Raw genomic sequence first — 57,671 nt, 5'->3', positions numbered from 1 at the left:
ATCGCCGCACACAGGGCGACCGCGGCGAGGCCCAGCGTGATCCGGCGCTTACGGACGGCCGCCGACTTGTTCCGGGCCGAGCCGGGCCGCGGCCTGCCAGGGGCGCGCGGGGCGCGGGCCGTGCCGAGGGGGCCACCGGAGAGCTCGTCGGGGGCGGGGACGCGCATGCTCGTGTGGGTGTCCCGGTTGGAGTCCGGTGAGGACCCGGGCACGAGCGGTACCGCGCCGCGGCGGCGGGGCTCCTCGGGGGCGGGGGTGTACTGCTGCTCGTCGTACCCCTGCGGTTCGGCCTCGTTGTCCGGCTCGTCGACGTCGAGCGGGGGTATCCCGGACAGGAGCGGGAGCATCTCCCGCAGCCGCGTCGCGAGCTCGGAGGCGCGCAGCCGGGAGGCCGGGGCCTTGGCCAGGCACTGGACCAGGAGCTGCCAGAGCTCCTCGGGGATGCCGGGGAGCGGGACGACCCTCTCGGTCACATGGCGGCGCAGGACGGCCCCGGGGTGGCCGCCGCCGAAGGGGGTGAAGCCCGCGAGGAGCTCGTAGAGCACGGTCGCGAGGGCGTAGATGTCCACGGCGGCGCGCGGCGGCAGCCCCTCGACGATCTCGGGCGCCAGATAGTCCGGCGTCCCGATGATCTTGGTGGCCTTGGTGCGGCGGGGAGTGTCGATCAGCTTGGCGACGCCGAAGTCGGTGAGCAGCGCCGGGTGCGACCCACCGGGTCCGAGCGGGCCCTCCATGTCGAGCAGGATGTTCTCCGGCTTGACGTCGCGGTGGACCACCCCCGCGCGGTGCGCCGCGGCCAGGCCGTCGGCGACGTCCGCGATGACCGCCGCGGCCGCCTCGGGGGCCAGGCGGCGTTCCCGGTCCAGACGGGTGCGCAGGTCGGTGCCGCGCACGAGGTCCATCACCAGTGCCAGATCGGTACCGTCCACCACGAGGTCGCGGACGGCGACGATGTGCGGATGGCCGAGCCCGAGCAGCGCGGTGCGTTCCTGCACGAAGCGGCCCACGAGCTCCTGGTCGGACGCGAGGTCCTCGCGGAGCAGCTTGATGGCGACCGGGCCCTCGGGCCCCTCGCCGAGCCACACCGTGCCGGCGCTGCCGCGCCCCAGGATCTGGTGGGCGGTGTACCGGCTGCCGATATTCCGTGCCAAGACTGCTCCCTCAGCGGCTGGCGTTGACCCCCCGGTCGACAAAGTTACGCGGCGAACGGGGTACTGCGTGCCCTGGACGGTGCCAACCTTCACTTCTGCGGGCGAATTGAGCCCGCAGAAGTCGACAAAGAAACAGAGTGTTGACTGTTACTGGCCGGTTGTGCCGCCGGAGCTGCTCCCGCCGAGCTCGTTGAACCAGTCCGTGACGTTGCTGATGCCGTCCCCTATGGCGTCCCAGAAGCTCTGGCCCTGGGCGATCCAGTCCTGGAGCGGGGTCAGCTCCCAGATCAGCCAGGCGGCGACGATCAGCAGCACGACCGAGAAGAGGCACCCCTTGAGGCAGCCGAGGCCCGGGATGCGCATCGGGTTGGCGCTGCGCTGCCTGGGCTGGCGCGGCGCCGGCGGCTGCGGCGCGGGCTGCTGCGGGGGCGCGTACTGCTGCCGCTGCGGCGGCCGCTGCTGCTGCTGCTGCGGCTGGTAGCGCTGGGGCTGCTGCTGCGGATGCTGCTGCTGGCGCTGAGGCGGCCGGCCCTGCTGCGGGTACTGCTGGGCGTCGCGCCGGGGCGGCTGGTCCTGCTGCGGCTGCTGACGCTGAGGGCGGCGGCGCAGCGGGTCCTGGTTCGGGTCGAGGTACTGGACCTGGGTCTGCTCGTTGCGGTCCCGGGCGGCCCTGAGCTGTGACTGCCAGGGGTGCGGCTCGTCGGGGCGCGGAGGGCCGTCGGGACGCGGCGGTACGGGCGGCATCATCGCGGTCGGGTCCGCCTGGCCGCCCCCGCCCGGGGTCTGCTGCATCACGCTGGTCGGGGCCGCCGGGTCGTACGAGCCGGCGTTGCTCGGCAGCACCTGGGTCGGGTCGGCCGCACCCGGGGTCTCCGGGACGGCGGCGGGCGCCGGGTCGGGGGCGAGCAGGGCGCCGACCCCCTCGGCGGCGGCGATCTGCGCGGAGTTCGCGTGCACGCCGATGCCCGCGCCGACGGTACGCAGCGCACGGGCGAGGTTCACGGCGCTGGGACGCTGGTCCGGGTCCTTGCGCAGGCAGCGCTCTATGACCGTCCACAGCGGCTCGGGGACGGTGCTGGGGCGCCGGGGCTCCTCGCTCAGGTGCCGGTGCAGGACCTCCAGCGCGGTGCCCCCGGCGAACGGCGGACGGCCGGTGACCAGCTCGTACAGCAGGATGCCCGCGCCGTAGATGTCCACGGCGGAGGTCTGCGGACGGCCCTCGGCGGACTCGGGCGCCACGTAGGCGGGCGTACCGACGAACTCATGGGTCCGGGTCAGCCCCGGGGAGTCCGCGAGGCGCGCGATGCCGAAGTCGGTGAGCATCGGCGTCATGCCGCCGTCGCGCTCGTCGAGCAGCACGTTGGCGGGCTTCAGGTCGCGGTGCACGACACCGTCGGCATGGCTGGCTGCCAGCGCGTCCGCGATCTGGGCGGTGAGCAGCGCGGCGGCGACGGGGGTGAGCGGACCGTTCTCACGGAGATAACGGTGCAGGTCCGGGCCGTCGATCAGGTCCATCACCAGGGCGAGGAGATCGCCCTCGACGACGAGGTCCCGGGTGCGCACGATGTTCGCGTGGGTGAGCCGCAGCAGCACAGAGCGCTCGCGCAGGAACCGCATCACGACATCCGCGTCGTTGGCGAGCTCCTCCTTGAGCACCTTGATCGCAACGGTCTCGCCGGGCTGCCCGGCGACGGCCGCCTCGGCGCCCGCGGTCTCCCGCTGGCGGGCTCGCCAGACGGTGCCCGTGGCGCCGCGTCCGAGCGGCTCCTCGAGCAGGTACTTGCTGCCTACCGGCCGCACGTCATGCGCTCCCTGCTGATCGTTGTGCTTGCGGTCCCCCCGGCCCGCCCGGATGTTCCGGCCCACTCTAATGCCGCCGTACGGGCGACCGGCGGGTCGTCCGCCGGCCGTGTTGCCGCTGTGGACACGGGAGGACCGGGAAGACGCAGACACGGAAGAGTTGGTTGCCGAACGAGTGTGCAGCACCTCCCCGGCAGGACCAAGCAGGCACTTTTACGCCCACACTCGGCCATTCAAGATCACTAAGCGGCCACCCCCGGGCGTGTTGTCGGTGTCAGGTGCGAGGATGCCTCCAGCACAGAACTGTGAGGTCGGGAGCCTCACACTCCGTGACGACCTGTACCGGACGACGCGTCCGTGCCGGGTGGGGGGAATCACAGGGCATTTCCCCTGCCGGGCACCCCGCGCAGAAGGGACCGCTGACGGCGATGCAGATCCGGCTGACCGTCCTCGCGCCGCGCAGCGGCCAGACCCCGGCGCGCACCTGCGACGTGCTCGTGACCGCGCCCGCCGGGACGGCCCTCGCGGCCGTCGCCTCCGGCCTGGCCGCCGCGGTCGCCGGCCCGGAGGGCTCCCTGGGCGGCGGCGCCACCGTGCTGTACGCCGGGCGCGAGCGCCTCGACCCGCAGCGCTGCGCCCTGGGCGAGCCACCCCTCGTGGACGGCACGGTGCTCTCGCTCCAGGTGCCCGGCGACGACGAGGCGGCCGACGACGCCGTTCCCGCGCGGCTGCACGTGATCGCGGGGCCGGATGCCGGCGGCGTCCACCTGCTGCACGGCGGACAGATCCGGATCGGCCGCTCCGCGGAGGCCGACGTCCCGCTCGACGACCCCGACGTCTCGCGCCTGCACTGCGCCGTGACGGTCTCCGACGACGGCCGGGTGTCCGTCGCCGATCTGGGCTCCACCAACGGCACCTCCCTGGACGGCACGGAAATCGGCGACCGCCCTGTCCGGCTGGCCCCGGGTGCCCTGCTCCGGCTCGGCGAATCCGCGCTCCGGCTCACGCCCGGCACCCGTACGCCCACGCTGACGACGACGCCGGACGGCGAGGGTCATCTGCGGGTGGCACGCGCGGAGGCGGCGGGCGGCGTACCCGGAGAGCCCGATCCTGCCCCGGCCGACACCGGGGAACACGGCCACGCCTACGGCCCCTCCCCCGCCGGGGGCGGCACCCTCGATGCCTACGACGACGGCCCGTCCGGCCACGACGCGCACGGAGGCGAACCCTTTCCGCAGGTCACCCACGGCCGCGGCTCCGCGCTCGCCCACGGCGAGCCCCCCAGGCGCGGCGGCATAGGCGCCTGGGCGCGACGGCTCAAAGGCGGCAAGGGGGAGCAGGCTCACGCGACACCGGCCGGCGGGCCGCCGGCGGATCCGGATCCCTCGTCCGCACCGCACGCCCCCTCCGTGCCCCTACGCTCCCCCTCCGCCCCGGCCGGCACCTGGCCGGACCCGGCAACCGTGCTCCTCACCGCGCTCGGTCCCGGCCCCCGTCTGTGGGAGCGGGACACCGCGCACCCCGAGGCCCTGGTCGTACGGCTCGGGACGACCGAGCGGGCCGACCTGCCCGCCGTGCCGGTGACCGTGGGGCTGCGGGAGGCCGGCTCGCTCGGGCTCGCGGGCCCCCGGGCCCGGCTGTCCGGACTCGCCCGCTCGACGGTGGCGCAGCTCGCCGCGCTGCACTCCCCCTTCGACCTGGAGATCGTGCTGATCAGCACGGACCGGGCCCGGAGCCCGGAGGAGCGGCGGCGCGAGTGGTCCTGGCTCGGCTGGCTGCCCCATCTGCGCCCCATGCACGGCCAGGACTGCCGCCTCCTCCTCGCGTACGACCGGGAACAGGCGGGCGCCCGCGCGGCGGAGCTGGTCCGCCGCATGGAGGACGGGCCGCTCGGCCCCGGCTGGGCGAGCGCCGACCGGGCCTCCGTCGCCGAGGCGGCCCACCGCCACACCGGGCCGTACACCGTGGTGATCGTCGACGGCGATCCCGGCTCCGCGGCCCTGCGCGAGATCACGGCCGGGCTGGCGGGCGCCGGAGCCGCGACCGGGATCCACCTGATCTGCCTGGCCGAGACCCCGGCCGCCTCCCCGACCTCCCCGGTCGCCGCGACCTACGACACCGCGTGCCGGGCCTCGATCGCCTTCCGCGAGTGCGGTGCGGTCGCCATGCTGAGCGGCGACGTGGCGACCGCGCTGCGGCTGCTGCGCACGGCGGGCGGCCAGGCGGCGGGCCACGGCACCGTCGCCACCGTGGACGCCGTGTCGGCGGCCTGGGCCGAGAGGTTCGGACGCGCCCTGGCCCCACTGCGCGACGAGGGCGCGGCCCCCCTGCCCGGCAGGCCCATGGCCGCGGCCCTTCCTCCCTCCGCCCGGCTGCTGGACGAACTGGGCCTCGCCAGGGCCACACCGGCCTCGCTGATGGCGCGCTGGGCCTCCACGGCGGAGACCCAGCCGGGCGCGACGGTGCGCACGGCCGCGTCCGGCGCCGGGGACCTGGACCCGAAGGGATCCGGCCGCACCCTGAGCACCGGGCCCCGGGTGGGCACACAGCGTGAGTCCCCCGAGTCGGGGCGCACCCCCTTCCGGGGCAGCGGACCCACCAGTTCGGGCTCGGGCACCTCCGCCTACCCCCCTGCGGCCGGGACGGGCTCCGCACGGATCGGCGCGCAGCGGAGCCGGAGCGGAAGCATGGACCCCGGAGCCACGGGCCCGTCCTCCGGGCTCGCGGGACGACCCGTGGTCGTGCTCGGTGCCGGCCCCCGGGGCGCGCTCTCCGTCGATCTCGCCGACGAAGGGCCGCATCTGCTGATCGAGGGGCCCACGGGCAGCGGCCGCACGGAGCTGCTGCGCGCCGTCGCCGCCTCCCTGGCGTCCGCCGCCCGTCCCGACCGGCTCGGCATCCTCCTCATCGACGGGGCGGGCGGTGAGCGCGGTGAGGGGCTGCGTCCCTGTACGGAGCTGCCGCACGCCTTCACGCACCTGGTGGCCTCCGACCCCGTACGGATGCGGGAGTTCGCACAGGCGCTGGGCGGCGAGCTGAAGCGCCGGGCGGAGCTGCTCGGCTCGCTGGACTTCGCCGAGTGGCACGCGCGGTACGAGGAGTCACGGGCACCCACCGGCCGTCGCCCCGGCAGCGCCGCCGAGCAGCGCGGTGACCTCGAATCGCCTGCCACCGGCACTCTGCGGCTGCGGCCCGCCGCAGCCCGCCCGGCGGATCCCGGACCCTCCCCCCTCCCCCGGCTGGTCGTCCTGGCCGATGACTTCGACGCCCTGGTCGCGCCGGCGCTCGGCAGCCCCGGCCGCCCGTCCGCCGGTTCCGTCGTCCGGGTGCTGGAGGCCGTGGCCAGGGACGGCGGGCGCCTCGGCGTCCATCTGGTCGCCACGTCCGCCCGCCCGGACCGCACCGAGGACACGGAGCTGGCCCGGGGCGCGCGGCTGCGCATCGTGCTCGACCCGCCCGTCGTCCCGCCGTCCCCGGACGAGGCCGCGCCGGGCCGGGGACGCCTGGGGCATCCGGACGGCCGGGTGACGCCGTTCCAGGGCGGCCGGGTCACCGGCCGTATCCCGCGCACGGCGACCCTGCGCCCCGTCGTCGTACCGCTGGAGTGGGAGCGGATGGGCGACCCGCCTGCCCGCCGTCCGGTCCGCGAGCTGGGCAACGGCCCCACCGACCTCGCCCTGCTGGCCAGCGCCCTGGAGAGGGCCGCCCGTTCGGTGAACGCCGAGCCGCTCCCGCCGCTGATTCCGTAGGCCCGGCACCCGGGCGCCGCTCTCCGGGCCGGCCGGAACGGCCCCCGGCTCGTCCCGGACCGACGTCACGAGCCCATCACGATCACGGAGTTGACGTGGGAAGCGGTATTGCGGCTCCGGGGCACCGGGCATAGGACTGTGCGCACGGACGATGTGAACCGCACGATGTGAGACGTGAACGGCACCGCGAGGTCCCACCGTTGGTGCGGTCACTCTCATGCGCGCGCAGGAGAGACGGGGCAGGGATGCGCACAACCCTTCGAATGCGTAGGGCCGCACTGGTGTTCACCGCGATCGGGGCGCTGGCCCTCACCGGCTGCGGTGACGACGGCGCCGGGAAGGACAAGGCGGGCGAGGGCCCGGGCAAGGGCGAGGACAGCCCGTCGAGCGTCACTCTGCCGAAGCTCGACGGCGAGAAGATATCGGTGGCAGCGGTCTGGACCGGGCCCGAGCAGGCCAACTTCACCAAGGTCCTCGGCGAGTTCGAGAAGCGGACGGGTGCCACGGTCACCTTCGTCCCGGCGCAGGACCCGATCGTCAACTTCCTCGGTACGAAGATAGCGGGCGGCCAGCCCCCGGACGTCGCGATGATCCCGCAGGTGGGCGCGATCCAGCAGGCCGTGGCCAAGAAGTGGGCCAAGCCGGTGGGGCCGGAGGCGAAGGCCCAGCTGAGCAAGAACTACGCGAAGGTCTGGCAGGACCTCGGCGCGGTCGACGGCACCCAGTACGGCGTCTACTTCAAGGCCGCCAACAAGTCCCTGGTCTGGTACAACGCCAAGGCGTTCGAGAACGCGGGCGCGAGCGAGCCGAAGACCTGGAAGGACTTCATGGCCACGGCCGAGACGGTCTCCGCCTCCGGAGTCACCCCGGTCTCGGTCGGCGGCGCGGACGGCTGGACGCTCACCGACTGGTTCGAGAACGTCTATCTCTCCCAGGCCGGCCCGGAGAAGTACGACCAGCTGGCCAAGCACGAGATCAAGTGGACGGACCCGTCCGTCAAGGACGCCCTGACCACGCTCGCCGAGCTCTTCGGCAAGCCGAGCCTGATCTCCGGCGGGGCCGACGGCGCGCTGCAGACCGAGTTCCCGGTATCGGTCACCCAGACGTTCACCGGCGGTGACCAGCCCAAGGGCGCGATGGTGTTCGAGGGCGACTTCGTCTCCATCAACATCGCGCAGACCGAGGCGAAGATCGGCACGGACGCCAAGGTGTTCCCGTTCCCGGCGGTCGGCGCGGAGTCCCCCGTGGTGACCGGCGGCGACGCGGCGGTGGCGCTCAAGGACAGCAAGGGTGCCCAGGCGCTGCTGACCTGGCTCGCCTCGACCGACGCGGCGAAGATCTGGGCCGAGGCGGGCGGGTTCATCTCGCCCAACAAGGCCCTGGACGCGGCCGCGTACCCGAACGACGTGCAGCGCAAGATCGCCGAGGCGCTGATCGCCGCCGGTGACGACGTCCGGTTCGACATGTCCGACCAGGCCCCGCAGTCGTTCGGCGGGACGCCCGGGAAGGGTGAGTGGAAGACCCTCCAGGACTTCCTGAAGAACCCGAAGGACATCGCGGGGGCTCAAGCGAAACTGGAGTCCGACGCGGCCAAGGCGTACACGAGCTGACGGCGTGACCACAGCGACAGCGGGAGGCGCCGGAAGTGCGCCTCCTGCCGACAAGCGTCCTGACACGGGCTCGGGCAAGCGCCCGCGCGGAAGCGTGACCGGCACCCGGAAGGCGGTCGCGGCGGCGTTCCTGCTGCCGGCCCTGGTGCTGCTCGGCTCCCTCGTCGTCTATCCGATCGTGTACTCCGTCTACCGCTCGTTCCTCGACCAGTCCGGCACCGGTTTCGCGGGGCTCGACAACTACAAGGCGCTGTTCACGGACGACACGATCCGGACGGCGGTGAAGAACAACGCGATCTGGGTCGTGTTCGCGCCGACGGTCGCCACCGTACTGGGGCTGATCTTCGCGGTGCTCACCGAGCGGATCCGGTGGGGTACGGCGTTCAAGCTGATCGTCTTCATGCCGATGGCGATCTCCATGCTGGCCGCGGGCATCATCTTCCGGCTGGTGTACGAACAGGCGCCGGAGCGCGGGGTCGCCAACGCCGTGGCGGTCGGCGTGCACGACACGTTCGCCCAGTCCTCGGGCTTCCCCAAGGCACATCCGCTGCCGGTGCATCCGCTGAAGGCAGGCGGAGGCGGTTCCTTCGTGACGAAGGAGGCGGTGCGGGCCGGTGAACCGGTGAGCCTGCCGCTGGTCGGTGTGGTGCCGGCGAAGATGCCGGACGACGCGGAGCCCGCGAAGGCGGCCACCGGGTCCGGTGACGGCATCACCGGGACGGCCTGGCTCGACTTCACCAAGGGCGGCGGCGGCAAACCGAACGTCGTCGATCCGAAGGAGCTCGGCCTCAAGGGCATCACCGTCGAAGCGGTGAAGGACGGCAAGGTCGTCGCCAGGGCGACCGCCGGAGCGGACGGGGTGTTCACCCTGCCCGCCGCGGCCGACGGCTCCCAGCTCCGGCTTCCGGCGGACAACTTCCGGGAGCCGTACAACGGCGTCGACTGGCTGGGGCCGTCGCTCGTGACGCCGGGGATCATCGGCAGCTACGTCTGGATGTGGGCCGGGTTCGCGATGGTGCTGATCGCCGCCGGCCTGGCGGGCCTGCCACGTGAACTCCTCGAAGCGGCACGGGTGGACGGCGCGAACGAGTGGCAGGTGTTCCGCCGGATCACGGTGCCGATGCTGGCACCCGTGCTGGCGGTGGTCCTGGTCACTCTGATGATCAACGTCCTGAAGATCTTCGACCTGGTCTTCATCATCGCGCCGGGCTCCTCCCAGGACGACGCCAACGTCCTGGCCCTCCAGCTGTACCGTTCCTCGTTCGGCACGGACGCGGACCTCGGGGTCGGCAGCGCCATCGCCGTACTCCTGCTGCTGCTGGTGATCCCGGTGATGCTGTTCAACATCCGCCGGATGCGGAAGGAGGGACGCCGGTGACCACGACCAAGGCCGCGACACGGGCCGAGCCGGCCGGAGAGGCCAAGCAGTCCCTGGGTGCACGGATCGCCGCCCGGGCGGGCGGTGGCGTCATGCGGGTCTTCCTCGTCCTGGTGGCCCTGTTCTGGCTGATGCCGACCATCGGGCTGCTGCTCTCCTCGCTGCGGGGGGCCGAGGACATCGCGGCGACCGGGTGGTGGAAGATCTTCACCGCCCCCTCGGAACTCACCTTCGACAACTACCAGCGCCTGCTGGAGAACTCGACCATCACCGATTCCCTGTTCAGCACGGTCATGATCACCGTCCCGTCCACCTTCCTGGTGGTCGTCATCGGCTCCTTCGCCGGCTACGCCTTCGCCTGGATGGACTTCCCCGGCCGCGACTGGTGGTTCCTGGTGGTGGTGGGGCTGCTGGTGGTCCCCGTGCAGGTCGCCCTGATCCCGGTGTCCGAGCTCTTCGGCAGCATCGGCATCTTCGAGACGACCTTCGGTGTGATCATGTTCCACACGGCGTTCGGCCTGCCGTTCGCCATCTTCCTGCTGAGGAACTTCTTCGCCGAGATCCCGCGTGAACTGCTGGAGGCCGCCCGGCTGGACGGTGCGGGCGAGATCAGGCTGTTCACCAGGGTCGTGATGCCGCTCGGCGGCCCCGCGATCGCCTCGCTCGGGATCTTCCAGTTCCTCTGGGTGTGGAACGACATGCTGGTCGCCCTGATCTTCGCGGACTCGGAGTCCCCGCCGATCACCGTGGCCCTCCAGCAGCAGGTCCGCCAGTTCGGCAACAACATCGACGTGCTGGCGCCCGGCGCCTTCGTGTCCATGGTGATTCCGCTGGCGGTGTTCTTCGCCTTCCAGCGGCAGTTCGTCTCCGGGGTGATGGCCGGCGCCGTCAAGTAGCGCCCGGCGGCCGAACAGCACGCCAGGACATACGTTCGTCAACCTCAGGGCGGCCCGTTCACTCGCGATCGGGCCGCCCTACCTCGTCGTTCCCCCGAATGCCACATCGCGCGTAACCAAGTCACTCCATCGGCCGTTTGCGGGCCACCTGCCCGCCCGCGAGCGACCCCTGGATGTGTTGTGCCCCGGTTCAGTGTCATCGTGCCCGCGTACCGGGTCCAGGCGTATCTGCACGCGTGTCTCGACTCCGTGCTGAACCAGTCGTTCAAGGACTACGAGATCATCGTGGTCGACGACTGTTCACCGGACGCCTGCGGCCCGATCGCCGACGAGTACGCCGTACGCGACCCCCGGGTCAGCGCCGTCCACCTGCCCCACAACTCCGGCCTCGGACCCGCCCGCAACGCCGGGGTGGCCCGGGCGGCCGGGGACTACCTGCTCTTCCTCGACGGCGACGACACCTTCGCTCCCGAGGCACTCCAGGCCATCGCCGACCGCCTGGAGGCCACCGGCGGCCCCGACGTGCTGGTCTACGACTACGCCCGTACGTACTGGTCGGGCGAGAGCGTGCGCAACACCTTCTCCCAGCACCTCGCCGAGACCGGCCCCGCGTCCTTCCGGCTCGCGGAGCGGCCCGAGCTCCTCAAGGTCCTGATGGTCGTCTGGAACAAGGCCTACCGCCGCGAGTTCATCGAGGCCGAGGGCTTCACCTTCCCGCCCGGCTACTACGAGGACACCCCCTGGACGTACCCGGTGCTGATGGCCGCCGGGTCGATCGCCGTCCTGGACACCGTCTGCGTGGGATACCGCCAACGTCGCCGGGGCAACATCCTCTCCACCACCACCCGCCGGCACTTCGACGTCTTCGACCAGTACGACCGCGTCTTCGCCTTCATCGACGCCCGCCCCGAACTCGCGGTCTGGCGACCGGTGATGTTCCGCCGGATGCTCGACCACTTCTCGACCCTCTTCACGTCGCGGGGCCGGCTGCCGCGCGGAACCCGGGCCCAGTTCTTCCGCCGCGCCCGCGCCCACTGCCGCCGCTACCGCACCCCCGGCGCCCCCGTACCCCGCCGCACCCGGCTCAGGCACGCGCTGTTCCGGCTGGGCGCCCATCGCACGTACCGCGCCCTGTGGGCCGCGCAGCGGCTCCGCGGCCGACTGGGGCGAGCCGCCGCGACGGCGCACCGGGCGGCACGCGGGGCGGCGCTCCAGCTGCACTACCGCGTCCAGCTGCGCCTGCCCCTCCGCGGCGGGGACGCCGTGTTCGCCGCCTACTGGCACCGCGGCTACACCTGCAGCCCGGCGGCGCTGGAGGCCACGGCCAGGGCGCTCGTCCCCGGGCTCCGCACCTCCTGGATCTGCCGCCCCGAGGACGCTCACACCGTGCCGGAGGCGACCCGCGTGCTGCACCCGGGCACGGCCGCCTACTGGAAGGCTCTGGCACGCTCCAAGTACCTCGTGAACAACGTCAACTTCGACCGCAGGCTCGTGAAGAGGCGTGGGCAGGTACTGCTGCAGACCCATCACGGGACGCCCCTCAAGACCATGGGCACCGACCTCGTGCACCGGCCGGCGGCGGCAGGCTCCATGGACTTCGGGCAGCTGCTGCGCAACATCGACAAGTGGGACTTCTCGCTCTCCGCCAACCAGCACTCCACCCTCGTCTGGGAACGCACCTACCCGTCCGGCTACACCACACTGGAGTACGGCTCCCCGCGCAACGACGTCTTCCACCGTACGAACCCGGACAGGACCGCGCGGCTGCGCGAGCACCTGGGCGTCCCGGAGGGCAGCACCGCCCTGCTGTACGCGCCGACCCACCGCGACTACCGGCGCGCCCAGAAGCACTCCCTGGACCTGGAGCAACTCGTCCGCGTCCTGGGTCCGCACTTCGTGGTCCTGGCCCGCTCCCACTACCTGGACGCGACGGCCCGGGCCACCGCGGGCCACACCCGGCACCCGCGGATCATCGACGTCAGCGCACACCCGTCCGTCGAGGAGCTCTGTCTCGCCTCCGACGGGCTGATCACGGACTACTCGTCGCTGATGTTCGACTACGTCAACCTGGACCGGCCGGTCGTCCTGCACCTGGAGGACGCCCAGGCGTACGAGGCGGCGCGAGGCACGTACTTCGATCCGGCGGCCTTCCCTCCCGGGGCGGTCGCCCGTGACCAGGAGGAACTGCACGAGATCTTCGCCACGGACCACTGGCGCGGGCCCCGCTCCACGCAGCGCCGGGCGGCTTTCCGGGCCCGCTTCTGTCCGTACGACGACGGGCACGCGGCGGAGCGGGTGGTACGCCGCGTCTTCCTGGACGACACCTCGGGCATGCCGCTGCCCGCCCCGCTGACGGGCCGTGGGCGTACAGGGGTACCGCGGCAGGTACCGGTGCGGGAGTACACCGGCGGGTGAGGCCCTGGCCCCGGCAGGCGCCGGGGCCAGGAGCTTGCCCGGCAGGGACACGCGCCGGGGCCGGGAGCGGGCCCGGCAGGGGCACGGGCCGTTCAGCGCTCCAGGAAGGCGAAGAGCTCTTCCCAGCGGCCCATGATCTCCGCCTCGGAGAAGCGCTGGACATTGGTCCGCGCCCGGTCCCCCATCGCGTCCCTGAGCCGGGGGTTGCCGGTGAGCCGGAGCAGCCGGTCGGCCAGCGCGCCGATGTCGCCGGCGGGCGCGAGCAGGCCGTCCTCGCCGTGGCGCACGATCTCCCGTACGCCCGGCGCGCAGTCGAACGCCGCGCACGGCACCCCGCTCGCCATGGCCTCCAGCAGCGCGAGCGGGAAGCCTTCCCCGCGTGAGGACTGGACGAAGACGGAGGAGGCGGCGAGCGCGGCGGGAACGTCGTCCGTGCGCCCCCGCCACCCGACCGAGCCGTCGAGGCCCAGGCCGGTGCACTGCGCCCTGAGGTCGGCCTCGTCCTCGCCCGCCCCGTAGACGTCCAGCCGCCAGTCGGGGCGCTGCGGAGCCACCAGCGCCCAGGTGTCCAGAAGCATGTCGATGCCCTTCTGGTCGGTGAGCCGGCCGATGCTCGCGACCGTCTTCCCGCGGCGGGGGGAGGGCACTTCGGGGAGTGCGGCCAGGGCGTTGGGCATGAAGCCGACGTTGTTCATCCCGTCGCCCGCCCACTTGTCGGCGTCCTCCTCCGTGAGGACGAGCCAGCGGTCGAGCGGCGGGTAGTGGTTCTTGATCCAGCGGTAGCGGTGGCTCGCCCGGGAGTAGTCGTACGACTCGTGGCTCATCCCGATGACCCGCAGACCGCCGGTGTCGGCCTCGCCGACCCACTCCATCGCCCAGACCTGGCTGACGATCACCACCCCGCCGGGCCGCGCGGCCCGGAAGATCTCCGAGAGCCGTTCGACCGCCTGTCGTTTCCGGGCCACGCGGTCCGCCTCGGCGCGCCGCGCGGCGATCCGGAAGCGGTCCCGGAGGCCCTTGGGCGCCCAGGGCGTCGGTGGGTGCGCGGGGTACAGGGCGGTCACGGGGTGGGCGGGCCGCCCGGGCAGGGCCATCTTCCGTTCCGCGGCGTGGATGCCGATGGTGTGCACCCGGTGGCCGGCCTCCTGGAACAACCCGGCGGTCCGGTGCATCCAGGCGGTCACACCTCCGAGTTCGTCGGTGCTGTTGGAGACGATGAAGACGTCACGGCTGCGGCTCATCGGCCGTCCTCCCCGGTACGGATGGCGCGCGACGGGGCGGTGTGCCGGGCGAACACGGTGTCGACGACCACCCTGGCCGCGTCCCCACGGTCGTAGCCACCGAACTCCGCCGCGAAGGCCGCGCGCTGTTCCTGGAAGCCGGTGTCCGCGGTCTTCAGCCGGGCCAGCACCTCGAACAGCTCCTCCTCGGTCGCGGTCACCGGCCCCGGCGCCTTCTCCCGCAGGTCGAAGTAGCTGCCCCGCTCGGCGGCGTAGGCGTCGAGGTCGGGGGCGAAGAGGACGATCGGGCGGTCCAGGAGCGCGTAGTCGAACATGATCGACGAGTAGTCCGTGACCAGGACGTCGGCCAGCGTGAGCAGTTCGCTGACGTCGTGGTGGCCCGACACGTCGACGACCGTCCCGGGCGGGCAGACGGGCAGGCTCGCCGCCTCCAGGTAGTGCGCCCGCACCAGCAGCGTGTAGGTGTCACCGAAGCGTTCCGCGAAGCGCGCCGCGTCCAGCAGGAGCCGCTGCCGTCTGCGCTTGCCGGGCCCGCCCCGGAAGGTCGGCGCGTACAGCACGACCTTGCGGTGGTCGGGCAGGCCGAGCTCGGCCGCGAGCGCCGGCCGGGGAAGACGCCCCTCGGCCTCGTCCCGGGCACGCGCGGCGAGCAGGACGTCGTTGCGGGGGTATCCGGTGCGCAGCAGCGTCCGCTCGGGCAGCCGGTAGGCGCGGGCCAGCGTGCGTTCGTCGTGCTCGGACCGTACGAGGAAGTGGTCGAAGCGGTTCACGGCCTGCTGGAGCCGTTCACGCTGCGGGGCGTTCTGCATGCGCACCCGGGTCTCGTCGAAACCCATGCGTTTGTACGCCGAGCCGTGCCAGGTCTGCAGATAGGTCGTGCCGGAAGGTTTGCCGAGGTGCTGCGGGAACCCCTGGTTGTCCACCCAGTACTCCGCCCGGGCCAGGGCCCACAGATAGCGCCAGGACCAGCGGCGCACGAGCGCGGCGTCCGAGGGGAAGCCTGCCGGGGATTCGGCGTACGACCAGACGCAGCGCAACGGGAGCCCCCGGGCGCGCACCTCCTCGTGGACGGCCCGGGGGCTGTCGCCGTAGCAGGTGCCCATGTGGCTCTCGAAGACCACCGAGCCCTTGCGCACGGGCAGCCGGAGCAGCCAGGAGCGGTAGACGGAGACCTTGAGGCCCCGGGCGTGCAGCCGGTCCCGGCGCCTGCGCAGGGCGCGGATCAGGAGCCTGGCCCGGCGGGCGGGGCGGAAGTGGGTGGCGTAGTGGACCAGCCGGCGGGCCGTGCGGGCGGGCCGGTGCCGGGCTTCGAGCCGCAGCGCCAGGTGGTCCCGGAGCGTGATGTAGGGCTGCCAGGTGTCCCCGGCCGTCCTGCCCAGCCGGGGCAGTGCGGGGGACCGGTCCGCCGGGCCCACGAGGTCGTGGGCGGCGAAGAGGTCGCTCACGGACCGGGTCCGGCCGTCCTCCACCACCATCCGCACGTCCCACACCGTGTCGCGCGGGCCGAGGGGGCGCAGCAGGCGGGTGAGGCCGGCGCGGGTGGACCAGCTGATCCCGGTGGCGTCGGGCCGCAGCGTGTCGACCGGGGCGCGGAACGCGCGGGACCCGTCACGTACGCGGAACTCCAGATGGGCCGTGAGGGGGCCGTCCGGGTCGGGCCCGGTGTGGGCGGGCAGGACGAGACGGCCCTCGAGCAGGACCAGCGGGCCGTCGGCCTCGTAGCGGGTGAGCCTGTTCATCAGTTTCAGCTCGCCGAACGACCGGTACCGGTGGCCCAGTTCGGTGACGTCCAGCACCGGATCGGGACCGCCCGGCCAGTACACGCGCCCGTCGTCCCCCATGACGAGGGGAGCGGCCACGGCGCCCCGCCTCCGCAGCGCGTACGCCGCGGTGAGCACCCCGTCCGCGTCGCCCCGCTCCAGCAGCCGGAGGCCGACGCGCTCGACGGGCGGGAGGGTGAGCAGTGCCGGCACCGGGACGCAGCCGGGCAGCACCCGGGCCGCAGTCGCCGCGACGCGTTCGCGCGTGGCCGAGGCCAGTTCGGGGAAGCTGCGCACCAGCGGCACGAGGTGGTCCAGCAGGAAGGCGCGGTCCCGCTCCTCGCGCAGCTCCGCGAGCCCCTGGGCCACCAGCACGTGGCACACGCGCCGGTGCGCCTCCACGAGCCCGGCGAGGTCACGTCCGGCGTCGGGCACGGCCCGCCCGGAGACGATCCTGCGGCGTACGAGTGCGATCCGCCCGACCACGGCCGCCGCCAGGGGGCCGAACAGCATCCCGCTGTGGGTGAGGTCCTCGTCGTAGCGCAGGGCGTGCCGCTCCAGTGCCGCCCGCCGCACGCAGAAACCGGTCACCAGGGCGTCGTGCACCGCGAGTTCGGGGGCCTCGGTGAACCGGCCGACGGTACGGGAGCGGAGGAACAGCGGGTGCTGCCAGGAAGGTTCCCGCTCCTTCGCCCCGTCCCCGGTCAGCCGGCTCCATCGCCCGGCGACCAGGTCGGCACGGGTGCGCGCCCCTGCCTCCCAGAGGTTGCGGCAGGCGTGCTGCTGGAGGCGTTCGCCGACGTCGAGGACGAGGACGTACGTGCCTCGCGCGGCGTCCAGTCCGGCGTTGCGCATCGCGGCGACGGAGTCCGCGCCGGGGTCGAGCACGCGGATCCGGCCGGGGGAGCGCGCGGAGAGCGACCCGGCCGCCGTCCGCAGGGCGGCGGGTGCGCCGGCGGGCAGGACGAGGAGGGCCTCGACGGCGCGCAGGCTCTGGTCGAGCACGGACTCCGCGGACGTGGCCAGTGCCTCCTCCCCGCCCTCCGCGGCGGTGATGACACAGCTGAAGTCGGGTGTGCTCATGCCCGCACCTCCTTCAGCATCCGGTCCACGACCTGGGCGGCCGCCGTCCCGTCGTCGAGATCGCAGAAGGCCTCGCGGAAGCCCGCGTACGCCTCGCGGTGGCCCGCCGTGGCGGCGTCGGGGTCGCGCAGCGCCTCGACGACGGCGGCCGAGTCGGTGATCAGCGGGCCGGGCGCCAGCTTCTCGAAGTCGAAGCAGAACCCGCGCAGGGTGTCGCGGTAGTGCTCCAGGTCGTAGGTGTGGAAGAGCATCGGCCGGCCCGTCTGCGCGAAGTCGAACATCAGGGACGAGTAGTCCGTGACCAGCACGTCGCTGATCAGCATCAGCTCGGCGACATCGGGATGACGCGACACGTCCCGTACGAAGTCGCTCGAAGGGATGCTCCCGCCGACCAGGTAGTGGCGGCGCACCAGCAGGACGTGGTCGTCGCCGAGGGCCTTCCGTGCGTGGTCCAGGTCCAGTTGCAGATCGAGTCCGTACCGACCGCTCTGCTTGGGCCTGTCCTCGCGCCAGGTGGGGGCGTACAGGACGACCCGCTTGCCCTCGGGCACGCCGAGCGACTGCCGGACGGCGTCGGCCGTCTTCGCCCGGTCGGGCGCGTACAACAGGTCGTTGCGTGGGTAGCCGCACTCCAGCACCTCGCCCGTATAACCGAACGCGCGGCGCAGGACGGGCGTGGAGAAGCGGTTCGGCGAGACGAGCACGGTCCACTGGGCGGCCCGCCGCGGCATGGACTCCATGTACGCGGGGTCCGCGAAGGCGGTGCCCGCCAGGTCCCGGCCGATGCGCTTGAGCGGGGTGCCGTGCCAGGTCTGGACGACGAACTGCTCCTCGGCCCGCTCGAACCACTCGGGCAGCTGGGTGTTGGTGACGATCCACCGGCTGCGGGCCAGGGCGTCGTACCACTCGGCGCTGTACAGGGCCACGGCGCGCGCCCCGGCGGGCACGGCGGCCTGCTGGTCCCGGACCACCCACAGGTGCTCGACGCGGGTACCCCGTCGGGCAAGTTCCTCGTGGACGGCGCGGGGCGAGTCGGAGACCTGGCGCCCGTCGAAGCTGCAGTGGAGCACGGTGTCCCGCAACTCCCGCCCGCGCAGGCTCACATACCACTCGCGCAGCCGGCGCTGCGCGTACGCCCCCCGGTCCTCCGGCGACAGGGCGCTGCCCGAGTGCAGGCAGAGCCGGTCGTGGAAGCGCCTCTCCAGGGTGAAGCGCCGCCCTCCCGCCTCGCGCCCCAGCGGCAGCCCCGCATGCAGCTGGTGCACCACGCGCAGCGGCAGATAGCGCTCCGGGTCGGTCTCGCCCCGTGTCCGGAGGAAGGGGTACCACCGGCCCTCGGCGAGCGGCAGTACGCCGCCGGGCCCGTCGACGGCCCCGGGAGACAGCTCCGCGCGGAAACCTGCGCCCGTGCGCTCCACGGCGAAGGTGTTCTCCTCGTGGTGGCCGCCGTGGCGCAGGACGAGCTCGACCGGGCGGCCCCGCACGTCGGGGAACTTCCCCTCCAGGACCAGTCCGGCGCCGTCCGTCCACGACACCCGCGCGACCACGGGCCGCACGTCCCGGTCGGTGAGCACGAGGTCCCCGGAGGGGTTGGCCGCGGCGTAGACCTCGCGGCCGCCGGGCAGCGGATACCGTCCGGCGTCGGTCTCCGGACGGGCCGCGACCGTCAGCCGGCGCGCCCCGCCGGCCAGCTGGACGCCCCAGTCGCCCTCGGAGCCCCGGAACGTCACGAGCGGCACCTCGGCGACGACGGTGCGGCCGTCCGAGCCGTCGTCCGCCACCAGCGGGAACTCACGGGTCTCCTTCGTACGCCACTCCTGGATCCGCAGGACCGTCGGCGCGTCCCCGGACAGCACCCGCACCGCGATCCGGATCCCGTCACCGGTATCCGTCGGCCCGTGGCCCGCGAGCACGGCGTCGACCCGTTCGGCACGCAGTTCCAGTTTGTTCCCGGAGAGCAGCGGCACCACCCGGGTGCGCTCGTCGACGTAGGCCACCGCGGGCGCGGCCGGATTGCCGAGCAGCCGCATGGGCCCCCGGCGCGGACGTCCGGCGCCGACGACGACGGATTCCAGCTTCCAGAGGGTCCGGTTGCCCCGCGCCGTGCCGCGGGTCACGAGCCGGCGCGGGTCGACGGCGGTCTCGAAGCCGGACCGTTCGTAGCGGTGCAGCGAGCGGCCCGATCCCGCCGCCGCCTCGTCCGTCACCGTCCTCCGCAGCCGGAGGGGGATCAGCCGGCGGCCCGACCTCAGCCAGCCGGTCCCGGCCGACCTGCCCGGGGCGTTGCGCACGTACGCGTACCCCTTGAGGTGCAGCAGCCCGTCCCTCCACACGGCCTCGGTGAGATGCGCGTGCACGGGGAGGTCCGCGGCGGAGAGCGAGGTGACCCTGCGCGGGAGGGGGGCGTCGATACCGGGGTACTCGGCCCGTGGCCGCAGTCGTCCCCGGACGTGGAAGGTGTCACGGTCGGTGGATTCCTGGCCCAGGAGGGCGAGCAGGTCCGCCGTCCTGCGCTCCCGGATGAGCTGCCACTTGACCCGCAGGTGCAGGGGCAGTGCGTCGAAAACGGCGGGTTCGACCGTGTCGGCGAAGGCGTTGGCGTGGGTGAGGAAGGCCTCGTGGAAGCTTTCGTCACCGTCCCGGAGGGCCTCGATGAAGAGCCACAGGTCACCGGAGAGAGCGTGCTCGTCGTAGCGCCGCTTCGCCTCCGTCATGCCCCGGTCCGCGAGGAAGCGGCTGACCGTGGAGACCGCCGTGACCCGGTCGCGGATGCCCCGGGGCACCGCGCGCCGGCTGGTGATCGAGCCGTCGCGGTCCCGCCAGTGGTAGACCGGCTCCTCCACGACGTCGACGCTCCGGGCCAGGAAGTGGGCCGGCAGGACCACGGCGATGTCCTCGTACAGGACACCCGTCGGGAAGGCGAAGGCGTGCAGGTCCCAGAACGACCTGCGGAACACCTTGTTGCACGCGATGCGGTCGCCGAGCAGGATCCAGTCCCGGGTGACGTGGGTGGCCCGCCGGTGCTTCTCCATCGGCCTGCGGAACATCGGGGACTGTTCGAGTGCCCCGTTCCCCCTGAGTCGCAGGACGTTGCCGGTCGCGAAGTCGGATCCGGAGGCTTCGAGTTCACCGAGCATCCTGGCGAAGGCTCCCGGCGGCACGATGTCGTCGCTGTCGACGAACGCCAGGAATCCGGCGTCCGGGTGGGCCTGCCCGGCCCCCGCGTTGCGCGCGGCACCGAGCCCGGCGTTCTTCTGCCGGATCAGACGGAAGCGCGGGTCCCGACGGGAGAACTCCATGGCGACGTCGGCGCTGCCGTCCGTCGAACCGTCGTCGACCATGACGACTTCCAGGTCGGCCATGGTCTGCCCGGCGAGCGAGTCCAGGCAGGCTCCGAGGTAATCCTCGACGTTGTAGAGCGGGACGACGACGGTGAGACGGGGTGCCATGGCGCTGCGCACGATCCTTCCGGACGAACGGACTTCCTCTGTATGGAACGAGCCCCGTGCCGGGGAGGCACGGGGCTCGCGACCGGGCGGTGCCCGCCCGTGGTCCGGCCGGGCACGGCCCACTCAGGGTTTGACGGCGATGCGGCCCTCGTCCATGCGCAGCAGCAGGAGCTGCTCGCCGGTCTCCTCGAGGAACTCGTCCACGGCCTGACGCGATCCCTGCCAGTAGCCGTAGTCGTCGATCAGCAGCACCCCGCCGCTCACCAGGCGCCCGTACAGGTGCGTGAGTTCGTGCTTCGTCGACGCGTACCAGTCGGTGTCGAGCCGGAGGATGGAGATCTGCTCCGGTGCCTGCTCCGGGACGGTGTCCTCGACCTTGCCCCGCACGTAGTGGACGCGTTCCCTGGGATACGGAACCTGCTCGAATCCGGCCCGCACGTCCTCCAGGGAGGCCACGGCCCAGATGGGCCGGTCCTTGCCCTGCGCGTCCAGCAGCTCCTGGGCGGGCCTGCCGTCCCTCCGCAGGTCCTCGGCGGTGGGCGGCGTCATGCCCTCGTACGTGTCGAAGAGGTGGAGGTCGCGCCCCGTCTCGCCGAGCGACAGCAGGGTCCGCGCACAGGCCTGCATCGAACCGCCCCGCCAGACACCGCACTCGACGATGTCTCCCGGGATGTTGTGCCTGACCACGTGCCGGGTCGCGAGGACGAAGGCGTTGAGCCTCTCCGGGGAGGTCATCGTGTACGGCTTGACCGCGCGGATGATGTCCTTCGCCTCGTCGTCGTAGTCCGCGGGGAACTGCGGCGGCTTCTTGGCCACGGCCTTCGGGGCCGGCTGCGCCGTCCGCTCCCGCGCTACGGCCGGCGGCTCGGCGGAGCGGGGAGCGGGCAGGGCCGCACGCCTGAGCTGGTATCCGGTGAGTTGCTGAAGGACGCCGTTGACGGCGTTGCGCCAAGCCATGGGGCCGGACAGTACGCGCGGTTTGCGGCTCATGTCATCTTTCGTCAACCTGTGGTTGATGGGGCCGCACGGCTGTCCGGCCGCCCGCACAGCTCCCGGCCGTCCAGGGGGCGCGGCAGCGGGATCCGGTCCACTCCGCCGGCCCGGTTGGCCCACCACACCGCCGTCTCCCGCACGACGAGGTCGACGAGCCCGTTCTTCAGCCGGGTCACCGGCCGCCGGTGGGGCCGCGGCCGGCGGAAGACGCCCACGGAGTCGCCCCAGTAGGCGGCCTTGGCGTCGATCGAGGCGTAGTCGTGCCAGATGCCCTTGGCGGGAGGGAAGTCCGTGTACGCCTCGCGGAGTTCGAGGCGGGAGTGGGCGGCCATCGCCCGGAAGCCGTCGGGGTAGTAGCGCCAGCAGTCCTGCGCGTCGTGGGCGTGCCCGCGGGACGGCGCGGTGATGAAGGCGTGACCGCCTGGCCTGAGCACCCGGGCGATCTCCATCATCGACACCCAGAAGAAGGGGATGTGTTCGAACGCCTGGCCGGACAGCACCACGTCGGCGCTGCGCGACTTCGCGGGGATCCGGTAGGGCCGGGTCATGACCGCGTCGACGTTGGGGCCGTCGAGCACATCGACCCCGAAGTAGTCGATGTCGTGGTCCGCCAGCAGCCCGCGGTGGGTGCGGGTCTGCTTGCCGGAGATCCGTGAGCCCAGGTCCACGACGCGGTGCCTGCGGTCCTTGGGCAGGTACTCCTCGATGCAGATCTGCATCTGCTCGTAGGCGGACCGGTGCATGAGCTTCTCCCGACGTTGCCGTGTGCGCTGTTGAGCACAACGACGGCGCGGTACGGAGGGATCGCCCCGTACGGGTGACGCGGGACCTCAGTCCGGAGGCACCGGGAAGACCCGCCGCACCACGCGCTCCGCCGCGTGCCCGTCGTCGTACGGGCAGAAGCGGCTGCGGAACGCGGCGCGCAGCGCGTCGGCCTCGGGCGACCTCCAGGCCCCGCTCGACAGCACCTCGCGCAGCTCGCCCTCCGTGGTGGCGACCGCCCCGGGGGTGTCACCGGGACGGCCGGAGAGCAGATCGACGTAGACCCCGCGGGCGGCACGGTAGGCGTCCCAGTCGGGCACGTAGGTGATGATCGGGCGGTCCAGACAGGCGTAGTCGAACATCAGGGACGAGTAGTCGGTGATCAACGCGTCGGCGGCCAGGAAGAGTTCCTCCACACGGGGATGACCGGTGACGTCCCTGACCCGGTCCCCCGCCGCCGTCCCGGCCGAACGCCCGTAGAAGTAGTGGGCGCGCACGAGCAGCACGCAGCCGGGTCCCAGATCGCGGGCGAGCCGCTCCAGGTCCACGCGGGGGAGGAAGCCCTTGCGGTAGTCGCGGTGGGTGGGCGCGTACAGCAGCACGGTCGCGCCCGGCGCGATGCCCAGCTCCGCCCGGATCCTGTCGGACTGCTCCGGGGTGGCGTCGCACAGGATGTCGTTGCGCGGGTAGCCGTACGGAAGTTGCTCGTACGAGGAGGGGTAGACCCGGTCCCAGACCTCGGTGCTGTGCGGGTTGGCGGAGAGGCTGAAGTCCCACTGGTCGGTGTGGGCGACGACCCGTTCGAAGCTGACGCCGTCGGTGAGGGCGGGATACGGCAGCTGGTCCAGGCCCATGGTCTTCAACGGGGTCCCGTGGTGGGTCTGGAGGTAGATCTGGCCGGGCCGTTTGGTGAAGCCCCCGGGGAAGCTCGAGTTGTTGACGAGGTACGTCGCGGTGGCCATGACCCGCCAGTAGGCGCGCGAGCCCTCGATGACGTACGGCACACCGGGCGGCATCCGGTCGCGGTGACGCGAGGAGACGACCCAGACGCCACGGATGTGCGGGACCAGTTCGCGGGCCTTGGCGTACACGGCGGCCGGATTGCACGCGACGCCCCTGTTCCAGTACGCCCCGTAGACGGCGAGGCACGGGTCCAGCGGCCGGTGCAGGTCGGCGCGGTAGACGGCCCTCATCAGGCGCGCGCGCAGGGACTTCCTGGCCGCTCGCGCGGCGGCCCGCGCCCGTCCGCGCCCGGCGTGGACGGCCTGCCGGATCCGGTGCCCGGGGTACCGGCCGGGGAGCCCGGCCGCCCGGAAGAAGGCGGCACGGTCGCCGGGGGCGATCCTGCCCGGGTCGTCGAGCACGGCGGCCAGGTGCGCGGTGCGCGCGGCCGGGACCCGCGGGTCGCCGCCGGTCTCGGCGGTCAGCCGCTCGTACGCGTCGACGGCCGCGAAGTGCGCGCGGCCCGGTGTCGTCGCGAACGTGCCCGTGCGGCGCAGCCGGTGGCGTACGCAGATCCGGTCGAGCGAGCCGAGGGTGCCCGCGTCGGAGGCGAGGAAGGCGGCACGGTGGACCGGCACGACGTCGTCGTAGGGGCCCTCGGTGAAGCGGAGCCGGTGGGCCTCCCAGAAGGCACGGCGGAAGAGCTGGTTACGGGCGGCGGGGAGGGCGTCGTCGCCCGGCCGGGCCGTCCCCCACCAGTCGACCAGGTCGTGGCCCAGGCGCAGCACGTCGGGCCGCTCCTCCCCCAGCCGCGCGGAGATCTCCGCCACCGCTCCGGGAAGGAGCAGGTCGTCCCCGTCGAGGAAGAGCAGATAGGCCCCGCGAGCGGCCTCCGCACCCGCGTTGCGGGCGGTGCCCGTGTCCCAGGGACGGTCGAGGGCCAGCACGCGCACCCGGGGGTCGCGCTCGGCGGACTCCCGCGCGATGGCGAGGTCCGGCCCGCCGCCGGGCGCGCCGACGGCGATCAGCTCCAGGTCCGCCGGCCCGTCCTCCGACGGCGGCGGCCGCTGCCCGGTCACGGACTCCAGGGCCGACCTCAGGTACCCCTGAACGCGGTGGGCGGGCACGACGACACTGAGGAGCATGAGAGCGGAGCGTAGTGCGGACCGCGCGGACCGCCCCAGGGATCTTCACCCGTTCGGGTCAGCGGCGTGACCCGGGACGCTCCCCCGGGTTGAGCCGTACATGAAGCCACTCCTCAGCGTCGTCGTCCCGGTGCACAACGTCGAGGACTACCTGGAGGAGTGCCTCGACTCGCTGGCCGGACAGTCCCTGAAGGACATCGAGGTGGTGCTCGTCGACGACGGTTCGACGGACGGGAGCCGCCGGGTCGCCGAGGACTTCGCCGCCCGGGACACCCGCTTCCGCTGCGTCCACCAGGCCAACGCGGGTCTGAGCGCCGCCCGCAACACGGGGACGGCCCACACCACCGCGGGCGTTCCGTACCTGGCGTTCGCGGACAGCGACGACGTCCTCGTTCCCGACGCCTACGAACGGATGCTGGCGTCCCTGGAGTCGACCGGTTCGGACCTGGTGACGGGCAACGTGTGGCGGCTCAACGAGCAGGGAAGGCAGCAGGCCTGGCAGTACCGCTGGCTGACCGCCGACCGCCCGCGCACCCACATCACCCGCGACACCCGGCTGCTGGCCGACCGTGTCGCCTGGAACAAGGTGTTCCGCCGCTCCTTCTGGGACCGGCACGCGTTCTCCTTCCCGGTCGGCAAGCTCTACGAGGACACCCCGGTGATGATCCCGGCGCACTATCTCGCCGGTTCGGTGGACGTGCTGCACCAGCACGTCTACTACTGGCGGGTCCGGGAGGGTTCGATCACCCGGCGGCGTACGGACGTACGGGGCGTGCGGGACCGGATCGCGGCCTGCGAACAGGTCAGCGCCTTCCTGGCCGGCCGGGACCCCGCACAGCGGCTGCGCTACGACGCGTCCTGCCTGCGCGACGACTTCGTGTACTTCCTGGAGGGGCTGCCCATGGGCGGGCCCGCCTACCGCTCCGCGTTCATGGCGGACGCGGGCGCCTTCCTCGACCGGGCGGGGGACGCGGCCCTGGCCGGGCTGCCGGCAGCGGCGCGCGTCCGCTGGCAGCTGGTGCGGGAGCGCCGGACGGACGAACTGCTGGCACTCCTGGAGTTCGAACGGGCCAACGGCGCGGGCACGTTCACCGTCGCGGGCCCACCGTTCCGGCGGCGCGCCGTGCACCCCGGGGTCACCGGCGGCAGCAGCGTCCCGGCGCGCCTCGGCAGGGGTGATCTGCCCGCCGTCGCGCGACTGGTGGAGGCGTCGTGGGACGAGGACGGCACACTGCGGCTGCGCGGATACGCGTACATCCGCAATCTGCCGGCCCGAGCGGCCCGGCACTCGCTGAAGGCCGGTCTGGTGCGGGAGTCGGCGGGGAGGCGGATGCGGGCCGTGCCGGTGCGCACGGTGCGGACGGACCGGGCGACCGCCGACTCCGGCCAGGAGCTGCACCGCTACGACCACGCGGGCTTCGAGATGGTCCTCGATCCGAGGCGGCTGGGTCCGGGCAACTGGCTGGTGGGCGTGGTGGTCGCCGGGCACGGCGTCGTACGGCGGGCGGCGCTGCGCGCCGTGGAGGCGGCCGTGGCCCAGCCGCTGGTCCACGACCTGGACGGCGGACGGCGCGCGGTGCTCGGCTACCGGGACGGCCGGCTGGAGCTGGCCGTGACGCGGCTCCCCGCGGTGGCCACCGGCCATGACCTCGGGCCGGGCACCCTGGAGCTGACCGGCCGGCTGTACGGGGGCGCCCGGCCGACGGCCCTCGTGCTGACCCGCGACGGGGACGCGGAGCAGGTCTGCCCGGTGCGGTGCGGCGACGGGGACGGTTTCGGCGCACGGATCACGCTCGCGGCCCTCGCCTCGGGGCCCGCGCCCGGCGGGCCTCACGAGGGCGCGCCGGTGACCGGCGGCCCGTGGCGGGCGGCGCTCCTGACCGACGGCGTCCGCACGCCGCTCGCGGCGGCACCGGACCTGCCGCTGCCCGCCGTCGCGGACGCGGCGGGCAACCTGGTGGTGGTCGTGGCCGCCGGCCCCCGCGTGGACCGCGCCGGACCCGCGCCGGACGGCGGGCTGCGCATCTCCGGGACCGGGACAGGCGCACTCGTGCTGCGGCACGGCGCGCTGGGTGAGACGGTGACCGTTCCCCTCGAACGGCAGGCGGCCGGTGAGGGGCAGGAGGCCCTTCAGGACCAGGGACCCGCCGGACGGCAGGACGCCCTGCAAGGCCAGGGACCCGCCGGACGGCAGGACGCCGGCTTCGCCGCCGTGCTCGCACCGCCTCCCCGTGAAGGCGACTGGGAGGTGCTCATGGACGGCCGGTCCGTTCGCGTGGGGGCGGCGCTCGCCGCCCTCCTGCCGATGGGCGCCACCGGCGCCCGCTTCCGCCTCGACCGCCGTCACGGAGACCGGCTGACCGTGCACTGCGCGCCGGCGCTCGGTGACGCCGAGCGGAGCGCGTACCGACAAGGGCTTCTGCGGACGGCGCACCACCCGGCGCAGCGCCGGCTGCCGCTCAGGGACGTCGTGCTCTACGCCGGAGAGGGAGCCCCGCGCGCCGTCCACACCGAGCTGGTGCGCCGGAACGCCGGCGCCGAGCACCTCTGGGTCACCGACGGATCCGCGGGCGCCGCGACCCGCGTCCCGTCCACCGCCGCCCCCCTCGTGGCCCACAGCACCGCCTGGTACGAGGCGCTGGCGCGAGCACGCCGGATCGTGGTGGCCGGCCAGCTGCCCGCGTGGTTCGAGCGCCGCCCGGGCCAGACGGTCGTACAGACCTGGCACGGCTCCCCGCTCGGCCGTTTCGGCCTGGACCTCACCGGGTCCCTGTACGCCGACCACCAGTACCTCGCCACGCTGGAGCACCGTTCCGCCCAGTGGTCGGTCCTGGTCTCCCCCAGCGCCTTCGCCACCCCGCACCTCCGCCGTGCGCTGGCCTACCGCGGCGAGGTGCTGGAGGCGGGCTCCCCGGCCGACGACCTGCTGTTCGCACCAGGCCGGGACCGGACCGCCGAGCGGGTACGCCGGCGGCTGGGCATCCCGGAGGGCCACCGCGTGGTGCTGTACGCACCGACGTACCGCGACCACCTCGCGCACCCGCCGGCCGTCGTTCCCGCCGGCTCCTCCCCGCTGTACCGCTGGGATCCCGCGCTCGACCTGCCCGCTCTGGCACGGTCGCTGGACGCCCGCACCACCGTGCTGGTCCGCAGGCACCCACGGGTGACGGGCAGCGTGCCGCCCCACCCAGCCCTGCGTGACGTGTCCGCGCACCCGGATGTCACCGAACTCCTGCTGATCGCCGATGTGCTGGTCACCGACTACTCGGGCCTCGTGTTCGCCTTCGCGCACACCGGCCGGCCGATGCTCTTCCACACCTACGACCTGGAGCACTACAGGGACACCGTGCGGGGGTTCTGCCTGGACTTCGAGGCCCGGGCCCCCGGGCCGCTGCTCGTCACCACCGAGGAGGTGGCGCGGGCGCTGCGGGACTCACCGGCCTCGGCGGGCCTTCACGCGCAGGCCTACGCGAGCTTCCGGCGGGACCACTGCGGCCCCGCCGACGGCGACGCGGCCCGCCGCGTCGTGGACCGGCTGCTCGACGAGGGCTCCGGCTCCCCGGGCCCCGTCAGGCCTTGAGCGCCCGGACCGCCGAGGCCGCGAGATCGTCCAGGTATCCCTTGGGCAGCCCGCCCCGGACCACGACGAGACGCCAGTACAGCGGGCCGACGATGAGGTCCAGCGCCCGGTCAGGATCGCTGCCCTCGGGCAGCTCCCCGCGCGCGACCGCCGCCCGTACGACCACGGCGGCCACCCCCTGCTGCTGATCCAGCAGGGCGGCCTTGATGGCGTCGGAGATCTCCTGGCTGCGGGCCGCCTCGACCAGCAGGTCGGGGATCACCTGCGAGGCGACGGGGTGACGCAGGGCGTACGCGGCCAGTTCCAGTACGGCGCGCACGTCCCCGTACAGCGAACCCGTCGAGGGCGCCGGCATGCCCTGCGCGGCGACGGCCGCGACCAGGTCCAGGACGAGATGCAGCTTGGACTTCCAGCGGCGGTAGACGGCGGTCTTGCCCACCCCCGCGCGCCGGGCGATGCCCTCGATCGACATCCGCGCGAACCCCACGGCGGCCAGCTCCTCGAAGACGGCCCCGCGGATCGCGTCGGTCACGTCCTCGCGCAGCACCGCGGCACCTGCCGGGGTGCGGCGCCCGGTTCGCCGTTCGGTGGTCATGGCCCGAATGATAGACCGTAACGACGAAACGGTTGCGTTGCGACGTACAAACGTCCTACTGTCGGCGTTGCGACGAAACGGTGCCGTCCCATCGCGCCGCATCGATCGCCCCGATTCCCCGCCCCTCCCTCGAAAGCGATCGTGGTGAGCCAGACAGCAGCCCCGCCGGCCCCGGTGGACACCGCATCTCCCGACCTCCTCCCCGTGTACGCACCCGGCGAGCTGGCCGCGCTCGCGGCCCGGCACGGGCTGACCGTGAGCGGGGCCCGGCCGACGCTCGGTGCGTACATCCGGCAGCTCTGGGGGCGCAGGCACTTCATCACCGCCTTCGCCACGGCGAAGCTGACCGCGCAGTACAGCCAGGCGAAGCTCGGCCAGATCTGGCAGATCATGACCCCGCTGCTCAACGCGACGGTCTACTACTTCATCTTCGGCGTCCTGATGAACACCAAGCACGGAGTCCCCGACTACGTGCCCTTCCTCGTCACCGGCGTCTTCATCTGGACCTTCACCGCCAGCTCGATCACGGCCGGCACCCGTGCGATCAGCGGCAACACCGGACTCGTCCGGGCCCTGCACTTCCCCCGCGCTTCCCTGCCGATCGCCCTGGCCATCCAGCAGCTCCAGCAGCTGCTGTTCTCCCTGGGCGCGCTGTTCCTGATCCTCCTCGTGTTCGGCCAGTACCCGCGGCCCTCCTGGCTGCTCGCGATCCCCGCGCTCACCCTGCAGGCCCTGTTCAACACCGGCATCTCGATGGTCATGGCCCGGCTTGCCGCCAAGACCCCCGACATCGCCCAGCTGACCCCCTTCATCCTGCGCACCTGGATGTACGCCTCGGGCGTCATGTGGAGCCTCGACACCCTGCTCACCGCCGACCGGGTCCCGCGCCTCGTCCTGCTGGCCCTGGAGTGCAACCCGGCGGCCGTCTACATCGACCTGATGCGCTACGCCCTCATCGACAGCTTCACCGGCGCCCAACTGCCCCCGCACGTGTGGGCCATCGCGACGGCCTGGGCGCTCGTCTGCGGCATCGGCGGTTTCGTGTACTTCTGGAAGGCCGAGGAGAGGTACGGACGTGGCTGACACCCTCGATACGCGTGTGCCCACCGTCGTCGTCGACGACGTCCACATCACCTACACGGTGAACGGCGCCCGCACCGGGAAGGGCAGCGCGACCTCCGCCCTGAACCGCATCGTGTCGCGCCGGCAGCCGAGGGGCGCGCGCCAGGTACACGCGGTGAAGGGCGTCAGTTTCGCCGCGTACAAGGGCGAGGCCATCGGCCTGATCGGCTCCAACGGGTCCGGGAAGTCGACGCTCCTCAAGGCGATCGCCGGACTGCTGCCCCCGTCGAAGGGCCGGGTCCACACCCAGGGCCAGCCCTCGCTGCTGGGCGTGAACGCCGCCCTGATGAGCGATCTGACCGGAGAGCGCAACGTCGTGCTCGGCGGACTGGCCATGGGCATGACGCGCGAACAGATCCGGGAGCGCTACCAGGGCATCGTCGACTTCTCCGGCATCAACGAGAAGGGCGACTTCATCACCCTGCCGATGCGCACCTACTCCTCCGGCATGGGGGCCAGGCTGCGTTTCTCCATCGCCGCCGCGAAGAGCCATGACGTCCTCCTGATCGACGAGGCGCTGTCCACCGGCGACGCGAAGTTCCAGCGGCGCAGCAAGGACCGGATCATGGAGCTCCGCGAGGAGGCCGGCACGGTGTTCCTGGTCAGCCACAGCAACAGGTCGATCACCGAGACCTGCGACCGGGCGATCTGGCTCGAGGCGGGCACCCTGAGGATGGACGGACCGGCCAAGGACGTCGTGGCCGCGTACGAGGAGTTCACCGGGCCGGCGAAGTCCGGGAAGCCCAGGAAATGACGCCGTGACGCCGTCCGCCGGACAGGCCCGATGGGCCCGCCCGGCGGACGGATGTCTCGCGGCCCGGTCAGCCGCTCCGGGTCAGGCGTGCGTACGCAGCAGAGTGCGCATGGTCCGCATGGCCACCGACAGGTTCGCCAGGTCGAACGACTCCGAACTGCGGATCTCCTCCAGGGTGGCGCGCGAACGCGCCAGGATCGCCGCGTTCTTCTCCTCCCAGGCCTTGAACCGCTGCTCCGGCGACGACGTGCCGTCACCGACGGACAGCACGTCCGACGTGAGTGCCGCGTGTGCGGCGTACAGGTCCTCGCGGATGGAGGCACGGGCCATGGACTGCCAGCGGTCGCCCCGCGGCAGCTCGATGATCCGGTCCATCAGCTGGGTGATGCCCAGCCGGTCGGCGAGGTCGTAGTACACCTCCGCGACGGCCAGCGGGTCCTTGCCCGTACGGTCCGCGATCGCGACGATGTCCAGCGCCGGGAAGGCCGACGAGAAGCCCGCCACCCGCCCCGCCAGCTCCTCGGGTACGCCCGTCGAGGTGAGCTCGTCGACGATCGACCGGTACCACTCGATGTCGGCGCCCCTGAGCAGCTTGGGCAGGTCGTCCCAGACGCGTTCGACGCCGTCCCGGAAGAACTCGATGGTCTCCGCGATACCGACCGGCTGCGGCCGGTTGCCGAGAAGCCAGCGGGAACCGCGCTCCACGAGCCGGCGCGAGTGCAGCCGGATCCTGGTCTGCACGTCGGCGGCCACCGTGTTGTCGAGGGCCTCCACGGCGTCCCACACGGCCGAGAGGCCGAAGATCTCGCGGGCCGCGAACTGGGCCCGCACGATCTCCTCCAGCGATGCCCCCGTCTCTTCGCGCAGCCGGTGCAGGAACGTCGAGCCGCCGCTGTTCACCGTGTCGTTGACCAGCACCGTCGTGATGATCTCGCGCCGCAGGGCGTGCCCGTCGACCGCGTCCGGGAACCGCTCGCTCAGCTGCTTCGGGAAGTAGGCGTGCACCAGCTTCTGGAGATGCGCGTCGTCCGGAAGCGTGGTGGAGATCAGTTCCTCGGCCGCCGTGATCTTGGTGTAGGCGAGCAGTACGGCCAGTTCCGGCTGGCTGAGGCCCTTGCCGTGGTTCAGCAGGTCACGGATCTGCCGGTCGTTCGGCAGGAACTCCAGCGCCCGGTCCAGGTGTCCCTCGCGGCCGAGCCTGCGCATGAAGCGCTGGTGGGCGTGGAGGAGCGACGGCGCCTGGGCGCAGGCGTTGGCGAGCGCGGTGTTCTGCGCGTAGTTGTTGCGCAGCACGAGCTGGCCGACCTCGTCGGTCATCTCCGCGAGCACCTTGTTGCGCTGCTTCACGGTCATGTCGCCGTCCCGGACCAGACCGTTGAGCAGGATCTTGATGTTCACCTCGTGGTCGGAGGTGTCCACGCCGGCGCTGTTGTCGATCGCGTCGGTGTTGATCCGGCCGCCGGCCCGGGCGAACTCGATCCGGCCGAGCTGGGTGGCGCCGAGGTTGCCGCCCTCGCCGACGACGCGGGCCCGCAGATCCGCGCCGTTGACCCGGATCGCGTCGTTGGCCTTGTCACCGACGTCGGCGTTCGATTCGGCCGTCGACTTGATGTACGTACCGATGCCGCCGTTCCACACGAGGTCCACCGACGCCATGAGGATGTTCTGCATCAGCTCGGCGGGCGTCATCTTGGTGACCTTCGAGTCGATGCCGAGCGCCGCGCGGATGTGCGCGTTGACCGGGATCGACTTGGCGGAACGCGGGTGGATGCCGCCGCCCGCGGACAGCAGGTCCTTGTCGTAGTCCGCCCAGGAGCTGCGCGGCAGGTCGAACAGCCGGCGCCGCTCGGCGTACGAGGTCGCGGCATCCGGATCGGGGTCGATGAAGATGTGGCGGTGGTCGAAGGCCGCGACCAGCCGGATGTGCTCGGAGAGCAGCATCCCGTTGCCGAACACGTCACCGGACATGTCACCGACGCCGACGACGGTGAAGTCCTCGGTCTGTGTGTCGTGGCCCAGCTCGCGGAAGTGCCGCTTCACGGACTCCCAGGCGCCGCGGGCGGTGATGCCCATGCCCTTGTGGTCGTAGCCCGCCGAGCCGCCGGAGGCGAAGGCGTCGCCGAGCCAGAAGCCGTAGGCGACGGCGACGTCGTTGGCGATGTCGGAGAAGCTCGCGGTCCCCTTGTCGGCGGCGACGACGAGGTAGGTGTCGTCCTCGTCGTGACGGACGACCTCGGCGGGATGCACGACCTCGCCCGCCACCATGTTGTCCGTGATGTCGAGCAGCGCCGAGATGAAGATCCGGTAGCAGGCGATTCCCTCGGCGAGCCAGGCGTCGCGGTCCACGGCCGGGTCCGGCAGCTGCTTGGCGACGAACCCGCCCTTGGCTCCCACCGGCACGATCACGGTGTTCTTGACCATCTGCGCCTTGACCAGGCCGAGGATCTCCGTACGGAAGTCCTCCCGCCGGTCCGACCAGCGCAGCCCGCCGCGGGCGACCTTGCCGAAGCGCAGGTGGACGCCCTCGACGCGCGGCGAGTAGACCCAGATCTCGTACGCCGGGCGCGGCGCCGGGAGGTCCGGGATGGCCTGCGGGTCGAACTTCATCGAGACGTAGCCGTGCGGCTCGTGGTCGTCGGCCAGCTGGAAGTAGTTGGTCCGCAGCGTGGCCTTGATGACGGTGAGGAAGGACCGCAGGATCCGGTCCTCGTCCAGCGAGGCGACCTGGTCGAGAGCCCCGTCCAGCTCCTCGAGGAGCCCGTCCGTCAGCTCGGTGCCGGCCTTCTGGCGGGCCGGGGACATCCGGGCCTCGAAGAGGGAGACGAGCAGCCGGGTGGTGTGGACGTTGTTGCGGAGGGTGTCCTCCATGTAGTCCTGGCTGAACGTCGAACCCGCCTGGCGCAGGTACTTCGCGTAGGCGCGCAGCACCATGGCCTGCCGCCAGTCGAGACCGGCTCCCAGGACCAGGGAGTTGAAGCCGTCGTTCTCCGCCTCACCGGTCCAGATGGCCGCGAACGCCTCCTGGAAGCGGTCCCGGGCGTCGTCGGCGAGGTAGTCACCGTTGCCGGTGCCCCTCTTCGGCAGGCGCAGCCCGAAGTCGTAGATCCAGGCGTGCGTACGGTCGGCGCAGCGCAGCTCGTACGGGCGCTCGTCGACGACCTCGACGCCGAGCCGCTGGAGGGCGGGCAGGACGGCGGAGAGGGAGACCTGCTCACCGGTCCGGTAGATCTTGAAACGGCGCTCGCCGGGGCCCGCGCCCACGGGCTCGTACAGGCTGAGGGCGAAGTCCTTCCTCTCGCTCTTCAGCGCCTCCAGGTGCACCAGGTCGGCCACGGCCGCGCGCGGCGAGTGGTCGGCCTTGTAGCCCTCCGGGAAGGAGTGCCCGTAACGGCGCATCAGCTCGGCGGCGCGCTCCTCGCCCAGTTCGGCGTTGAGCGCCTCCTGGAAGCCGTCGGACCAGGACCGGGCGGCCTCGACGAGGCGGGCCTCGATGCGGTCCGCGTCCGCGTCGGTGAGGTGCGGCAGCTCGGTGCCCGGCGGGACACGGACGACGAAGTGCAGCCGGGAGAGGATGGACTCGGTGTTCCAGGCGGTGAAGTCGACGCTGGTGCCGCCCAGTTCCTCCTTGAGGATGTCGATCAGACGGAGCCGTACGCCGGTGGTGTAGCGGTCACGCGGCAGGTAGACGAGGGCGGAGTAGTAGCGCCCGTACTCGTCCTGCCGCAGGTAGAGCCGCAGCCGGCGGCGCTCCTGGAGGTACAGCACGGAGGTGACGATGGAGCGCAGCTGGTCGACGGGCGTCTGGAAGAGCTCGTCGCGCGGGTAGGTCTCCAGGATCTGGAGCAGGTCGCGGCCGTCGTGGCTGTTGGGCGTGAAGCCCGCGCCCTCCAGTACCTCGGCGACCTTGCGGCGCACCACGGGCACACGGCGCACCGACTCGGTGTACGCGGCGGAGGAGAACAGCCCGAGGAAGCGCCGCTCACCGACGACGTTGCCCTCGGCGTCGAACTTCTTCACCCCGACGTAGTCCAGGTAGCTGGGGCGGTGCACGGTCGCCCTGCTGTTCGCCTTCGTCAGGACGAGGAGCTTGTGCTCCCTGGCCTTGGCCCGGGCGTCCGCCGGCAGCCGGTCGAAGGACGGGCTCACCGGATGCGCCTCGTCCTCGCTGTGCTTCGGGTCCGAGCGCAGGATGCCGAGACCGGTCCCGGGCACGGCCGTCAGCGCGTCGGAGTCGCGGAGCTCGTACTCCCGGTACCCGAGGAAGGTGAAGTGGTCGGCGGCGAGCCAGCGCAGCAGCTCACGAGCCTCCTCCACCTCCTCGTCGCCCAGCTCGTCGAGCGGTTCCGCCGGGAGGCCGTCGGCGATCCGCAGTGCGGCGTCGCGCATCTTGTCCCAGTCCTCGACGGTCTCCCGTACGTCGGACAGGACGCGGAGCAGATCGGTGGTGATCTGCTTCAGGTCCGAGCGGTCCGTCTCCCGGTCGATCTCGACGTGGATCCACGACTCCACGAGGGCGTCGTGCGGCAGTTCGGTGCGGGCCTGCTTGCGGCCGTCGGCCCGCTTCGCCCCGTTGCTCCTGGCCGGGTCGTCGCCGAAGACCTCGATCAGCTTGCCGGCGACGTCCCGGCGGACGACCACCTGCGGGTGGATCACGAGGTGGATGCCACGCCCCTGGCGGGAGAGCTCGTTGGTGACCGAGTCGACCAGGAAGGGCATGTCGTCGGTGACGACCTCGACGACGGAGTGGCTGCTCGTCCAGCCGTTCTCCTCGACGGTCGGGGTGTGCACCCGGACGTTCGCGGTGCCCTGCGGGCGGCTCTCGGCGAGACGGTAGTGGGAGGAGGCAGCCCCGAAGACGTCGACCGGGTCGCGGTCGGTGACGTCCTCCGGTGCGGTGTGCAGGTAGTAGCGCTGGAGATAGGCGAGCAGCGTGTTCCGGCCCGGCCGCTCGTCCCCGGCCCCGGCGCCGTCCTCTGCTTCGGTGCCGGGCCCTTCGGCGAGGTGTACCCGGAGGCCACCTCCCGGGCCACCGACACCACCGCCCGGACTGTTGTCAGCTACCCGGGCCGCCCGTGCGAGCAGCTCGGCCTTGGCTTCGTCCAGCTTGGTCTGCATGTCCTCTGGCTCCTGTCGCGCGCCGTTGCGTGACGTAGGTGTAAAAGACGGCGTACCGCCACGACGCGGGGTTTCCGGTCCTGGTCGACGCTATGCCGCCTGGGGAGATGCCCGGGACCATATCGGCCATGTTCGGCAGAAGGCCCGGGACGCGGAGATCGCGCATCGCCCGGGTGCGGTGGCACTCCGGGCTCAGGCCGGGGGCTTCGCTGCCCCCGAGGCGTATCGCGCTGATCACCGCACCAGGCTATCCCTCCTGCACCCACAACCGTCATGAGCCGCATATGTACAAAAGAAGGCCCCGAACTTTGACACTCTGGACATCGCGCGAGGAGGTTTCTGCACGTAAGGACACACACCTGTGACCGATGGGCGGCGCGGGTCGGCCACCCGCCCGCACGATGCCCGGGGCGACCGGGGCGACCGGGGCGACCGGGGCGACCGGGGCGACCGGCCGGGCGTACCACCCGGGCGTCTCGCCCCGGCCCTTCAGTCCGCCATGAGCTCGGCCAGTGCGACGGCCTCGGCCAGGGTGTCCACCACGGGCACGCCGGCCGCCTCCAGGCTGCTGCGGCTGTGCGAACCGCCGGTGTAGAGCACGGCACGTGCCCCGACATGAGCCGCGGCCACGGCGTCGTCCACCGCGTCACCGATGACCACTGCGGACTCGGGAGCGATGCCCCCGAGCACCTCGAAGTGGCGCTCCATGTGCTGCGCCTTGCTGCCGCCGGAGGGGCCGGTACGGCCGTCGACGCGCACGAAATGACGCTCGATGCCGTACCCCCGCACCACGGGGACCAGGTGCTCATGGCCGTACATGCTCAACAGCGACTGGCTGCGGCCACCGAGCTGCCAGCGGACCAGCAGTTCCTCGACCCCCTCGGTCAGCCCGCATGCCACGCGCTGCTCGCTGTAGTGGCGGTGGAAGAGACCGTCCATCCGTTCCCACTCGGCAGGCGTCGGCAGCCTGCCCATGAGCCGCTCGTAGAACTTGGGTATCGGTACGCAGTACGTCTCGCGGTACTGCTCCAGCGTGATCGGCGCCAGGTCCACCTCCGCGAAGGCGGCGTTCGTCGCCCCGAGGACCGCGTGGATGTCGTCGAGCAGTGTGCCGTTCCAGTCCCAGACCAGATGTGTGCGGTGCTTCCCCGATGTCGCCATGGATAGAAAATACTCGCCCGGTACGACAGCCACCCGGGCGCGGGAGCCAGGGGCCGGCAGATCAGAGGGCCGGGGAACCGGTACCGGAGGATCAGGCGATCAGGCCGGGGATCTCCTGGATCCCGAACCACAGCAGCTCATGGTCCTCCGCGCCGTCCACGGTGAACTGGGCGTCGTCGTCACCGAGGTCCGCCGCTCCCAGCGCCGCGGCCGCCGCGGCGACGTCCTTCTCGGCGTCGTCGGCGTCCACGTGCACGGCGGCGGCCTTCGACAGCGCCACCGCGTCCGCGATCCTCACCTCGCCGAACGACGACGCGTCCAGACCATGGTCCGGGTCGGCGACCGCCGCACCTTCCGGCACGTCGAGAGCGACGACGACCCGGCGCCGGACCTCCTCCGGCCGGCCCGCGATCAGCCGCAGCGAGGCGGAGGCGGCCCGGTTGAGCGCCGCGTACTCCAGCTCCTCGATGTCGTCGGAGACGTACCACTCGCGCAGACCGGGCGTCACGGCATAGGCGGTCAGCGGCCCCGGACCGACCTCCCCCGCCCTGTGCACCGCGGCGAGGCCGGAGAGGGTCAGGGGGACGTACACACGCATGGCTGACCGCTTTCGTAGTCGATGACGTCCTCAGGATACGTGCGAGGTCCCCCTTCGGGGTTGCCCGTCCAGCCGCTCCCGTCCACCGCGCGACGCCCGTCACCCCCGCCGCTCCCTTGCGGCGTGGGGCCCGTCACCCGGATAGGTGGTCCCGCCGGGCGCGGGACCTGCCCCTTTCGCCGGTTGCGGGGCCACCGGCCGGACCCGTAGAAGATCCCCAGCAGAAGTTACCGCCCGGTATCTCTCCGGGCTCCGGACAGCAGCCACGGGGGCTACCAGCATGAGCACGGACAGGACGAGGCCGGCCGGACGACGCGACCGCAGCAGGCCGGGCACCGTACCTCCGCAACGGCCCCGGAGGCCGCTGCGCCCGCACCAGTGGTTCGCCGAACGCCTGCTCGCCGTCCTCAGCGGCCAGCGCCCGGTGCACTGGATGCTCGGCCACACGATCGGCGAGGCGTACGACCAGCTCGCCGAACTCGCCCCTGACGCGCCGCTCGGCACCGGCTGCAGGCGCCCGGTCGTGCGCGCCTGCCGCGGCTCCCAGCCGGTCACCGGCGTCGTCGAGGCCTTCGCCAGCATCGCCACGGGCGACCAGGTCCGCGCCATGGCCTTCCGTCTGGAGCAGGGCCCCGATCTCCGCTGGCGCTGTGCCGCGATCGACCTGGGCGGCGAACGCCTCCCGGCGGTCAGATGACAGGGGACGGGCACGACACCAGGCAGGGGGTCGCGGTCCGCGAGCCCACAGGTCACGCGGTGGCTGCCGGCCGGGCCTCACCGGCCGGCCGCCGGATTCGCCGGCCCCGGAGCCCGGCGGGCGACGTGACGCAGCGCGCCTGCCGGAGCCGCTGCGGCGGACAAAGCCCGGCAGAGCCGCACGGCGGCTTCAGCGGGCCGCGGGCGCCCCTGCCACCACCCCTTGGGCCGCGGCCCGGTCCCAGGCCGGGAGAGGCCGAGGAAACGGCCTGGCCCGGACACCGTCCGGTGTCCGGGCCAGGCCGTTCTCAGACGTGCCGCGCGCTACTTCTTGCGACGCCGCCCACCCGTGCTCTTCTGCGCCTTGCGGCGCTCCGCACGCGTCATCCCGTCACCCTCGGAACGCGCGCTGTCTCCGTTGGAGAAGTCGCCCTCGACGACGCCGCCCTCCCCGTCCACCGTGGGGGCCGAGAAGTGCAGCCGGTCCGGGCGCTGCGGCGCGTCCAGGCCCTTGGCCCGGATCTCCGGGCGTCCGGCCCCGGCGGCCACGGGCGCGTCCTGCTTCTCCAGCGAGGTCCGCTCCGCGCCGTCCTGCACCGGAACCTCCTCGACCTGCTGCTCGACCTGGACCTCCAGGTTGAACAGGTAGCCGACGGACTCCTCCTTGATGCCCTCCATCATGGCGTTGAACATGTCGAAGCCCTCGCGCTGGTACTCGACCAGCGGGTCCTTCTGCGCCATGGCCCGCAGGCCGATGCCCTCCTGGAGGTAGTCCATCTCGTAGAGGTGCTCACGCCACTTGCGGTCCAGGACGGACAGCACCACACGCCGCTCCAGCTCGCGCATGATGTCCGAGCCGAGCGTCTTCTCACGCTCCGCGTACTGCTCGTGGATGTCGTCCTTGACCGATTCGGCGATGAAGTCGGCGGTCACGCCGGCCAGGTCGCCCGCGGCCTCCTCGAGCTCCTCGACCGTGACCTTCACCGGGTAGAGCTGCTTGAAGGCGCCCCACAGCCGGTCGAGGTCCCACTCCTCCGCGAAGCCCTCGGCCGTCTCCTGCCGGATGTAGTCGTCGATCGTGTCGTCCATGAAGTGACGGATCTGGTCCTGCAGATCCTCACCTTCCAGGACGCGGCGGCGCTCGCCGTAGATGACCTCGCGCTGCCGGTTGAGCACCTCGTCGTACTTCAGGACGTTCTTACGCGTCTCGAAGTTCTGCTGCTCGACCTGCGACTGCGCGGACGCGATCGCCCGGGTCACCATCTTGTTCTCGATGGGGACGTCGTCGGGCACGTTCGCCATCGACATGACGCGCTCGACCATCTGCGCCTTGAACAGCCGCATCAGGTCGTCGCCCAGCGACAGGTAGAACCGGGACTCGCCCGGGTCGCCCTGACGGCCGGAACGGCCGCGCAGCTGGTTGTCGATGCGCCGCGACTCGTGCCGCTCCGTACCGAGCACGTAGAGCCCGCCGAGCTCCTTGACCTCTTCGAACTCCGCCTTGACGGCCTGCTCGGCCTTCTCCAGCGCGGCGGGCAGGGCGGCAGCCCACTGCTCGACGTGCTCCACGGGGTCGAGGCCGGCCTGGCGCAGCTCCGCCTCGGCGAGGTCGTCCGGGTTTCCGCCGAGCTTGATGTCGGTGCCTCGGCCGGCCATGTTCGTGGCGACCGTGACAGCGCCCTTGCGACCGGCCTGGGCGACGATCGTCGCCTCACGGTCGTGCTGCTTGGCGTTGAGGACCTCGTGCTGGACGCCGCGCTTGGAGAGCTGCTGCGAGAGGTACTCGGACTTCTCGACGGAGGTCGTGCCGACCAGGATCGGCTGCCCCTTCTCGTGCTTCTCGGCGATGTCGTCGACGACCGCCGCGAACTTCGCGACCTCGGTGCGGTAGATCAGGTCGGACTGGTCGGCGCGGACCATGGGCCGGTTCGTCGGGATCGGCACGACGCCCAGCTTGTAGATCTGGTGGAACTCGGCCGCCTCCGTCATCGCCGTACCGGTCATGCCGGAGAGCTTGCCGTACAGGCGGAAGAAGTTCTGCAGGGTGATCGTGGCGAGGGTCTGGTTCTCGTCCTTGATGTCCACCCCTTCCTTCGCCTCGATGGCCTGGTGCATGCCCTCGTTGTAACGGCGGCCCGCGAGGATACGGCCGGTGTGCTCGTCGACGATCATGACTTCGCCGTCGATGACGACGTAGTCCTTGTCCTTCTTGAAGAGTTCCTTGGCCTTGATCGCGTTGTTCAGGTAACCGACGAGCGGGGTGTTCACCGACTCGTAGAGGTTGTCGATCCCGAGCCAGTCCTCGACCTTGGCGACACCCGGCTCGTGGATGGCCACGGTCCGCTTCTTCTCGTCGACCTCGTAGTCGCCGGTCTCATCGATGCCCTTCAGCGGGTTGCCCGCCTCACCCCTGGTGAGACGCGTGACCAGCTTGGCGAAGTCCCCGTACCACTTGGTGGCCTGGTCGGCCGGGCCGGAGATGATCAGCGGGGTACGGGCCTCGTCGACGAGGATCGAGTCGACCTCGTCGACGATGGCGAAGTTGTGGCCGCGCTGGACGAGCTCGTCCTTGGACCACGCCATGTTGTCGCGGAGGTAGTCGAACCCGAACTCGTTGTTCGTGCCGTAGGTGATGTCGCACGCGTACTGCTCCCGGCGCTGGGCCGGAGTCATGTTGGCGATGATGCAGCCGACCTCGAGACCGAGGAACTTGTGCACCCGGCCCATCATCTCGGAGTCACGCTCGGCCAGGTAGTCGTTGACCGTGATGAGGTGCACTCCCTTGCCGGAGAGCGCGTTGAGATAAGCCGGGAGCGTGCCGACGAGGGTCTTGCCCTCACCGGTCTTCATCTCGGCCACGTAGCCGAGGTGCAGGGCGGCGCCGCCCATCATCTGGACGTCGTAGTGGCGCTGTCCGAGGACTCGCTTGGCGGCCTCACGGACGGTCGCGAATGCTTCGGGAAGCAGGTCGTCCAGGCTCTCGCCGTCCGCGTACCGTTCCTTGTACTCGTCGGTGAGCGCCCGCAGCTCGGCGTCGGAGAGGTTGACGAAGTCCTCTTCGATGGAGCTGACCTGGTCCGCGATGCGGTGCAGTTTGCGCAGGATCTTGCCTTCGCCTGCACGCATGAGCTTGTTGAAGACGGACACTGAGGCTGGTCTCCTTGCCGGTCGGGCCTGGCACTGGGTCGTGTGATGGACTCTGGCGCGGGCACGGCAGGTAGGCCCCACCGCAACGGCCATCGTAAGCGAGGACCCCGCCACGCCGGGAGGGCTGCCGCCGCGTTCTCCCCACCGCACCCTTCCAGGACAACGGCTGGAGGGGACGGAAGGTGCCGGGAAGCACCGAAAAGTGCTCGCTTCCCGCGCCCCGTGTCACGAGAATCCCCGCATGGATCCCGTCACCCTCACCACTGAACGCCTGCTCATGCGGCCCTTCGCGCCCGAGGACGCGGAAGCGACGCACACCGCCTGCCAGGATCCGGAGATCCAGCGCTGGACGGTTGTCCCGTCGCCGTACACACGTGCCGACGCGGAGCTCTTCACCCGGAAGCTCTCACCCTCGGGCTGGCAGGACGACACGATGTACAACTTCGCGGTGCTGCTGCGGGGCGGCGGGCCGCTCGTCGGCGCGCTCGGCGTGAACCGGCGCAACCTGCCGGGCACGTACGAGGTGGGTTTCTGGACGGCGAAGGAACACCGTGGCGCCGGTCTCATGACGGAAGCGGTGCTCGCGGCGGCCCGCTGGGCGTTCACCGCCCTCCCCGCGGACCGCCTCGAGTGGCGGGCGGAGATCGGCAACGCCCCGTCCAGGGCGGTCGCCCTGCGCGCCGGCTTCCGCATGGAGGGCGAGCAGCGTTCGGCGCTCCTCAACAAGGGCATACGGCATGACACCTGGACCGGCGCTCTGCTCCCGGCCGATCTGGGACTGCCCGGAACCCATCCCCACCGGCCCGCCCCGGATGTCAGTGGCGCGCTCTAGGGTTCGCTCCATGACGTCTGTGCCGCCGCCCGCCCTGGAGCTCTCCGCCGACCAAGCACGCCGTATCGCCCTGCGCGCCCAGGGACTGCTCGGTGCCCCGGACCGCCGGGGCGGGGTCCGGGGGGTGCTCCGCCGCCTCGGGGCGGTCCAGCTCGACACGATCTCGGTCCTGGCCAGGTCTCACGAGCTCGTGCCGTACGCCCGCCTCGGCGCGCTCGGCCGCCGCACGGTCGACGACGCCTACTGGTCGGGGGGCCGTTCCTTCGAGTACTGGTCCCATGCCGCGTGCATCCTGCCGGTCGAGGAGTGGCCGCACTTCGCGTTCCGCCGCCGTGCGTACAGGGCCCGGCCACACTGGAACCACGACCTGCCCGACGGTGCGTACAAGACTGTGATCGAACAGCTGAGTGCCGAGGGCCCGCTGACGGCGACGGAGCTCGGAGGCGCGAAGAACGGCGGCGAGTGGTGGGACTGGTCCGCGTCCAAGGTCGCCGTCGAGCGGGCCCTGATGTACGGCGAGGTGGTGTGCACCGAGCGGCGCGGCTGGAAGCGGGTCTACGACCTCGCCGAGCGCGCGATCCCCGACGCCGTGCTCCACGACGACCTGGACGACACCGAGTGCCTGCGGCGGCTGGTGGCCCTGGCGGGCCGGTCACTGGGAGTCGGCACCCGGGCTGACATCGCCGACTACCACCGGCTCAAGGCCGAGCAGTTCGACGCCGTGGTGGCGGACTCCGGGCTGGTCCCGGTCTCCGTGCGGGGCTGGGCGAAGCCTGCGTGGGCACACCCCGAGGCCCTGGCCTCCGAACCGCGCGGACGGCACCGTACGACGCTGCTGTCACCGTTCGACTCATTGATCTGGGAACGGGCACGCACGGAGCGGATCTTCGGATTCACCCATCGTCTGGAGGCGTACGTCCCCCGGCCCAAGCGGATACACGGCTACTTCGCGATGCCGCTGCTGGCCGGCGGCAGGCTTCGCGGCAGGGTCGATCCGGCCAGGGAAGGGACCACACTGGTCGCCCGCCAGGTGTCTCTGGACAGCCAGAAGTCCGTGACGCCGATGGCCGAGGCCCTCGTGGAGGCGGCCTCCTGGGTCGGCTGCACGGATGTACGGCTGGAGCGCGTCGACGCACCGGAGCTGCGCGAGCCGCTCGTGGCGGAGATCGCCCGGGTCCTCGCCTCAGGCACCGGACGGCCTGCCGCCGCTACCTGATCTCGAGGATCTTCTCCCGCATCGCATAGACCACGGCTTCCATCCGGGAGTGCAGCTGGAGCTTCTCCAGGATATTGCGGACGTGGTTCTTCACCGTGTTCTCGGAAATGAACAATTCCTTGGCGATATCACGGTTGTTCATGCCTGTGGCCACGAGCTTGAGCACTTCCAGCTCCCGCTCGGTGAGCCGAGGTGCGGGGACGAGCCGGCGCTCGTCGGTGCGCTGGATCATCGACTTGAACTCGGTGAGCAGTTTGGAGGCCATCGAAGGGCTGATCTGGGACTGGCCGTCCGCCACCGCGCGAATGGCCGTGGCCACCTCGTCCGTCGAGATCTCCTTGAGGAGATAGCCGGTGGCTCCCGCCTTGATCGCCTCGTAGAGGTCGGCCTCCTCATCGCTGATGGTCAGCATGATGATCTTCGCGCTGGGGGCCACCTCCTTGATGGAGGTGCAGGCTTCGATGCCGCCGCGCTTGGGCATACGCACGTCCATCAGCACGATGTCGGGGAGCAGGTCCGCCGCCTTGTCGACGGCCTCCGCCCCGTCCCCGGCCTCCCCGACGACCTGGATGTCCTCCTCCTGCGCGAGGACGATCTCCAGACCTCTGCGGAAAAGCGCGTGATCGTCCACCACGAGAACCCTGATGGGCTCCTTGCGGGAACCGCCGCTGTCCGCAGAGGAATCCGCACCGGCAGCGCTGTCGGCATCGTTCGTCCCGCGCACGGGCCCGAAGGTGTCCGCCATCGTTCCTCCCCCTGAAGGCCACTGCCTGAGGTCACAGGCAGTCTGCCAACGGCAGTGCACAGAGCACTGATTGGCCTGGGACGCCATGCTTTCATGCCCGGCCGCCGAAGCGGTGCCCCCTGCGCCAGCGCGCGGTGCCCCCGGAGGGCGCGAACGCTTCCAGGGGCACCGTGTACCGGCTGTGAGTGGTGGGTGTCAGCCGCCGAGCGCACCGCCCGCGCCGCCCGCCTCGTCGGAGGCCAGCGGGTCGGTCCTCAGGTGGATGACACCGTAGTCGTAGGCGTGCCGCCGGTAGACGACACTGGGCTCCTTGGTCTCGGAGTCGACGAACAGATAGAAGTCGTGCCCGACCAGTTCCATCTCGTAGAGAGCCTGGTCGAGTGTCATCGGCGCTGCCACGTGCGTCTTCTCGCGCACCACGAGCGGCCCGTCGCCCTGCACCTCGAGCGAGCCGATCCTCTTGGTGGGCACGGACGGCTCCGGCTCCGTGGGGATCAGCTCGCCGTCCCCGTTGAACGAGGCGGCGTCCGGCACGACCTCTCCGACCTCGGCTGCGGACAGCCGGCCGTTGCCGCGCCTGCTGTAGCGCTTGTCGTGCTCCTTGCGCAGCTGGGTGTCCAGCTTGTCGGTGGCCAGGTCAAGCGCTGCGTACGGGTCGCCCGCCGCCGCCTCCGCCCGGATGACCGGCCCACGCGAGCGGAGCGTGATCTCCACCCTTGCCGCACGGTCGGCCTGACGGGGATTCGGCTCCTTGGACACCTCGACGTCGAGGCTGATCACCTTGCCGTCGAACTTCTGGATCTTGTCCAGCTTCAGCTTCTCGGCCACGTGCTTGCGGAACCGCTCGGGCACCTCGGTCTTGCGGCCCTTGACGACGATGTCCACGCAGAACTCCGTTCCCGGATCGCTCCGCTTCGGCGGCGGAGCATCTCCCTTTTTGCACCAGACTCCGGTGATCGCCGGAGCCGCGGACTCGGTGGCTGTCACCTCCTCCTCCCCCATCGGCGGGGACTCCACCCCACCGATTTCCATGCTTCTGGCCTGCTGGTGAGTTACCTGCCCGAAACCTGGTGGTGCATTCGTCGAGGTGCGGAATTCACCGTCCCTCACAACCGAACATAGCCTGACCACCACCGTGTCGGCACCCGCTACTCACGCGTACCTCCGATCGGGGCCCTTTGCCCACTCACTACCTGCAACGATGCGAGTTATCTGTCAGTTCCGGTTTATGGCGAAGGCAGACGGAGAGGCTGCGACAACCGCGGCCCGGAGCCGCCCCACCGTGCCGTCACCGGCGTCGCTCCCGGCGCGGACCGCGCGCGCCGCTTCCGCCAGGGACGCCCCCGTCGTCAGCAGGTCGTCCACCAGCACGACCCGGCCCTCGCCGAGCAGCCTCCGGCCGCGGTCCACGACGACGAGCGCGCCCGCCAGATTCACCTGCCGCTCCCGGGCCCCCAGCCCTGCCTGGTCCGCCACCGCGCGCCGCTGCCGCAGCACTGCGAGCACCCGGGTCCGCGTGCCCCCGCGCCGCAGCTCGGCCGCGGCGGCTGCGGCGATCCTCCGCGCCGGATCATGTCCACGCCCGGCGGTGGCCCGCCTCGCCGACGGCACGGGAACCAGCAGGAGGGTCCCCGCATCGCCCGCATACCCCTCTCCGGCCCGCACAGCGGCCGCCAGCGCCGCGCCGAGCGCTCCGGCGAGGCCGAGTGCCCCGCGCTCCTTGTGGGCCAGCAGCATCGCGCGTACGGCGTTCTCGTACGCCGCCGCCGCGTGGACCACGGGGAGGCCCACGGGCTCGGGGGTCGGGCGCACTCGGCGCGGCTCGGCCGCCAGCCCGGCGGCGCACCCCTCGCACAACTCTGTCCGCGGCCTGCCGCAACCCCCACAGGCCACGGGCAGCACCAGCCCGACGATCTCCCGCCACCAGTCCCGCACAGTCCCACTGTGCCCCCGTGGCGGTGCTCCCGCCACGCCTGTGGACAACCCTGTGGGCAACCGGGGAAGAGGCAGAAACGGCGTCTGGGCGAACCCGGCGGGCGTGCCCCGCTCAGCCCGGGTAGACCAGCGAGGAGCCCTCCTTGAGGACCGTCTGCCAGTTGTCTCCCGGCGACAACTTCACTATCCCGTCGCTCTCGGTGTCCGCCATCAGCGGCAGCTGCTCGTCGTCAGCAGCCGCGACCGCCGTCACCTGGTTCACGCCGGGCAGGACCCCGGACGACGACGTGGACCCGTCGGCCTGCACGTAACGCACCTGCTGCACACCGCCCTCCTCCTTGCCGACCACCACGAGACGGCTGCGGCCCGACCAGGAGACAGCCGTCACGTCGGTCAGCTGGGGTGCGGCCTGGCGCAGGTCCTCCACCGAGACCTGCTCGGCCTCCCCCGAACCGTGACGCTCGACCCGGCCGATGTGCAGTGTCGTGTGCCCGTCCTTCGACACCCGCAGAGCGATCCTCACACCGTCCGCCGACATCCGAAGCGCCTCGATCCGCCCGCCGTACAGCCCCGGCACCGAAACCTCCTGCGGTTCCCCTGACCCTCCCACCAGGCGCAGCAGCCTCGGGTCCGCCGGATCACGGTCGGCGACCCACAGATCACCCCGGCCGTCCCAGCTCGGCACCGACAGCCGGTCCGCGGCCTTCTTCGCGCGACTGGTCACCACAGGGGCGGCCGGCTCGCTCTCCTCGGTGAGTGAGGACACGTAGAGGTCCTGCTGGTTCGCGGAGACCGCTGCGGCCTGCTGTTCGTCCCGGGCCACACCCACAGCGCTCATCGCCACCGTCCCGCCGCCCAGCGGTCCGATCACCGGCTGCGGGTCACCACTTCCCCTGCTGCTCCCGGGGATGCGCTGCACATGCCCCTCGCCGTCGACGAAGTACTGGCTGTCGGGGCCCTCGGATCCCTTGTCCGAGGCGAAGTCCTCGGCCTCGTCGGCACCGAGGGAGCACAAGGGACCGCGCTCACCCTGCAGCTCCACCTGCCCCACCCGGGCGGACGTCAGGTCCCTCAGCGTGAAGAGCACCTGGGCCGCCATCATCCGGCAGGCGCCCTGGCCGGCCTTGTCGGCCTTTTTGTTGAGCGGCACCTTGAGGACGTTCTGATCGTCCGGCGCCAGAGAAGTGACCCCCTTCCTCAGCGCCGTACCGGCGGGGAAGCGTGAGTCGACCACGGGTCGCAGCCAGTTCGACGGGCCTTCGAGCAGGGTGCGCACCGTCTGCGTCGCCGTGTCCATCCGCGTGACGGGGTCGATGCGGTTCCGCACGTAGACGGGGTCGGCGACCAGTGCGGATGCGTCGTCCGTGCGTCCGGCGGCGAAGTAGTACTTGTTCACGGACCGGTACAGGCGCTTGAAGTCGGACTGCCCGAGCACCAAGCCGTCAGGCACGATGTCGATGCGCCATTCCTGCTTGCCGTCCGCCCCCTTCTCCTGGACCAGATGAAGCATCTGGGAGTACTCCGACGGCGCCAGCGGCCGGTAGGAACTCTGCGCGTCGACCGCCGCCACCTGTTCGCCGGTCAGCGTGTAGGTCGTCTCGTCGGCCCGGTGCGCCCTGTCGCGGATGGTGGGCCCGTTGCGGTTGGGTGCCTTCGCGAGCACGGTGGTGCCCTCGCCCGGCTGCCAGGCGTCGGCGGCCTTCGCCGTCAGGTAGGTGCGGGTCGTCCGGAAGTCGGGGTCGTCGCTCGTCATCGACTCCAGGAAGCCGTCCACGACCTCGAGGGGCGAAGCACCCTCCCTCGGCGGCACGGCGTACACCTGAACCTGGGAATCGCCCGGCTGCGAGGCGTCGACCGCCTTCACGTCGCCGGTGACCGGCATCGCTCCGCACCCTGCGAGCACCACGACGCCGCAGCCGAGCAGCACGGACAGACGCACCGCCCGGCCGTGGCCGCCCCGACGACGGTCAGTGTCCACGAGTCGTGTCCTCCTGGTCAGGATCCTGCGTCTCCGGGTGGGCGCCCCCGCCCGGCCTGTCCTCTGCCGGTCGCGACACCACACGTGCTCCGTTGCCCGGCAGAGCCGCCGGGTGGACCGATGCCGGCGTGCGTTGCGCCTGGCCGTGGGCCTGCACAGCCACCTGCGAACGCGCCGTGGAACCTGCCTGGCTCGGCACGGCCATCAGCCGGTGATCGTCCACCGCCGGCGCGGCCTCCGCACGCTCACGGTCCTCCCGGTTGCGCCGGGAGTCCTCCGGCTCCAGCGGTATCGGCGAACCGCGCAGTGGCTCGTCCGCCGTACGCGGCAGGGTCAGCCGGAACTGCGAGCCTCCGCCGGGCTCGCCCCAGGCCTGCAGCCAGCCTCCGTGCAGCCGGGCGTCCTCGACGGCGATCGACAGTCCCAGGCCGGTGCCACCGGTGGTGCGGGCACGCGCCGGGTCCGCCCGCCAGAAGCGGTTGAAGACCCTGGTCGCCTCGCCGGGCTTGAGCCCCACGCCGTAGTCCCTCACCGCCACCGCGACAGCACCCTGGGCGACACCCATCCGCACGATGACGTCCCGGCCCTCGCCGTGCTCGACGGCGTTGACGACTAGATTGCGCAGGACCCGCTCGACGCGGCGTGCGTCCGCTTCCGCGACGACGGGCTGTTCGTCACCCACCACCCGGATCCGGCTGCCCTTGCGCTCCGCGAGCGGCTCGGCACCGCCGATCACCCTCCGGACCACCGTGCGCAGATCTATCGGTTCGGCTTCCAGCGCCGCTGCCCCCGCGTCGAACCTGCTGATCTCCAGCAGGTCGGACAGGAGCGACTCGAAGCGGTCGAGCTGGTCGCCCAGCAGCTCCGCGGACCGGGCCGTCACCGGGTCGAAGTCGACGCGCGCCTCGTGGATGACATCGGCGGCCATCCGCACGGTCGTCAGGGGGGTGCGCAGCTCATGACTGACGTCCGAGACGAAACGCCGCTGCATACGGGAGAGCTCCTCCAGCTGCTGGATCTTCAGCTGCAGGTTCTGAGCCATCTTGTTGAAGGCCTCGCCGAGGCGTGCGATGTCGTCCTCACCGGTGACCTTCATCCGCTCCTGGAGTCTGCCCGCGGAAAGCCTCTCGGCGATTCCTGCGGCCATCCGGACGGGCGTGACGACCTGGCGCACCACGAACCAGGCGATCGCGCCCAGCAGCACGACCACGAACAGGCCTGCCGTGGCCAGCGTCGTCGTGACCAGGGTCAGCGACTTCTCCTCCTGCGTGAGCGGGAAGAGGTAGTACAGCTCGTACGGGTTGTGGTCGACGTCGTAGAGCCGCTTGCCGACGACGAGCCCGGGCTCCGGCTCCTTGCCGTACGAGTACCGGATCAGCGAGTACGTCTGGAAGGCACCCGCCCCCTTGCCCACGTCGTCCCGCAGCCTCTGCGGGATGCTGGACGCCTCCACGCGGCCCGAGCCGCGCGGGGCGCGGCTGGTGCCCTGTCCCGCGGGGTCGGCGCTGAGCGCCACCACGTTGAAGGCGTTCGCGCCACCGCTGGCGAGCTGGTCGACGAGCTCGGTGCGCCAGGAGGTGTTGGCCGTCACGCCGTCGGCGTCGCCCTCCGCGCCCTGGTCCCCCGGGACGAGGGGCGCGTTCGCGTTCGCCTGGGCGGCCGCGAAGCCGCCGGCCGCCTGGGTCTGCGCGGCCTTGCCCTTCGCCTCGAGCAGGCCGTTACGGACCTGCCCGATCACGACGAAGCCGAGGAGCAGCACCACGGCTATCGACATCAGCAGCGTCCCCGCGACGACGCGTAGCTGCAGATTGCGCCTCCACAGCCGGACAGCCGGAAGCAACGGCCCGCGGATCCACCGCATCAGCAGCCGCGGCACGGGGCCGCCGGGCGTCCGGTTGCGGAACAACCGGCCGCCCAGCAGGACCCTGCCGAAACGGGGAGTACTCCGTGCCGGACCGGCAGCCCGCTCCGTACGGGCCCCGGGCACCCCGGGTGGCGGAGCAGCGCTGCCCAGGGTCATATCAGCTCGGTCCGGCCTTGTAACCGACACCTCGGACGGTCACGACGATCTCCGGCCGCTCCGGGTCCTTCTCCACCTTCGAGCGGAGCCGCTGGACATGCACGTTCACCAGACGGGTGTCGGCGGCATGGCGATAGCCCCACACCTGCTCGAGCAGTACCTCTCGGGTGAAGACCTGCCACGGCTTACGAGCGAGGGCGACCAGCAGGTCGAACTCCAGCGGGGTGAGGGCGATGGACTGCCCGTCCCGCTTCACCGAGTGGCCGGCAACATCGATGACCAGGTCCCCGATCGCCAGTTGCTCCGGCGCGGGCTCTTCGGACCTCCGCAAACGTGCCCTGATGCGGGCGACCAACTCCTTCGGTTTGAACGGCTTGACGATGTAGTCGTCGGCCCCGGATTCCAGGCCCACCACCACATCCACCGTGTCGCTCTTGGCAGTGAGCATGACGATCGGCACACCTGACTCGGCCCTGATCAGCCGGCAGACCTCGATGCCGTCCCGTCCGGGCAGCATGAGGTCCAGCAGCACCAGGTCCGGCTTGGCCTCACGAAATGCGGCCAGTGCCTTGTCGCCGTCCGCTACGAACGACGGCTCGAAACCTTCTCCACGCAGCACGATGCCGAGCATCTCGGCCAGTGCGGTGTCGTCGTCGACGACAAGGACGCGTCCCTTCATAAACGACATCATCCCATTAGCTAATCGTTACCTGCGATGACCTGGCACACAGCTCTGCCAGTCCGACCCCCGTGACCGGGGAAATGACGCCCTCCTCCGTGACGATCGCCGTGACCAGTTCGGGCGGCGTTATGTCGAATGCGGGGTTGTACGCCTGGGTTCCCAGGGGTGCGACTGCCGTCCCGCCCGCCCCGCCTCCCGACGGGGCACCCACCACCGATGTGAACTCCGTCACCTCGGCCGCGGCACGCTGCTCCACGACGATCGATGCAGCATCCACCGATTCCAGGTCGACCGTGGTCGTCGGCGCCACGACGACGAACGGGACATGGTGGTACTTCGCCAGCACCGCCAACGGATAGCTCCCCACCTTGTTGGCCACCGAGCCGTCCGCGGCTATGCGGTCCGCCCCGATGAGTACGGCATCCACCTCCCCCGCCGCAAACAGCGAACCCGCGGCGCTGTCGGCGAGCAAGCTGTACGGCATACCGTTCCGCCCCGCCTCGTACGCCGTCAGCCGGGCGCCCTGGAGCAGTGGCCGGGTCTCGTCCACCCACAGGTGCCGCAGACTCCCCTCCCGATGCGCCTTCAGAGCCACCGCGAAGGCAGTCCCCTCTCCGCCGGACACGAGGGCCCCGGTGTTGCAGTGGGTCAGCAGCCGGTGCCCGCCTCCTTCCGGCAGGAGTTCCGCCAGCAGGTCCAGACCGTACTGCGCCATGCGCCCACTGGCCGCAGCATCCTCCTGGTGCAGGGCGCGCGCCTCGGCCAGGGCCACCGCGGCAGCCGCCTCCGGGCCCGTCCCGCTCTCCACAGCCGCCCGGTGCGCACGAGCCACCCGCCTCGCCCCGTACCCGAGATTCACCGCGGTGGGCCGCGCCCCCTCCAGCCGCACCGCTGCCTGCGCCACGTCCTCGCCCCGCGCTGCCGCCAGCGCCACCCCATAGCCCCCCGCGATGCCCAGCAGGGGCGCCCCCCGCACCGCCAGTGTCCGGATCGCCCGCACCAGCGCGGGGACATCGGCGCACACCAGCTCGGCCTCCTCGGCGGGCAGCCGCGTCTGGTCGAGGAGCACCACCGAAGGACCTTCCGGAGGCTCGTCCCAGCGGAGTACGGAGAGAGCCGGAGGCTCGATACCCACCGGCGTTTGCGCGTCCTGATCAGCCATCTGCCCAGTCTGCCCGCTGAACCGCCCGCGCACGAAGGCAAGAAGCAGATACAACGCCAGGCCCGCACAGGTCCGGCGCGTGGCACGATGGCTGGCAACCTGCCGCCCCGATGAGCGGGCAGGACTGTGAAGGAGCGACGATGAACGACTCTCCGGGCTGGGCTTCGCCCGGATCCGCCCCCTCCGACGGCCAGGAGACGGGCATTCCCAAACCCTCCACGCCCGTTGACGGGAACGGACCGGCCGGACAGTGGTCTCCCGCACAGCCTCCCCCTGGGCAGTGGTCCCCGCCGAGTGCCTCCGGAACCGGCCCAGGCGCGCCACCGCCCCCACCGGGCTGGGGCGGCACGCCGCAGGGGCCGGGCTGGGGCCGCGCCCCCATGGCCGCGAAGCCCGGCGTGATCCCTCTCCGCCCTCTGGGGGTCGGTGAAATCCTCGACGGCGCGGTGTCCACCATGCGCACCCACTGGCGCACGGTGCTCGGCATCAGCCTCACCGTCTCCGTGATCGCCGAGATCGTGATCATTCTCGTGCAGCGCTACCTCCTGCCCGAGCAGAAGTCGGTCGACCCGAACGCGACCGGCGCGGAGGCACTCCGCCAGGCCGCCGACTCGGCGCAGTCGCAGCTGATCACAAGCGCCCCGAGCACGCTCATCGCGATGATCGCCACACTCGTCACCACCTCGGTACTCACCGTGGTGATCAGCCGCTCCGTGCTGGGGCGCGGCGTGACACTTCCGGAAGCATGGTCCGAGGCCCGGCCCCGGCTTCTCCCCCTGCTCGGGCTGACCCTTCTGCTGAGCCTGATGAGCGCCGCGATCATGGCGGTGGGCCTTCTTCCGGGCCTGGCCCTGGGCGGCGGAGCGGCCGGGCTCGCACTGGCCTTCCTCGGCTTCATCGCGGCGTGTGTCGTCGTCCTCTGGCTGATGATCCGCTTCACGCTCGCGGCACCGGCGCTGATGCTGGAACGGCAGTCCGTACTCACTTCGCTGCGACGGTCGGCCAAGCTGGTCAAGGGGAACTGGTGGCGGACCTTCGGCATCCTGGCGCTGACCTACCTGCTGGTCATCGTCCTGACCTTGATCATCACGATCCCGTTCGGCATCATCGCCGTGACCCTGGACAGTGACGGCCTGAGCGAGTTCCTCAGCAGCAGCTCGGCAGACTTCGGCTGGCCCTTCCTCATCGTCACGGGCATCGGCGACGTGATCATCTCGACGCTCGCCTACCCCTTCACCGCGGGAGTGATGGCCCTGCTCTACGTCGACCAGCGCATCCGCCGCGAGGCCCTCGACCTGGACCTCGCCCGGGCCGCGGGCGTGCCCGGCTACGACACCCCCAGGAACTGATGCGGTGACGGGGGCGGGGGCCGGCATCGCAGCAGCACGACTCGTCGGGGCGGACGGGGACGTACCCGTGGACACCCCACGCGTCCCCGCCCGCGAAGCGGCACAGGACGAACTGTCCGACCCGATGTACCACGAGCACGACCCGAACCTTCTCGAACGCGGCCTCGACCGCTTCTGGGAATGGATCGGCGACCTCTTCGCCGGAGCCGCCGGGGCAGCTCCCGGCGGCCCGCTCGGGCTCGTGGTGCTCGTCCTGGCCGTCGTCGGCCTGAGCGCCGCCCTGTGGTGGAGGCTCGGTACGCCGCAGAGCCCCGCCCGCCCACCGAAGACCCTCTTCGGCAGTACCGACCTCAGCGCGGACGGCCACCGCACCGCGGCTGCCGCACACGCCGACGCCCGGCGCTGGACCGAAGCCGTCCAGGAACGAATGCGTGCCCTCGTGCGCTCCCTGGAGGACAGGGCCGTACTCGACCCGCGCCCCGGCCGCACCGCGGACGAGGCGGCCGCCGAGGCAGGCCGGCTGCTGCCCGCGCACTCCGACCGGCTCCGCGCCGCCGCCCGGGTCTTCGACGACGTCACATACGGCGGCCGCATCGCCGACGAAGCCGCATACCGGGCCCTGTGCACGCTGGACCTGGACATCGAGGCCGCCAAGCCCTTGCTGACCACCGGCCCAGCCCCGGGAGCCGCCGGATGACCACCGCCGCGGCCGCTCCCACCACCTCGGAATCCCGCACCCCCCGACAGATCTGGCACCGCGTCCGGGGCATGCTGCTGGCCGTCCTCATCCTCGTCGTCGCAGGGGTCGCCCTTGCCGCCGCCCGTTCCGGCGGCCAGCACGGCCGGCTCGATCCCCGCTCCCCGGACCCCTACGGCAGCCGGGCCGTCGCCGAACTCCTCAGGGACCGCGGCGTATCCGTCGATGTCGCCACCACCCTCGCCGAGGCCGCCGCCGCGACCGGCCCCGACACCACGCTGCTCGTCGCCCGACCCAACATGCTCACCGCTCACCAGCAGCAACGACTCCGTGCGGCGACCGCCGACTCCGCCGGCCGCACCGTCCTGATCGCCGCCGACGGGCCCTCCGTATCCCGGCTCGCCCCAGGCGTACGCCCGGAATCGCACAGGCCGGTGGCCGCGCGGACCCCACGTTGCGAACTCCCCGCAGCGCGTACCGCGGGAACCACCGACATGGGCGGCGTCCACTACACGGCGGCCGGCGGCGAGACCACCGCCTGCTACCCGGACGACGACGGAATCGCACCCCTCCTCGTTCTGCGCGGACACGGCGCCGGCGACACCGTGCTCCTCGGCTCCCCCGACATCCTCCACAACGCCCGTCTCGATCAACAGGGCAACGCCTCGCTCGGCCTGCAACTCCTCGGCTCCCGCCCGCATCTCGTCTGGTACCTCCCCTCGCTCGACGATCCCTCCACAGCCCAAGGCGGCAGCGGAGACCAGGACGACAGCGGTGACGACGGCACCGAAGGCGCGAACGGCTTCCTGGGCCTCATCCCCTCGGGCTGGCTCTGGGGCACCCTCCAACTCGCCCTCGCCGCCGTTCTCGCCGCGATCTGGCGCGGCCGCCGCTTCGGCCCCCTGGTGACCGAGCGGCTGCCGGTGGTCATCCGGGCCTCCGAGTCCACCGAAGGACGGGCCCGTCTCTACCGCAAGGCCGACGCCCGCGACCGCGCCGCAGACACATTGCGCTCCGCCACCCGGATCCGCATATCTCCTCTCCTGGGGGTGTCGCCCCGTGACGCCGACTCCCCCGCTGTGCTCCTGCCCGCCGTCGCCGCACGTCTCAGCACTCCGAGTGGCGACCTCGGTGCCCTCCTCTTCGGCCCGGCTCCGGCCGACGACGCCGCGCTCGTCCTTCTCACCGATCAACTCGACGCCCTCGAAAGAGAGGTACGCACTTCATGAGCGCCCCGACCCCGGAGACCGCCGAGCCGGCGGGAGTCGCAGCGACCCCTGTGGCCCCCGCTGATTCCGACAGCGCCCGCGCATCCCTGGAAGCTCTGCGCTCCGAGATCGCCAAGGCCGTGGTCGGCCAGGACCCGGCCGTCACAGGTCTGGTCGTCGCTCTCCTCTGCCGGGGCCACGTCCTCCTGGAAGGCGTCCCGGGAGTGGCAAAGACCCTTCTGGTCCGGGCACTTGCCGCCTCCCTCGAACTGGACACCAAGCGCGTCCAGTTCACCCCCGACCTGATGCCGAGCGATGTCACGGGCTCACTCGTCTACGATGCCCGCAACTCCGAGTTCTCCTTCCAGCCAGGCCCGGTGTTCACCAACCTCCTGCTGGCTGACGAGATCAACCGGACCCCTCCCAAGACACAGTCCTCCCTGCTGGAGGCCATGGAGGAACGTCAAGTCACCATCGACGGGTCGCCCCGACCGCTGCCCGACCCGTTCCTGGTGGCAGCCACCCAGAACCCTGTCGAATATGAAGGCACCTACCCGCTGCCCGAGGCCCAGCTGGACCGATTCCTTCTCAAGCTGACTGTCCCCCTTCCCTCACGCGAGGACGAGATCAACGTGCTCACTCGCCACGCGGACGGGTTCAACCCTCGCGATCTCGAGGGAGCAGGCATCCGGCCCGTGGCCGGGCCCGCAGACCTCGAAGCGGCACGCGCCGCCGTCGCCAAGACCTCGGTCTCCCCCGAGATAGCCGCCTATGTCGTGGATATCTGCCGTGCCACGCGTGAATCCCCCTCGCTCACCCTCGGCGCCTCCCCCCGAGGAGCCACCGCACTGCTCTCCACCGCACGGGCATGGGCCTGGCTCACAGGCCGGGACTACGTCACCCCGGACGATGTGAAAGCCCTCGCCCTGCCCACGCTCCGTCATCGCATCCAGCTGCGGCCGGAAGCGGAGATGGAGGGAGTCACCGCCGACTCCGTCATCACCGCCGTCCTCGCTCACGTCCCCGTCCCCCGGTGAGGCGGTGACCATGGCCCTCACCGGACGGGCCGCCCTGGTGGCGGCTTTGGGGTCACTCCCCGTAGGCATCCTGGGCCCGAGCTGGGCAGGCATGCTCGCGGTCAATGTTCCGCTCGCGTTGGCAATTCTGGGCGACTACGCCCTGGCTGCGCCAGTGCGTACGCTCCAGTTCACCCGATCCGGTGATACATCCGTTCGACTCGGCGACACCGCCGCGGTGCAACTCACAGTGACCAACCCGTCGCGACGCCGTCTCCGTGCTCAACTCCGGGACGCCTGGCCTCCCAGCAGCTGGTGCTCGGAGGCCGAACAGGCCTCTTCACGGCACGAGTTCGCCGTGCCCGGCGGGGAACGCCGCCGTCTCACCACAATCCTGCGCCCGGCGCGCCGTGGAGACCGCGTCGCCGACCGCGTCACTGTCCGGTCGCTCGGCCCCCTCGGCCTGGCGGCACGCCAGGGATACCACCGCGTCCCCTGGACGGTCCGGGTACTGCCTCCCTTCACGAGCCGGAAGCATCTGCCGTCGCGGCTCGCCCGGCTGCGCGAACTCGACGGCCGCACCAGTGTGCTCACGCGGGGAGAAGGCACGGAGTTCGACAGCCTGCGCGCCTACGTACCGGGAGACGACACCCGTTCCATCGACTGGCGGGCCACCGCGCGCCAGTCCACGGTGGCTGTCCGCACCTGGCGCCCTGAGCGCGACCGCCACATCCTCGTCGTCCTCGACACCGGCCGCACGTCCGCAGGCCGAGTCGGCGACGTACCGCGCCTCGACGCCGCCATGGACGCAACCCTGCTCCTCGCCGCCCTTGCCACCCGCGCGGGCGACCGCGTGAACCTCATCGCGTACGACAGACGTGTCCGGGCGCAGGTCCAGTGCAGAACGGCAGGAGGGAACGTCCTGCCGGCCCTGGTCAGCTCTCTGGCCACGCTGGAGCCTGCACTCGTGGAGACCGACGCTCGTGGCCTCAGCACGACCGCACTGGCAAGCGCTCCCCACCGCTCCCTGATCGTTCTGCTCACGAGTCTGGACGCGGCGCCTGTCGAGGAAGGCCTTCTGCCCACCCTCCCTCAGCTCACCCGGCGCCACACAGTGCTGGTCGCAGCTGTCGCCGACCCCCACATCGAGGCAATGGCAGGCTCGCGGGGCACAGTGGACGCGGTTTACGAGGCCGCAGCAGGCGCTCAGGCGCAGGCCCAACGTCGCCGGACCGCGGACCAGCTCCGACACCATGGCGTCACGGTCGTCGATGCCGCGCCCAACGACCTCGCACCCGCACTGGCTGATGCCTACCTCACGCTGAAGGCCTCCGGGCGACTGTAGAGGCGGGGTGGAAAAGCAGGAGCGGCTGGAGAGAGCGCTCGGCCTCGGAGTGGAGCACCACCGAACCCGATCCGGCTGCCGTCAGGGATCGTGGAGGATCGCCTCGCGCACACCTTCGGACAGGTCTCGCGCTTCACAGCTTCAAGCCCCGGTCAGCAATCTTGCCGAGAAGGGTGTCCAGGTCGTCGACAAAGATGCTCTGCGTGGCGTGGCCGGCGTGCCGCGACTCCTGCTCGATGAGCACTGAACGCAGAAAAGCCCCGTGCCACAAGGGCACGGGGCTTTCCCGGAATAATTGTTCGGCGGCGTCCTACTCTCCCACAGGGTCCCCCCTGCAGTACCAT

The 57,671-nt window shown here is 71.7% G+C and carries 36 protein-coding genes (1 of these 36 running past the window's edge); 16 read left to right on the top strand and 20 right to left on the bottom strand.

Annotated elements, in window-relative coordinates; translation table 11 throughout:
* Both OO67_RS09380 and OO67_RS09375 read right to left on the bottom strand, forming a co-directional pair.
* A protein-coding gene (locus OO67_RS09380) for a serine/threonine-protein kinase (RefSeq protein ID WP_033298888.1) crosses the window boundary here: on the bottom strand, positions 1–1,151 show its 5' portion. 88 nt of this gene lie to the left of the window's left edge; 1,151 of the gene's 1,239 nt are visible here — the first part of the coding sequence; it begins with the start codon at positions 1,149–1,151; its stop codon lies beyond the left edge, outside the window.
* Between the two features lie 147 nt (positions 1,152–1,298).
* Positions 1,299–2,951: a serine/threonine-protein kinase gene (locus tag OO67_RS09375; RefSeq protein ID WP_033299437.1), complete on the bottom strand. Its 1,653-nt coding sequence runs from the start codon at positions 2,949–2,951 to the stop codon at positions 1,299–1,301.
* 428 nt (positions 2,952–3,379) lie between these two features.
* Here OO67_RS09375 and OO67_RS09370 point away from each other — a divergent pair, with 428 nt between their 5' ends.
* The 5 genes from OO67_RS09370 (at position 3,380) to OO67_RS09350 (ending at position 12,999) form a co-directional block, all read left to right on the top strand.
* Positions 3,380–6,700, top strand: a complete 3,321-nt coding sequence (locus OO67_RS09370) for an FHA domain-containing protein (RefSeq protein ID WP_033298887.1) — start codon at positions 3,380–3,382, stop codon at positions 6,698–6,700.
* Positions 6,701–6,945: 245 nt separating this feature from the next.
* Positions 6,946–8,310 (top strand): ABC transporter substrate-binding protein, encoded by a 1,365-nt coding sequence (locus OO67_RS09365; protein WP_208860994.1) that lies wholly within the window; start codon positions 6,946–6,948, stop codon positions 8,308–8,310.
* 4 nt (positions 8,311–8,314) lie between these two features.
* Positions 8,315–9,688, top strand: a complete 1,374-nt coding sequence (locus OO67_RS09360; protein ID WP_078597783.1) for a carbohydrate ABC transporter permease — start codon at positions 8,315–8,317, stop codon at positions 9,686–9,688.
* Positions 9,685–10,584 (top strand): carbohydrate ABC transporter permease, encoded by a 900-nt coding sequence (locus OO67_RS09355; protein ID WP_033298884.1) that lies wholly within the window; start codon positions 9,685–9,687, stop codon positions 10,582–10,584. The genes OO67_RS09360 and OO67_RS09355 overlap by 4 nt, the downstream gene beginning before the upstream one ends.
* A 180-nt stretch (positions 10,585–10,764) precedes the next feature.
* Entirely contained in the window at positions 10,765–12,999 is a 2,235-nt protein-coding gene (locus tag OO67_RS09350; RefSeq protein ID WP_033298882.1) for a bifunctional glycosyltransferase/CDP-glycerol:glycerophosphate glycerophosphotransferase, read from the top strand.
* Positions 13,000–13,091: 92 nt separating this feature from the next.
* Here OO67_RS09350 and OO67_RS09345 read toward each other — a convergent pair whose 3' ends face one another.
* The 6 genes from OO67_RS09345 to OO67_RS09320 all read right to left on the bottom strand — a co-directional run bounded on the left by OO67_RS09345 (position 13,092) and on the right by OO67_RS09320 (position 24,374).
* Entirely contained in the window at positions 13,092–14,240 is a 1,149-nt protein-coding gene (locus OO67_RS09345; protein ID WP_033298880.1) for a glycosyltransferase, read from the bottom strand.
* Positions 14,237–17,083 carry a bifunctional glycosyltransferase/CDP-glycerol:glycerophosphate glycerophosphotransferase gene (locus OO67_RS09340; RefSeq protein ID WP_033298879.1) on the bottom strand — a complete coding sequence of 949 codons (2,847 nt, stop codon included), beginning with the start codon at positions 17,081–17,083 and terminating at the stop codon, positions 14,237–14,239. The genes OO67_RS09345 and OO67_RS09340 overlap by 4 nt, the downstream gene beginning before the upstream one ends.
* Complete coding sequence (locus OO67_RS09335; RefSeq protein ID WP_033298878.1) at positions 17,080–20,532, bottom strand: bifunctional glycosyltransferase/CDP-glycerol:glycerophosphate glycerophosphotransferase; 3,453 nt, start codon at positions 20,530–20,532, stop codon at positions 17,080–17,082. The genes OO67_RS09340 and OO67_RS09335 overlap by 4 nt, the downstream gene beginning before the upstream one ends.
* A gap of 123 nt (positions 20,533–20,655) precedes the next feature.
* Entirely contained in the window at positions 20,656–21,522 is an 867-nt protein-coding gene (locus OO67_RS09330; RefSeq protein WP_208860993.1) for a TylF/MycF/NovP-related O-methyltransferase, read from the bottom strand.
* Between the two features lie 11 nt (positions 21,523–21,533).
* On the bottom strand, positions 21,534–22,268 hold the full coding sequence (locus OO67_RS09325; RefSeq protein WP_033298873.1) for a methyltransferase domain-containing protein: 735 nt from the start codon (positions 22,266–22,268) through the stop codon (positions 21,534–21,536).
* Positions 22,269–22,355: 87 nt separating this feature from the next.
* A complete protein-coding gene (locus OO67_RS09320; RefSeq protein ID WP_033298872.1) occupies positions 22,356–24,374 on the bottom strand; it encodes a bifunctional glycosyltransferase/CDP-glycerol:glycerophosphate glycerophosphotransferase in 2,019 nt (672 codons plus the stop codon).
* Positions 24,375–24,474: 100 nt separating this feature from the next.
* On the opposite strand from OO67_RS09320, the gene OO67_RS09315 reads away from it, so the two are divergent.
* Positions 24,475–27,954 (top strand): bifunctional glycosyltransferase/CDP-glycerol:glycerophosphate glycerophosphotransferase, encoded by a 3,480-nt coding sequence (locus OO67_RS09315; protein WP_033298871.1) that lies wholly within the window; start codon positions 24,475–24,477, stop codon positions 27,952–27,954.
* On the opposite strand, the gene OO67_RS09310 is transcribed toward OO67_RS09315, so the two are convergent.
* Positions 27,944–28,549: a TetR/AcrR family transcriptional regulator gene (locus OO67_RS09310; protein ID WP_033298870.1), complete on the bottom strand. Its 606-nt coding sequence runs from the start codon at positions 28,547–28,549 to the stop codon at positions 27,944–27,946. The two genes, OO67_RS09315 and OO67_RS09310, sit on opposite strands and share 11 nt — an antisense overlap.
* Before the next feature lie 141 nt (positions 28,550–28,690).
* Here OO67_RS09310 and OO67_RS09305 point away from each other — a divergent pair, with 141 nt between their 5' ends.
* Positions 28,691–29,632, top strand: a complete 942-nt coding sequence (locus OO67_RS09305; protein ID WP_033298868.1) for an ABC transporter permease — start codon at positions 28,691–28,693, stop codon at positions 29,630–29,632.
* Positions 29,625–30,425 (top strand): ABC transporter ATP-binding protein, encoded by an 801-nt coding sequence (locus OO67_RS09300; RefSeq protein ID WP_033298866.1) that lies wholly within the window; start codon positions 29,625–29,627, stop codon positions 30,423–30,425. Before OO67_RS09305 ends, OO67_RS09300 begins: the two co-directional genes overlap by 8 nt.
* Before the next feature lie 81 nt (positions 30,426–30,506).
* Here OO67_RS09300 and OO67_RS09295 read toward each other — a convergent pair whose 3' ends face one another.
* The 3 genes from OO67_RS09295 to OO67_RS09285 all read right to left on the bottom strand — a co-directional run bounded on the left by OO67_RS09295 (position 30,507) and on the right by OO67_RS09285 (position 37,299).
* A complete protein-coding gene (locus OO67_RS09295) occupies positions 30,507–35,540 on the bottom strand; it encodes an NAD-glutamate dehydrogenase (protein ID WP_033298865.1) in 5,034 nt (1,677 codons plus the stop codon).
* A 489-nt stretch (positions 35,541–36,029) separates the two neighbouring features.
* Positions 36,030–36,701 (bottom strand): HAD family hydrolase, encoded by a 672-nt coding sequence (locus tag OO67_RS09290; protein WP_033298864.1) that lies wholly within the window; start codon positions 36,699–36,701, stop codon positions 36,030–36,032.
* 91 nt (positions 36,702–36,792) lie between these two features.
* Positions 36,793–37,299, bottom strand: a complete 507-nt coding sequence (locus OO67_RS09285; RefSeq protein ID WP_033298863.1) for a DUF6912 family protein — start codon at positions 37,297–37,299, stop codon at positions 36,793–36,795.
* A gap of 280 nt (positions 37,300–37,579) precedes the next feature.
* Between OO67_RS09285 and OO67_RS09280 the strand changes: the two genes are divergently transcribed.
* The gene (locus tag OO67_RS09280; RefSeq protein WP_033298861.1) at positions 37,580–37,996 is read left to right on the top strand and encodes an Rv3235 family protein; all 417 of its coding nucleotides are present in this window, start codon (positions 37,580–37,582) and stop codon (positions 37,994–37,996) included.
* 323 nt (positions 37,997–38,319) lie between these two features.
* Here OO67_RS09280 and secA read toward each other — a convergent pair whose 3' ends face one another.
* Complete coding sequence (gene secA / locus OO67_RS09275; RefSeq protein WP_033298859.1) at positions 38,320–41,142, bottom strand: preprotein translocase subunit SecA; 2,823 nt, start codon at positions 41,140–41,142, stop codon at positions 38,320–38,322.
* A gap of 241 nt (positions 41,143–41,383) precedes the next feature.
* Between secA and OO67_RS09270 the strand changes: the two genes are divergently transcribed.
* Entirely contained in the window at positions 41,384–41,974 is a 591-nt protein-coding gene (locus OO67_RS09270) for a GNAT family N-acetyltransferase (protein ID WP_033298858.1), read from the top strand.
* A gap of 10 nt (positions 41,975–41,984) precedes the next feature.
* Complete coding sequence (locus OO67_RS09265) at positions 41,985–43,190, top strand: winged helix-turn-helix domain-containing protein (RefSeq protein ID WP_033298857.1); 1,206 nt, start codon at positions 41,985–41,987, stop codon at positions 43,188–43,190.
* On the opposite strand, the gene OO67_RS09260 is transcribed toward OO67_RS09265, so the two are convergent.
* The 7 genes from OO67_RS09260 to mtnA all read right to left on the bottom strand — a co-directional run bounded on the left by OO67_RS09260 (position 43,183) and on the right by mtnA (position 51,712).
* Entirely contained in the window at positions 43,183–43,935 is a 753-nt protein-coding gene (locus OO67_RS09260) for a response regulator (RefSeq protein ID WP_033298855.1), read from the bottom strand. The genes OO67_RS09265 and OO67_RS09260 overlap by 8 nt on opposite strands.
* 195 nt (positions 43,936–44,130) lie before the next feature.
* Complete coding sequence (gene hpf / locus OO67_RS09255) at positions 44,131–44,820, bottom strand: ribosome hibernation-promoting factor, HPF/YfiA family (protein ID WP_033299433.1); 690 nt, start codon at positions 44,818–44,820, stop codon at positions 44,131–44,133.
* Between the two features lie 330 nt (positions 44,821–45,150).
* Positions 45,151–45,870, bottom strand: a complete 720-nt coding sequence (locus OO67_RS09250; protein WP_033298854.1) for a ComF family protein — start codon at positions 45,868–45,870, stop codon at positions 45,151–45,153.
* A gap of 112 nt (positions 45,871–45,982) precedes the next feature.
* The gene (locus tag OO67_RS09245; RefSeq protein ID WP_244300107.1) at positions 45,983–47,848 is read right to left on the bottom strand and encodes an LpqB family beta-propeller domain-containing protein; all 1,866 of its coding nucleotides are present in this window, start codon (positions 47,846–47,848) and stop codon (positions 45,983–45,985) included.
* Positions 47,838–49,868, bottom strand: coding sequence for an MtrAB system histidine kinase MtrB (gene mtrB / locus OO67_RS09240; protein ID WP_033298853.1), 2,031 nt, complete (start codon positions 49,866–49,868; stop codon positions 47,838–47,840). The genes OO67_RS09245 and mtrB overlap by 11 nt, the downstream gene beginning before the upstream one ends.
* A gap of 1 nt (position 49,869) precedes the next feature.
* The gene (gene mtrA, locus OO67_RS09235) at positions 49,870–50,559 is read right to left on the bottom strand and encodes a two-component system response regulator MtrA (RefSeq protein WP_187283109.1); all 690 of its coding nucleotides are present in this window, start codon (positions 50,557–50,559) and stop codon (positions 49,870–49,872) included.
* Between the two features lie 4 nt (positions 50,560–50,563).
* On the bottom strand, positions 50,564–51,712 hold the full coding sequence (gene mtnA, locus OO67_RS09230; protein WP_078597833.1) for an S-methyl-5-thioribose-1-phosphate isomerase: 1,149 nt from the start codon (positions 51,710–51,712) through the stop codon (positions 50,564–50,566).
* 140 nt (positions 51,713–51,852) lie between these two features.
* Between mtnA and OO67_RS09225 the strand changes: the two genes are divergently transcribed.
* Genes OO67_RS09225 through OO67_RS09205 form a run of 5 tightly spaced genes read left to right on the top strand, consistent with a single transcriptional unit; the run spans position 51,853 to position 57,327 of the window.
* Positions 51,853–53,061 (top strand): DUF7847 domain-containing protein, encoded by a 1,209-nt coding sequence (locus OO67_RS09225; protein ID WP_033298850.1) that lies wholly within the window; start codon positions 51,853–51,855, stop codon positions 53,059–53,061.
* Positions 53,062–53,065: 4 nt separating this feature from the next.
* Complete coding sequence (locus tag OO67_RS09220) at positions 53,066–53,758, top strand: DUF4129 domain-containing protein (protein ID WP_033298849.1); 693 nt, start codon at positions 53,066–53,068, stop codon at positions 53,756–53,758.
* Positions 53,755–54,987 (top strand): DUF4350 domain-containing protein, encoded by a 1,233-nt coding sequence (locus tag OO67_RS09215; RefSeq protein ID WP_033298847.1) that lies wholly within the window; start codon positions 53,755–53,757, stop codon positions 54,985–54,987. Before OO67_RS09220 ends, OO67_RS09215 begins: the two co-directional genes overlap by 4 nt.
* Positions 54,984–56,003, top strand: coding sequence for an AAA family ATPase (locus OO67_RS09210; RefSeq protein WP_033298845.1), 1,020 nt, complete (start codon positions 54,984–54,986; stop codon positions 56,001–56,003). The genes OO67_RS09215 and OO67_RS09210 overlap by 4 nt, the downstream gene beginning before the upstream one ends.
* A 10-nt stretch (positions 56,004–56,013) precedes the next feature.
* Positions 56,014–57,327 carry a DUF58 domain-containing protein gene (locus OO67_RS09205; protein ID WP_033298844.1) on the top strand — a complete coding sequence of 438 codons (1,314 nt, stop codon included), beginning with the start codon at positions 56,014–56,016 and terminating at the stop codon, positions 57,325–57,327.
* Positions 57,328–57,671 lie beyond the last annotated feature (344 nt).

Source organism: Streptomyces atroolivaceus, assembly GCF_000717025.1.
Taxonomy (GTDB): Bacteria; Actinomycetota; Actinomycetes; order Streptomycetales; family Streptomycetaceae; genus Streptomyces; species Streptomyces atroolivaceus.
This window is presented reverse-complemented; position numbering and strand designations above follow the sequence as displayed.

Bases quoted from the DNA above. Each gene is read 5' to 3' on its own strand.
- OO67_RS09265 (WP_033298857.1), top strand. From the start codon at position 41,985: ATGACGTCTGTGCCGCCGCCCGCCCTGGAGCTCTCCGCCGACCAAGCA.
- OO67_RS09225 (WP_033298850.1), top strand. From the start codon at position 51,853: ATGAACGACTCTCCGGGCTGGGCTTCGCCCGGATCCGCCCCCTCCGAC.
- mtrA (WP_187283109.1), bottom strand. From the start codon at position 50,559: ATGATGTCGTTTATGAAGGGACGCGTCCTTGTCGTCGACGACGACACC.
- OO67_RS09325 (WP_033298873.1), bottom strand. From the start codon at position 22,268: ATGCACCGGTCCGCCTACGAGCAGATGCAGATCTGCATCGAGGAGTAC.
- OO67_RS09365 (WP_208860994.1), top strand. From the start codon at position 6,946: ATGCGCACAACCCTTCGAATGCGTAGGGCCGCACTGGTGTTCACCGCG.
- mtrB (WP_033298853.1), bottom strand. From the start codon at position 49,868: ATGACCCTGGGCAGCGCTGCTCCGCCACCCGGGGTGCCCGGGGCCCGT.
- OO67_RS09290 (WP_033298864.1), bottom strand. From the start codon at position 36,701: ATGGCGACATCGGGGAAGCACCGCACACATCTGGTCTGGGACTGGAAC.
- OO67_RS09215 (WP_033298847.1), top strand. From the start codon at position 53,755: ATGACCACCGCCGCGGCCGCTCCCACCACCTCGGAATCCCGCACCCCC.
- OO67_RS09310 (WP_033298870.1), bottom strand. From the start codon at position 28,549: ATGACCACCGAACGGCGAACCGGGCGCCGCACCCCGGCAGGTGCCGCG.
- OO67_RS09370 (WP_033298887.1), top strand. From the start codon at position 3,380: ATGCAGATCCGGCTGACCGTCCTCGCGCCGCGCAGCGGCCAGACCCCG.
- OO67_RS09320 (WP_033298872.1), bottom strand. From the start codon at position 24,374: ATGCTCCTCAGTGTCGTCGTGCCCGCCCACCGCGTTCAGGGGTACCTG.
- mtnA (WP_078597833.1), bottom strand. From the start codon at position 51,712: ATGGCTGATCAGGACGCGCAAACGCCGGTGGGTATCGAGCCTCCGGCT.
- OO67_RS09295 (WP_033298865.1), bottom strand. From the start codon at position 35,540: ATGCAGACCAAGCTGGACGAAGCCAAGGCCGAGCTGCTCGCACGGGCG.
- OO67_RS09270 (WP_033298858.1), top strand. From the start codon at position 41,384: ATGGATCCCGTCACCCTCACCACTGAACGCCTGCTCATGCGGCCCTTC.
- OO67_RS09340 (WP_033298879.1), bottom strand. From the start codon at position 17,083: ATGAGCACACCCGACTTCAGCTGTGTCATCACCGCCGCGGAGGGCGGG.
- OO67_RS09260 (WP_033298855.1), bottom strand. From the start codon at position 43,935: ATGGCGGACACCTTCGGGCCCGTGCGCGGGACGAACGATGCCGACAGC.
- OO67_RS09205 (WP_033298844.1), top strand. From the start codon at position 56,014: ATGGCCCTCACCGGACGGGCCGCCCTGGTGGCGGCTTTGGGGTCACTC.
- OO67_RS09210 (WP_033298845.1), top strand. From the start codon at position 54,984: ATGAGCGCCCCGACCCCGGAGACCGCCGAGCCGGCGGGAGTCGCAGCG.
- OO67_RS09345 (WP_033298880.1), bottom strand. From the start codon at position 14,240: ATGAGCCGCAGCCGTGACGTCTTCATCGTCTCCAACAGCACCGACGAA.
- OO67_RS09285 (WP_033298863.1), bottom strand. From the start codon at position 37,299: ATGCGTGTGTACGTCCCCCTGACCCTCTCCGGCCTCGCCGCGGTGCAC.
- OO67_RS09315 (WP_033298871.1), top strand. From the start codon at position 24,475: ATGAAGCCACTCCTCAGCGTCGTCGTCCCGGTGCACAACGTCGAGGAC.
- OO67_RS09280 (WP_033298861.1), top strand. From the start codon at position 37,580: ATGAGCACGGACAGGACGAGGCCGGCCGGACGACGCGACCGCAGCAGG.
- OO67_RS09335 (WP_033298878.1), bottom strand. From the start codon at position 20,532: ATGGCACCCCGTCTCACCGTCGTCGTCCCGCTCTACAACGTCGAGGAT.
- OO67_RS09330 (WP_208860993.1), bottom strand. From the start codon at position 21,522: ATGAGCCGCAAACCGCGCGTACTGTCCGGCCCCATGGCTTGGCGCAAC.